This window comes from Sinomonas sp. ASV322, from assembly GCF_030908245.1.
Classification (GTDB): domain Bacteria; phylum Actinomycetota; class Actinomycetes; order Actinomycetales; family Micrococcaceae; genus Sinomonas.
On sequence record NZ_JAVFJJ010000001.1, the window covers coordinates 113,272 to 169,554 of the forward strand.

The 56,283-nt window shown below is 69.2% G+C and carries 49 protein-coding genes (1 of these 49 only partly in view); 33 read left to right on the forward strand and 16 right to left on the reverse strand.

Annotation, left to right across the window (positions count from 1 at the left end):
* Positions 1 to 13, reverse strand: the 5' end (the start) of a protein-coding gene (locus tag RBS12_RS00530; protein ID WP_307964099.1) for a hypothetical protein. 518 nt of this gene lie to the left of the window's left edge; 13 of the gene's 531 nt are visible here — the first part of the coding sequence; it begins with the start codon at positions 11 to 13; its stop codon lies off the left edge, out of view.
* A gap of 129 nt (positions 14 to 142) precedes the next feature.
* Between RBS12_RS00530 and dinB the strand changes: the two genes are divergently transcribed.
* From dinB to RBS12_RS00640, 22 genes are all read left to right on the forward strand, one after another.
* The gene (dinB, locus tag RBS12_RS00535; protein WP_307964100.1) at positions 143 to 1,411 is read left to right on the forward strand and encodes a DNA polymerase IV; all 1,269 of its coding nucleotides are present in this window, start codon (positions 143 to 145) and stop codon (positions 1,409 to 1,411) included.
* A gap of 212 nt (positions 1,412 to 1,623) precedes the next feature.
* A complete protein-coding gene (locus RBS12_RS00540; RefSeq protein WP_307964101.1) occupies positions 1,624 to 1,998 on the forward strand; it encodes a DUF3040 domain-containing protein in 375 nt (124 codons plus the stop codon).
* A 365-nt stretch (positions 1,999 to 2,363) separates the two neighbouring features.
* On the forward strand, positions 2,364 to 2,795 hold the full coding sequence (gene mraZ / locus RBS12_RS00545; RefSeq protein ID WP_307964498.1) for a division/cell wall cluster transcriptional repressor MraZ: 432 nt from the start codon (positions 2,364 to 2,366) through the stop codon (positions 2,793 to 2,795).
* A 204-nt stretch (positions 2,796 to 2,999) separates the two neighbouring features.
* Entirely contained in the window at positions 3,000 to 3,998 is a 999-nt protein-coding gene (rsmH, locus tag RBS12_RS00550) for a 16S rRNA (cytosine(1402)-N(4))-methyltransferase RsmH (RefSeq protein ID WP_307964102.1), read from the forward strand.
* A complete protein-coding gene (locus RBS12_RS00555) occupies positions 3,995 to 4,657 on the forward strand; it encodes a hypothetical protein (RefSeq protein WP_307964103.1) in 663 nt (220 codons plus the stop codon). Before rsmH ends, RBS12_RS00555 begins: the two co-directional genes overlap by 4 nt.
* A gap of 103 nt (positions 4,658 to 4,760) precedes the next feature.
* Positions 4,761 to 6,557, forward strand: coding sequence for a penicillin-binding protein 2 (locus RBS12_RS00560; protein ID WP_307964104.1), 1,797 nt, complete (start codon positions 4,761 to 4,763; stop codon positions 6,555 to 6,557).
* Positions 6,558 to 6,699: 142 nt separating this feature from the next.
* A complete protein-coding gene (locus tag RBS12_RS00565; RefSeq protein WP_373886445.1) occupies positions 6,700 to 8,373 on the forward strand; it encodes a UDP-N-acetylmuramoyl-L-alanyl-D-glutamate--2,6-diaminopimelate ligase in 1,674 nt (557 codons plus the stop codon).
* Positions 8,366 to 9,871 carry a UDP-N-acetylmuramoyl-tripeptide--D-alanyl-D-alanine ligase gene (gene murF, locus RBS12_RS00570; RefSeq protein WP_307964106.1) on the forward strand — a complete coding sequence of 502 codons (1,506 nt, stop codon included), beginning with the start codon at positions 8,366 to 8,368 and terminating at the stop codon, positions 9,869 to 9,871. Before RBS12_RS00565 ends, murF begins: the two co-directional genes overlap by 8 nt.
* Positions 9,868 to 10,977 carry a phospho-N-acetylmuramoyl-pentapeptide-transferase gene (mraY, locus tag RBS12_RS00575; RefSeq protein ID WP_307964107.1) on the forward strand — a complete coding sequence of 370 codons (1,110 nt, stop codon included), beginning with the start codon at positions 9,868 to 9,870 and terminating at the stop codon, positions 10,975 to 10,977. Before murF ends, mraY begins: the two co-directional genes overlap by 4 nt.
* A gap of 55 nt (positions 10,978 to 11,032) precedes the next feature.
* Complete coding sequence (murD, locus tag RBS12_RS00580) at positions 11,033 to 12,598, forward strand: UDP-N-acetylmuramoyl-L-alanine--D-glutamate ligase (protein WP_373886446.1); 1,566 nt, start codon at positions 11,033 to 11,035, stop codon at positions 12,596 to 12,598.
* 3 nt (positions 12,599 to 12,601) lie between these two features.
* Complete coding sequence (ftsW, locus tag RBS12_RS00585) at positions 12,602 to 13,852, forward strand: putative lipid II flippase FtsW (protein ID WP_307964109.1); 1,251 nt, start codon at positions 12,602 to 12,604, stop codon at positions 13,850 to 13,852.
* A gap of 2 nt (positions 13,853 to 13,854) precedes the next feature.
* The gene (gene murG / locus RBS12_RS00590) at positions 13,855 to 14,991 is read left to right on the forward strand and encodes an undecaprenyldiphospho-muramoylpentapeptide beta-N-acetylglucosaminyltransferase (RefSeq protein ID WP_307964110.1); all 1,137 of its coding nucleotides are present in this window, start codon (positions 13,855 to 13,857) and stop codon (positions 14,989 to 14,991) included.
* A complete protein-coding gene (gene murC, locus RBS12_RS00595; RefSeq protein WP_307964111.1) occupies positions 14,988 to 16,418 on the forward strand; it encodes a UDP-N-acetylmuramate--L-alanine ligase in 1,431 nt (476 codons plus the stop codon). The genes murG and murC overlap by 4 nt, the downstream gene beginning before the upstream one ends.
* A complete protein-coding gene (locus tag RBS12_RS00600) occupies positions 16,408 to 17,454 on the forward strand; it encodes an FtsQ-type POTRA domain-containing protein (RefSeq protein ID WP_307964112.1) in 1,047 nt (348 codons plus the stop codon). Before murC ends, RBS12_RS00600 begins: the two co-directional genes overlap by 11 nt.
* Positions 17,455 to 17,651: 197 nt before the next feature.
* Positions 17,652 to 18,863, forward strand: a complete 1,212-nt coding sequence (gene ftsZ / locus RBS12_RS00605; RefSeq protein WP_307964113.1) for a cell division protein FtsZ — start codon at positions 17,652 to 17,654, stop codon at positions 18,861 to 18,863.
* Positions 18,860 to 19,600 carry a polyphenol oxidase family protein gene (locus RBS12_RS00610; protein WP_307964114.1) on the forward strand — a complete coding sequence of 247 codons (741 nt, stop codon included), beginning with the start codon at positions 18,860 to 18,862 and terminating at the stop codon, positions 19,598 to 19,600. Before ftsZ ends, RBS12_RS00610 begins: the two co-directional genes overlap by 4 nt.
* Positions 19,593 to 20,336: a YggS family pyridoxal phosphate-dependent enzyme gene (locus RBS12_RS00615; protein WP_307964115.1), complete on the forward strand. Its 744-nt coding sequence runs from the start codon at positions 19,593 to 19,595 to the stop codon at positions 20,334 to 20,336. The genes RBS12_RS00610 and RBS12_RS00615 overlap by 8 nt, the downstream gene beginning before the upstream one ends.
* A gap of 74 nt (positions 20,337 to 20,410) precedes the next feature.
* Positions 20,411 to 20,941, forward strand: coding sequence for a cell division protein SepF (locus RBS12_RS00620; protein WP_307964116.1), 531 nt, complete (start codon positions 20,411 to 20,413; stop codon positions 20,939 to 20,941).
* A gap of 8 nt (positions 20,942 to 20,949) precedes the next feature.
* Positions 20,950 to 21,237: a YggT family protein gene (locus tag RBS12_RS00625; protein ID WP_307964117.1), complete on the forward strand. Its 288-nt coding sequence runs from the start codon at positions 20,950 to 20,952 to the stop codon at positions 21,235 to 21,237.
* Positions 21,238 to 21,375: 138 nt separating this feature from the next.
* Positions 21,376 to 22,017 carry a DivIVA domain-containing protein gene (locus tag RBS12_RS00630; protein WP_307964118.1) on the forward strand — a complete coding sequence of 214 codons (642 nt, stop codon included), beginning with the start codon at positions 21,376 to 21,378 and terminating at the stop codon, positions 22,015 to 22,017.
* Between the two features lie 70 nt (positions 22,018 to 22,087).
* Positions 22,088 to 22,717, forward strand: coding sequence for a signal peptidase II (gene lspA, locus RBS12_RS00635; RefSeq protein ID WP_307964119.1), 630 nt, complete (start codon positions 22,088 to 22,090; stop codon positions 22,715 to 22,717).
* Complete coding sequence (locus RBS12_RS00640; protein WP_307964120.1) at positions 22,710 to 23,642, forward strand: RluA family pseudouridine synthase; 933 nt, start codon at positions 22,710 to 22,712, stop codon at positions 23,640 to 23,642. The genes lspA and RBS12_RS00640 overlap by 8 nt, the downstream gene beginning before the upstream one ends.
* 63 nt (positions 23,643 to 23,705) lie before the next feature.
* On the opposite strand, the gene RBS12_RS00645 is transcribed toward RBS12_RS00640, so the two are convergent.
* Entirely contained in the window at positions 23,706 to 24,020 is a 315-nt protein-coding gene (locus tag RBS12_RS00645; protein ID WP_307964121.1) for a hypothetical protein, read from the reverse strand.
* Positions 24,021 to 24,119: 99 nt separating this feature from the next.
* Between RBS12_RS00645 and dnaE the strand changes: the two genes are divergently transcribed.
* From dnaE to nrdR, 4 genes are all read left to right on the forward strand, one after another.
* On the forward strand, positions 24,120 to 27,659 hold the full coding sequence (gene dnaE / locus RBS12_RS00650; protein ID WP_307964122.1) for a DNA polymerase III subunit alpha: 3,540 nt from the start codon (positions 24,120 to 24,122) through the stop codon (positions 27,657 to 27,659).
* Positions 27,652 to 28,140, forward strand: a complete 489-nt coding sequence (locus RBS12_RS00655) for a hypothetical protein (RefSeq protein ID WP_307964123.1) — start codon at positions 27,652 to 27,654, stop codon at positions 28,138 to 28,140. The genes dnaE and RBS12_RS00655 overlap by 8 nt, the downstream gene beginning before the upstream one ends.
* A 125-nt stretch (positions 28,141 to 28,265) precedes the next feature.
* Positions 28,266 to 29,624 carry a histidinol dehydrogenase gene (hisD, locus tag RBS12_RS00660; protein ID WP_373886447.1) on the forward strand — a complete coding sequence of 453 codons (1,359 nt, stop codon included), beginning with the start codon at positions 28,266 to 28,268 and terminating at the stop codon, positions 29,622 to 29,624.
* Between the two features lie 97 nt (positions 29,625 to 29,721).
* Positions 29,722 to 30,186 carry a transcriptional regulator NrdR gene (gene nrdR, locus RBS12_RS00665; protein ID WP_307964125.1) on the forward strand — a complete coding sequence of 155 codons (465 nt, stop codon included), beginning with the start codon at positions 29,722 to 29,724 and terminating at the stop codon, positions 30,184 to 30,186.
* An 81-nt stretch (positions 30,187 to 30,267) separates the two neighbouring features.
* Here the strand turns inward: nrdR and ppgK are convergent, their stop codons facing one another.
* Positions 30,268 to 31,065, reverse strand: coding sequence for a polyphosphate--glucose phosphotransferase (gene ppgK / locus RBS12_RS00670; RefSeq protein ID WP_307964126.1), 798 nt, complete (start codon positions 31,063 to 31,065; stop codon positions 30,268 to 30,270).
* A 74-nt stretch (positions 31,066 to 31,139) separates the two neighbouring features.
* Positions 31,140 to 32,018 (reverse strand): type I methionyl aminopeptidase, encoded by an 879-nt coding sequence (gene map / locus RBS12_RS00675; RefSeq protein WP_307964127.1) that lies wholly within the window; start codon positions 32,016 to 32,018, stop codon positions 31,140 to 31,142.
* 38 nt (positions 32,019 to 32,056) lie between these two features.
* On the opposite strand from map, the gene RBS12_RS00680 reads away from it, so the two are divergent.
* A complete protein-coding gene (locus RBS12_RS00680) occupies positions 32,057 to 32,245 on the forward strand; it encodes an SPOR domain-containing protein (protein WP_307964128.1) in 189 nt (62 codons plus the stop codon).
* A gap of 39 nt (positions 32,246 to 32,284) precedes the next feature.
* On the opposite strand, the gene panB is transcribed toward RBS12_RS00680, so the two are convergent.
* Positions 32,285 to 33,166, reverse strand: coding sequence for a 3-methyl-2-oxobutanoate hydroxymethyltransferase (panB, locus tag RBS12_RS00685; RefSeq protein WP_307964129.1), 882 nt, complete (start codon positions 33,164 to 33,166; stop codon positions 32,285 to 32,287).
* A 74-nt stretch (positions 33,167 to 33,240) separates the two neighbouring features.
* On the opposite strand from panB, the gene RBS12_RS00690 reads away from it, so the two are divergent.
* Both RBS12_RS00690 and RBS12_RS00695 read left to right on the forward strand, forming a co-directional pair.
* Positions 33,241 to 34,581 carry a glutamine synthetase family protein gene (locus RBS12_RS00690; protein ID WP_307964130.1) on the forward strand — a complete coding sequence of 447 codons (1,341 nt, stop codon included), beginning with the start codon at positions 33,241 to 33,243 and terminating at the stop codon, positions 34,579 to 34,581.
* Positions 34,582 to 34,587: 6 nt separating this feature from the next.
* Positions 34,588 to 37,626, forward strand: coding sequence for a bifunctional [glutamine synthetase] adenylyltransferase/[glutamine synthetase]-adenylyl-L-tyrosine phosphorylase (locus RBS12_RS00695; protein ID WP_307964131.1), 3,039 nt, complete (start codon positions 34,588 to 34,590; stop codon positions 37,624 to 37,626).
* 170 nt (positions 37,627 to 37,796) lie between these two features.
* On the opposite strand, the gene RBS12_RS00700 is transcribed toward RBS12_RS00695, so the two are convergent.
* The 3 genes from RBS12_RS00700 to RBS12_RS00710 all read right to left on the reverse strand — a co-directional run bounded on the left by RBS12_RS00700 (position 37,797) and on the right by RBS12_RS00710 (position 40,162).
* Positions 37,797 to 38,315, reverse strand: coding sequence for a phosphoribosyltransferase (locus RBS12_RS00700; protein WP_307964132.1), 519 nt, complete (start codon positions 38,313 to 38,315; stop codon positions 37,797 to 37,799).
* Between the two features lie 41 nt (positions 38,316 to 38,356).
* The gene (locus RBS12_RS00705; protein ID WP_307964133.1) at positions 38,357 to 38,575 is read right to left on the reverse strand and encodes a hypothetical protein; all 219 of its coding nucleotides are present in this window, start codon (positions 38,573 to 38,575) and stop codon (positions 38,357 to 38,359) included.
* A gap of 63 nt (positions 38,576 to 38,638) precedes the next feature.
* On the reverse strand, positions 38,639 to 40,162 hold the full coding sequence (locus RBS12_RS00710; protein ID WP_307964134.1) for a GMC family oxidoreductase N-terminal domain-containing protein: 1,524 nt from the start codon (positions 40,160 to 40,162) through the stop codon (positions 38,639 to 38,641).
* 206 nt (positions 40,163 to 40,368) lie between these two features.
* On the opposite strand from RBS12_RS00710, the gene RBS12_RS00715 reads away from it, so the two are divergent.
* Positions 40,369 to 41,331: a helix-turn-helix domain-containing protein gene (locus tag RBS12_RS00715; protein WP_307964135.1), complete on the forward strand. Its 963-nt coding sequence runs from the start codon at positions 40,369 to 40,371 to the stop codon at positions 41,329 to 41,331.
* A 132-nt stretch (positions 41,332 to 41,463) separates the two neighbouring features.
* Here RBS12_RS00715 and glnA read toward each other — a convergent pair whose 3' ends face one another.
* Positions 41,464 to 42,888 carry a type I glutamate--ammonia ligase gene (gene glnA / locus RBS12_RS00720; RefSeq protein WP_307964136.1) on the reverse strand — a complete coding sequence of 475 codons (1,425 nt, stop codon included), beginning with the start codon at positions 42,886 to 42,888 and terminating at the stop codon, positions 41,464 to 41,466.
* Between the two features lie 259 nt (positions 42,889 to 43,147).
* Here glnA and RBS12_RS00725 point away from each other — a divergent pair, with 259 nt between their 5' ends.
* Positions 43,148 to 43,582, forward strand: a complete 435-nt coding sequence (locus RBS12_RS00725; RefSeq protein ID WP_307964137.1) for an RDD family protein — start codon at positions 43,148 to 43,150, stop codon at positions 43,580 to 43,582.
* Between the two features lie 112 nt (positions 43,583 to 43,694).
* On the opposite strand, the gene RBS12_RS00730 is transcribed toward RBS12_RS00725, so the two are convergent.
* From RBS12_RS00730 to lipB, 3 genes are all read right to left on the reverse strand, one after another.
* The gene (locus RBS12_RS00730) at positions 43,695 to 44,414 is read right to left on the reverse strand and encodes a DUF4191 domain-containing protein (RefSeq protein WP_307964138.1); all 720 of its coding nucleotides are present in this window, start codon (positions 44,412 to 44,414) and stop codon (positions 43,695 to 43,697) included.
* A gap of 97 nt (positions 44,415 to 44,511) precedes the next feature.
* Positions 44,512 to 45,522 carry a lipoyl synthase gene (gene lipA / locus RBS12_RS00735; protein WP_307964139.1) on the reverse strand — a complete coding sequence of 337 codons (1,011 nt, stop codon included), beginning with the start codon at positions 45,520 to 45,522 and terminating at the stop codon, positions 44,512 to 44,514.
* Positions 45,519 to 46,202: a lipoyl(octanoyl) transferase LipB gene (gene lipB / locus RBS12_RS00740; RefSeq protein WP_307964140.1), complete on the reverse strand. Its 684-nt coding sequence runs from the start codon at positions 46,200 to 46,202 to the stop codon at positions 45,519 to 45,521. The genes lipA and lipB overlap by 4 nt, the downstream gene beginning before the upstream one ends.
* Before the next feature lie 118 nt (positions 46,203 to 46,320).
* Between lipB and RBS12_RS00745 the strand changes: the two genes are divergently transcribed.
* A complete protein-coding gene (locus RBS12_RS00745) occupies positions 46,321 to 47,961 on the forward strand; it encodes a serine/threonine-protein kinase (protein ID WP_307964141.1) in 1,641 nt (546 codons plus the stop codon).
* Positions 47,962 to 48,031: 70 nt separating this feature from the next.
* Positions 48,032 to 51,574 carry a S41 family peptidase gene (locus tag RBS12_RS00750; protein WP_307964142.1) on the forward strand — a complete coding sequence of 1,181 codons (3,543 nt, stop codon included), beginning with the start codon at positions 48,032 to 48,034 and terminating at the stop codon, positions 51,572 to 51,574.
* A gap of 70 nt (positions 51,575 to 51,644) precedes the next feature.
* On the opposite strand, the gene RBS12_RS00755 is transcribed toward RBS12_RS00750, so the two are convergent.
* The 4 genes from RBS12_RS00755 to lpdA all read right to left on the reverse strand — a co-directional run bounded on the left by RBS12_RS00755 (position 51,645) and on the right by lpdA (position 55,941).
* Positions 51,645 to 52,073: an OsmC family protein gene (locus RBS12_RS00755; protein WP_307964143.1), complete on the reverse strand. Its 429-nt coding sequence runs from the start codon at positions 52,071 to 52,073 to the stop codon at positions 51,645 to 51,647.
* Positions 52,074 to 52,218: 145 nt separating this feature from the next.
* Positions 52,219 to 52,599 (reverse strand): hypothetical protein, encoded by a 381-nt coding sequence (locus RBS12_RS00760; RefSeq protein WP_307964144.1) that lies wholly within the window; start codon positions 52,597 to 52,599, stop codon positions 52,219 to 52,221.
* A gap of 155 nt (positions 52,600 to 52,754) precedes the next feature.
* Positions 52,755 to 54,500 carry a 2-oxoglutarate dehydrogenase, E2 component, dihydrolipoamide succinyltransferase gene (gene sucB / locus RBS12_RS00765; RefSeq protein WP_307964145.1) on the reverse strand — a complete coding sequence of 582 codons (1,746 nt, stop codon included), beginning with the start codon at positions 54,498 to 54,500 and terminating at the stop codon, positions 52,755 to 52,757.
* Positions 54,501 to 54,558: 58 nt separating this feature from the next.
* Complete coding sequence (lpdA, locus tag RBS12_RS00770; protein ID WP_307964146.1) at positions 54,559 to 55,941, reverse strand: dihydrolipoyl dehydrogenase; 1,383 nt, start codon at positions 55,939 to 55,941, stop codon at positions 54,559 to 54,561.
* Positions 55,942 to 56,283 lie beyond the last annotated feature (342 nt).

The window sequence follows — 56,283 nt, forward strand, 5'->3', positions numbered from 1 at the left end:
GCTTCTGACCCATGCGCATTCTCCGTACGTTCGTTCCGTCGTGTGTCGCGTACCCAGTGGTCTGGGCCGAGCCCCCGGTCAAGTCTAATTGGCCGAGTCCAGCGCGCCCTGCCCTGTCGCCGCGGCCCCCTACGATTGAGGAGTGGACGATCGTGGCGCAGGGGGCGGCTGGCCAGACGCCGAGCCGCTCGATTCGCTCCGGCGGCGCGGAATCCTGCACGTCGACATGGACGCGTTCTTCGTGGGCGTCGAGCAGCGCGAGCGTCCCGAGCTTCGCGGGCAGATGGTCATCGTCGGCTTCCCGTCGGAACGGTCCGTCGTGCTGTCAGCGAGCTATGAGGCCCGCGCGTACGGCGTCCGCAGCGCGATGCCGATGGCGACGGCGCTGCGGGCGTGCCCCCGGGCGATCGTGGTTGAGCCGCGGCACACGCTGTACTACGAGGTGTCGCGCGAGCTCATGGCGCTGTTCGGCGAGTTCACCGATCTCGTCGAGCCCCTGAGCGTCGACGAGGCCTTCCTCGACGTCTCGGGTGCGGTCCGCCGGCTGGGGCCTCCAGAGCGCATCGCGGCAGCCGTCAAGGCCGAGGTCCGCTCGCGGCTCGGGCTCACGGCCTCAGTCGGGGTGGCCGCCACGAAGTTCGTGGCCAAGATCGCCTCGGCCCGGAGCAAGCCGGATGGCCTCCTCGTCATTCGGCCGGAAGAGACCGTTCCCTATCTTCACTCGCTGCCGGTCGGAGCGCTGTGGGGGATCGGGGGCAAGACGGCGGAAGTCCTCGCACGGCTTGGGATCCACACTGTTGAAGACCTCGCCCACACCCCTGATTCGACCCTCCAACGCATGCTCGGAGCCCCCGGCCTCCATGCCAAGGCGCTCAGCTGGGGGATTGATTCGCGCAGGGTCACCCCACATCGCGAGGAAAAGAGCGTGGGAGCGGAGGAGACCTTCGCATCGGATGTCGTGGACGATGAGGTGCTCAAGCGCGAGCTCCTGCGGCTCTCGCACCGCGTCGCGGCAAGGCTCCGCGCGGCGGGTCTTGAGGCGGGCACGGTCGCGCTCAAGCTCCGGTACGCGGATTTCTCGACCCTTTCGCGTTCGCGGGCGGTTACCGTTCCCGCGGATTCCGCGCACGTGCTCTACCGGGAAGGCGTTCGGCTTCTTGCGGGGATCGGGCCGCGGCCCCAGAGCGTTCGGCTCATCGGACTTCGCGGGGAGCGGCTTTCGCGGAGCGGCGGTGCCGTCCAACTGAGCCTCGAGCCCGGCGAGGACAATTGGCGCACCGCGGAGAAGACGATTGACGCCGTGTCGGCTCGTTTTGGACGCTCGTCCCTGCGCCCCGCAAGCCTTCTCGGCGAAGCCGCGGAACGCCGTCGTCCTTCTCCGCCGGGCGAGCCGCCGGAGCCCCCGGTGTGACCCTCGTCCCCTTTTGGTTGCAGGGGCGAGAGCCTATCCTTAAAAGACCTTGAATATAGATGAAGCATCGTATCGGCGGGCGCGGATCGGCGAGAACGAAACGGCAAGCTGCCGGGGAGTCTCACGGACGGGCTCGCGGAACCGGACGTCGGTCCGATGCGTTGTGCTGATGGCGGGTTGCTGCCCGCTGCAGCAAGCATGAAGGAGTCGCGATGCCTCTCTCCGAGCACGAACAGAAGATGCTCGAGCAGCTTGAGAAGCAACTGCACGAGGAAGATCCCAAGTTCGCAGACTCTATGGGTGCCGATGCTCTACGGCGATTCTCCACGCGCCACATCGTGCTCGGTGTGCTCGGCGTCATCGTGGGCCTCCTGGTCCTGCTCCTGGGCGGCGTCCAGTTCTCGAACATCTTCGTCGGCGTCGTTGGCTTCTTGATCATGGGCGCAAGCGTGTACTACGGCACGCTCCGCCGGGCGGGCCGCATGCGCACTCCCCGTTCGGGTCGCAAGCCCGAGGGAGGATTCCTGTCGAAGCTCGAAGCCCGCTGGGAAGAGCGGCGCAAAGAACAGGGCGGCGGCGAAGCCTGACCATCCTCCACTTCCCTCCCCAATAGCCTTGGCCGTGTGATGCGGCCCCGCCCTGAGGGACCCGCATAAGGCGGGTCCCGCGGCGTTTAACGGCGCTTCCGCGCGCGACGGCGGCGCGTCCTCAGGCTCGCCTGTGCCGACGCCCGCACGCCCTCAACCCACCGCCGCCCCATTGCCCCCACTTTTCCTCCACAACGCTCCACCCCGGTCTCCCGCGAGATTCCGGGGTTTTTTCTTTGTACTTCTGTGAGGAACCGTGCCGTGTCGCGTTGACGGTGGGGGATAGTGGAGTAAAGTGGTGGCTGTAAGAGGGAAGTGGCGGATAGGGACGTGCAGCTCCTCGGATCAGACGGGTGGTGGTGCCGATGTTGCTCGGTACGCATTCGCCGCGCCTGGACGAGAAAGGGCGGCTCATCCTCCCGGCCAAATACCGCGACGAACTTGCCGACGGGCTGGTTCTGACCCGGGGCCAGGAACGCTGCCTCTACGTCTTCAGCCAGAAAGAGTTCGAGCGGATCCACGAGCAGATGCGAGAAGCCCCTATCTCCTCGCGTCAGTCACGGGACTACCTCAGGGTCTTTCTGTCTGGAGCCTCTGACGAGGTGCCTGACAAGCAAGGGCGCGTCACGATCCCGCTGAACCTGCGGAAGTACGCAGGTCTCGACCGGGACCTCGCCGTCATCGGCGTAGGAACCCGGGCGGAAATCTGGGACGCCCAAGCGTGGGAGGACTACCTCACCGAGAAGGAAGCCTCCTTCTCGGAAACCGACGAAGACGCCCTTCCAGGGCTCTTCTGACGGAACGGCCGGCTGGCCGAGATCTCCAGCCGCCCGCGGCTCCGTCCTGGCTCACCTTCCCCGGTGCCAGGCTGGAACCCACGGTGCGGAGGGGGATCCCGATCAGTCGGCAGCCAAAAAGCCACACGGGACAGGTGTGGCGACGGGAACGCAGCACGGACAGGTGAGGCGCTCCCGGGACAGAAACGGCGCTCAGGAGGGGACATGCCGCAGCAGGACGACGACCGCCCGACATCGGAGCGACACGTCCCAGTCCTCAGGGATCGCTGCGTCGCCCTGCTTGCGCCCGGCGTCGAGGCGGCCAGGGCGGCGGGCCGCCCCCCGGTCGTCGTCGACACGACCCTCGGCATGGGCGGGCACAGCGAGGCCATCCTCGAGCGCTTCCCCGATGTGACCCTCGTCGGGATCGATCGCGACGAGCAGGCCCTCGCCCTCGCTGGGGCGCGGCTTGCCCCCTTCGGCGAGCGGGCGCGGCTCGTGCACGCCGTGTACGACGAGATCCGTGAGGTGCTCAGCGAGCTCGGGCTCGACGGGGCCGATGGGGTTCTCATGGACCTCGGTGTCTCGTCGCTCCAGCTCGACGAGCGCGAGCGGGGCTTCGCGTACTCCTATGACGCCCCTCTGGACATGCGCATGGATACGAGCCGGGGCCAGACGGCCGCCGACGTCGTCAACACGTACAGCCTCGACGATCTCGTCCGAGTCATCCGCAAGTGGGGCGAAGAGAAGTTCGCGGGGCGCATCGCCCGCCGCATCGTCGAGGAGCGCGCGGCGCGCCCGTTCGAGACGACCGGGCAGCTCGTTGAGGCGATCCGCGCCGTCGTTCCTGCCGGCGCGGCGAAGACCGGAGGCCACCCAGCCAAGCGCACCTTCCAGGCTCTCCGAATCGAGGTCAACGAAGAGCTCGATGTGCTCGAGCGCGCCGTTCCCGCCGCCATCGAGTCCCTGCGGCTGGGGGGCCGAATCGTCGTCATGTCCTACCACTCGCTTGAAGACAAGGTCGTCAAGAGCGCGTTCCAGTCGCGCTCGCGCTCATCGGCCCCTCCAGGCTTCCCGGTCGAACTCGAAGAGCACAAGCCGGAATTGAAGGTCATCACGCGCGGAACGGAAGTCCCGACCGCGCAGGAGATCGAAGAGAACCCGCGGGCCGCGTCGGCCCGTCTGCGAGCAGCCGAACGGATCAAGGTCAGGAGCCCACGATGAGCGCAGCTGCCCAGAGTAAGGCCGTCATCGCCGGCACGTCTGCCGTCGCGGGAAGCCTTGCCCCGGCCGGCGCACCCCGGCGCACCCCGCTCTCGGTCGTCCGTTCCCTTCCGGCGCGGCGCCGTGCCCCGTTCGCGATCTTCTGCCTCGGGGTGCTCGCGGTCGCGCTCCTGACCGTTCTCGTGCTCAACATCGCCGTTTCCACGGGCCAGTACCAGCTCGTCCAGCTCCGGAGCGAGCAGCTCGGCCTCGAGAAGCAGAATCAAGACCTCGCCCAGCGTGTCCAGAACTACGAGGCTCCCCAGAATCTGGCGGCGCGGGCGGCACAATTGGGCATGGTGGCGTCGACGTCGAAGGGACAGATCGACCTGAGGACGCTCCTCGTCACCGGGAAGCCCAAGCCAGCGGACAAGGGTGCGTCGGCGGGGGCGGTCATCGCGGCCCCGGAGGTTCCGGGACTCGTGGCCTCCGCTCCGGCGGCGGCGCCCAGCGGCTCGGACATGCTCAAGCCCGATCAGGCCAAGCAGTCCGCGGGTGCGTCGGCACCGCAGACCCCTGCGGCACAGGCGGCGCCAGCCGCGGCCGCCAAGCCGACCCCGGCTCCGCAGCTCAACGGCGGCTCGGTGCCGGCCCCCCAGCAGAAGACGCCGGGCCAGTAGACCAGTGAGGCGGGACGCCAGGCCCGCGCCGGGATCGAGCAAGGGACGAGAAGTGGCGACATCGACGAAGCGGACTCCTGCCGGACACGGGAACGCTGACCGAGTGGCGAAGGCCCGCTCGGGGCGGGCGACCCTGTACCGGGCTGGCGGCGCAACGGGCCGGCTTCGGCTTGGTGTCGGCGCGATGCTCGCGCTGCTCCTCGTGATCGGCGGCCGCCTCGTCCTCGTGCAGGGGTTCGGCGCCGGTGGATACGCGCAAGCCGCGCTCGACAAGCGGCTTCAGACCACCGTGCTTCCCTCGCAGCGCGGAGAGATCGTCGACGCGTCCGGGAAGCTGCTCGCCCAGAGCGTCATTCGCTACAACATCACGGTCGATCAGCCGAAGGCGACGAATTTCACCGACTACAAGCGGCGCGACAAGGACGGCAATGAGACGCCCGTGACCCGGAATCAGGCGATCTCCGACCTCGCCGGCGTGCTCGGGATGCCCGTGGACCAGGTCACCGCGGCCATCACGGGAGACAAGAAGTTCAACTACGTTGCGCGCAACGTCACCCCCGACGTCGAGGCCCGGGTCTCCGACCTTGCCTTCCCCGGCATCTACACGCAGGGCACGTCCCAGCGCGTCTACCCCCAGGGCGCCGTCGGCGGCAACCTCGTCGGATTCGTCGGGAGCGACGGAACCGGGCTCGCCGGCATCGAGCAGACGCAGAACGCACAGCTTTCGGGCAAGGACGGCAAGCGCGTCTACGAGATCGGCGCCGACGGGCTCCGCATTCCTGTGGCGACGGATCAGCTCACGCCGGCGCAGAACGGCCAGACGATCAAGCTCACGATCAACTCTGACCTCCAGTACTTCACCCAGCAGGCCATCCAGACTCAGACCGACAAGTACAGCGCCCAATGGGGCATCGCGATCGTCCAGGACGTGACGAACGGGAACATCCTCGCGATGGCGGACTCGAACCCGGTGGACCCCAACGACCCGGGCAAGTCCGCCGCCAAAGACCGCGGCGTGCGCGCCGTGACCGCCGCCTACGAGCCCGGATCCGTCGAGAAGACCCTCACGATGTCCGCCCTCATCCAGGAGGGGAAGGCGAATCCGCTGAGCGAGTACACCGTCCCGCCAACCGTCACCGTCGATGGGCAGACGTTCGCCGACGCGTTCACGCACGGCACCGAGAAGCGCACGCTCGCGGGCATCCTCGGCTACTCGATGAATACCGGAACCGTCCTGGCGGGGCAGGCGCTGAACAAGCAGGAGCGCTACGACTGGCTCACCAAGTTCGGGATCGGCCAGGCTCCGGACGTTGGACTGCCGGGAGAGGCTGCCGGCATCCTTGCGACTCCTGACAAGTGGGACGGGCGTCAGCAGAACACCGTGCTCTTCGGGCAGGGCCTCACGCAGTCGACTCTCCAGACCGTGCGCGCTTACCAGGCGATCGCGAACAACGGCCTCTTGCTCCAACCCCGGCTCATCGACGGCTACATCGGGGCGGACGGCACCGAGCACAAGTCCGCGACGCAGCCTTCGAGCCAGGTGATCAGCAAAGAGACCGCCCAGCAGGTCAAGGACATGCTCGAGAGCGCAGTGACCAAGGGTGAGCTTCATCCGGCAGCCATCGACGGCTATCGGGTGGGCGCCAAGACCGGAACGTCGGAGGCTCCCCGCGAGGACGGGGTGCCGGGCTACGACGGCGTGACGTCCACGCTCATCGGCATGGCGCCGATGGAGAACCCCAGGTTCATCGTCTCTGTCGTGATCCAGCGGCCCAAGAATGACATCTTCGGCATCGGCAACGCCGACGTGTTCCGCGCGGTGATGTCCCAGACACTGCACATGTACAACATCCAACCGTCATCGGGCACGCCCGCTCAGTTCCCCCAGTACGCCCAATAGGCCGACCGATCACGCCGGCCGGAGATCGCCGCCGTGACGGCGTGCTCGGCCCGCCCAGGGCCTCGTCGCCGATCTCTCGGGCCGGGCCGAGCCCGGCCGAGCGGCTAAAGTTGGAACCTGACGAAGAGCAGCGAAGGTAATTGTGAGCGAGCACGAGAGTCCCCAGGACCGGCCGTCCGTCGCGCAGGCGGATGCGTCGGCCCGGTCCCCATTCCGGCCCCAACACGTCGATCCTGTGCCTCTGACTTCGGTCGCGGCCTTGCTCGGCCTGCCGGCGGAGGCCGTCGGCGCTGTCCACGTCACGGGCGTCTCGCTCGATTCGAGGAGCGTCGAGCCCGGCGACCTCTACGTCGCCGTCCCGGGGACGGGGCGCCACGGCGCATCGTTCGCGGCGCAGGCCGTCGAGAAGGGCGCGGCGGCCATTCTCACCGACGAGGCCGGTGCCCGTATCCTCGCCCTCGACGGGGCGCTCTCGGATGCGGCCGTCCTTGTCGTGGACGATGTGCGCGCCGCCGTCGGGCCGGTTTCCGCGTTCGTCTACCGCAGCCAGTCGGCGCCGTCGGAGGAAGATGCGCGGGCGCCCATGATGCTGCTCGGCGTGACCGGGACGAACGGCAAGACGACGACGACGTACTTCGCGAACGCGCTCCTCGCCGCCCTCGGCCACCGCACGGGACTCATCGGGACGATCGAGATCGTGGCCGGTCGAGAAGCGATCCCGAGCAGGCTCACGACGCCCGAGTCCACGGACGTCCACGCCCTCCTCGCTCTCATGCGCGAGCGCGGCCTCACCGCTGCTTCGATGGAGGTTTCCTCCCACGCGATCGAGTACCGGCGCGTTGACGGAGTCAGGTATGACACGGTCGGTTTCACGAACCTGACGCAGGATCATCTCGACCTCCACCTCACGATGGACGATTACTTCGCCGCGAAGGCGAGGCTCTTCGCCCCCGATCGCGCCGCGCGCGGCGTCGTCGTCGTCGACGACGAGTGGGGACGGCGTCTCGCGCGAGAGGCCGCGATCCCCGTCCTCACGCTCTCGCTCGCCGCAAACCCGGCCGAGGGCGCGGACTGGACGCTCGCCTCGACCGAGCGCAGCGGCCTCGGAACCGCTTTCGAGCTCCGCGGTCCAGACGGCCAGGCGCTGAGGCTTCACACGGGCCTTCCGGGCGCCTTCAACGTGGCGAACGCGGCACTCGCGGCGCTCATGGTCCACTCCGCGGGCGTCCCGCTCGACGAGATCCAGCGCGCCGGTGAGGTCGCGGACCCTTTCAGCGTCGAGGTCCCCGGCCGCATGCAGCTCGTCGGCACCCAGCCAGCCGCCGTCGTCGACTTCGCACACAACCCCGACGCCCTCGATCGCGCGCTCGAGGCCGTGCGGCCGCCCGGCGAGGGCCGCCTCGTCATCGTGTTCGGGGCCACGGGACAGCGCGACCAGGGCAAGCGCCCGATCATGGGGGCCGTCGCGGTGCGGGGGGCCGACGTCGTCGTGATCACCGACGACGACCCCCACGACGAGGACGCCGCGGCGATCCGAGCCGACGTGCTCGCGGGGGCGCGCGCCGAGAACGACGCGCTGGGCCTTGGCCGCGTCATCGAGGAGGTCGCGCCGCGGGCCGCCGCCATCCGGCGTGCCGTTGAGCTTGCCACGGCGCAGGACGTGATCCTCGTCGCCGGCCGCGGCCACGAAGTGTTCCAAGAGGTCAAAGGCATCGACCTCGAGCTCGACGATCGCGTCGAGCTCCGCGCGGCCCTCGAGGCCCGCGGATTCCGCACCGTGGGGGCCGAGCAGATAGAGTCCACAACCGATGATTGAGTTCAGCGCCGCGGACATCGCCCGCATCACCGGCGGGCGCCTCGTCGGCGATCCCGGCATCGTCCCCGTCCACGTGACCACCGACTCGCGCGAGGCCCGCGCGGGTTCCCTGTACGTGGCCAAGCCCGGCGAACATGCCGACGGCCACAGCTTCATCGGCGCGGCCTTCGCTGCCGGCGCGGTCCTGGCGCTGTGCGAGCGCGAGGTCGCGGACGACGACGGCGCGCCCTTCCCTGCGGTCGTCGTTCCGGACGCCGTGCTCGCCATGGGGACCCTCGCGAAGGAAGCCGTGCGGCGGATCCGCGAGGTCCGGGCGAATCGGGGCGAGGCCTTCACAGTCGTCGGCATCACCGGCTCGGCTGGCAAGACGACAACGAAGGACCTGCTCGCGGGAATCTTCCGCTCGACTCCCGAAGGGTCCGCCGCGTCGGCATCCGTCATCGCGCCGCAGGGGTCCTACAACGGCGAGGTCGGCGTCCCGCTGACCGTCTTCGAGGCCGACGAGTCGACGCGGTTCCTCGTGATCGAGATGGGCGCGACGGGCATCGGGCATGTCGCGTATCTCGCCGACATGGTGGCGCCGGACATCGGCGTCGTCCTCGCGGTCGGCACGGCGCACGCCGGGGAGTTCGGCGGGGTCGAGAACATCGCGCAGGCCAAGGGGGAGCTCCTTGAAGCCCTCTCGCCCGCCGGAACCGCCGTGATCAATCTCGACGATTCACGCGTCCGGGCGATGGAATCGCGCACGGCCGCGCGCAAGGCGTTCTTCACGTCGGATCCCGCCGCGGCGGCCGGGGCGTCGGCCCGCGGTAGTGTCGTCGTCGCGCTCGACGCCCACGTCGGGACCGACGGCTGCCCCGCGTTCGGCCTCCGGATCGACGGCGAGGAGCCGCTCCCGGTCCGCAGCCAGCTCATCGGCGCCCACCACACGGCCAACCTGCTCGCAGCCGCCGCCGTGGCCCACGCCGCCGGCGTCCCGACCTCGGCCATCGCGGCGTCCCTGTCCGAACAGGGTCCGGCGAGCCGGTGGCGCATGGAGCGCACCGACCGCCCCGATGGCGTGACGGTCATCAACGACGCCTACAACGCGAACCCCGAATCGATGCGCGCCGCCCTCCAGACGCTCGCCGACCTCGGCCGGGATCGCCGCACGTGGGCGGTCCTCGGGGCCATGCTCGAGCTCGGGGACGAGTCGATCGCGGCGCACACGGCCGTGGGGACGCTCGTCGTGAGGCTCAACATCGATCGGCTCGTCGTCGTCGGACGCGAAGCACGGGCGCTGTATGTCTCGGCCGTCAACGAAGGCTCGTGGGGAGACGAATGCACCTTCGTGGAAGACACGGATGCGGCCTTTGCGCTACTCGAGCGGGAGCTCGCCCCCGGCGACCTCGTCCTCGTCAAGTCATCGAACGGCGTGGGCCTTCGGCACCTCGGCGATCGGATAGCATGGGCCGCGCAGGCTCAGCCCACTGACCCCGCCGGAACGGAGCTCATGTGATCGCACTGCTGATCGGGGCCGCGCTCGCGCTCGTGCTCGCGTTCGTCGGCACGCCCTTGTTCATCCGGCTGCTCGTCCACCGCGGCTACGGGCAGTTCATCCGGGATGACGGGCCGACGAGCCACCACACGAAGCGCGGGACGCCGACGATGGGTGGCACAGTCTTCGTCCTCGCGACCGTCTTGGCCTATTTCCTCGCCCATTTCATCGTGTGGCTCATGCACCCCGCGACAGGCGGGCCCACGGCCTCGGCGCTCCTGCTGCTCTTTCTCATGGTCGGCATGGGGTTCGTGGGCTTCCTCGACGATTTCATCAAGATCTCGAAGCAGCGCAGCCTCGGCCTGAGTGCGCGTGCCAAGCTCATCGGCCAGGGCGCCGTGGGCATCGCGTTCGCGCTCCTGGTGCTCCAGTTCCCGGACGGCAACGGGCGGACGCCCGCGTCCATGACGGTCTCTTTCCTGCGAGACATCCCGTGGCTCAACCTCGCGTTCGCGGGAACGGTCGTCGGGGCGATCCTGTTCGTCGTGTGGGCGAACTTCCTCGTCACGGCGGCGAGCAACGGGGTCAACCTCACCGACGGCCTCGACGGCCTCGCTGCGGGCGCATCGATCATGGTCTTCGGGGCCTACACGCTCATGGGCATCTGGCAGAGCAATCAGCATTGCGGCTCCGCGCGCGTGCCGGGTTCGGTGTGCTACGAGGTCCGCGATCCGCTCGACCTCGCGCTCCTCGCCGCGATCATGAGCGCGGCGCTCGTCGGATTCCTCTGGTGGAACACGTCACCCGCAAAGATCTTCATGGGGGACACGGGGTCCCTCGCGATCGGAGCGGCGATCGCGGGCTTCGCGATCCTGACGCGCACCGAGCTCCTGCTCGGCATCATGGGCGGCCTCTTCGTCCTCATCACGCTGTCCGTCATCCTCCAGGTGGGCTACTTCAAGGCCACGAAGGGCAAGCGGCTCTTCAAGATGGCGCCGCTCCAGCACCACTTCGAGCTCAAGGGCTGGGCCGAGGTAACCGTCGTCGTGCGATTCTGGGTTCTCGCCGGGCTCTTCGTGGCCGTGGCGCTGGCTGTGTTCTACGCGGAATGGGTGGCAGGGCTGTGACAGCGGGGCACAACGCCGCGCGGCTGGCGGCGCAGGCCGCTCAATTCAACACGGAGTGGGTGGCAGGGCAGTGACGGGTAGCTGGGACAAAGGTCATGGCGGCGCGGTCGAGCGGCGCCTCGAGTCGCTCACGTCGTGGGATGCCGACTGGTCCGGACTCCGCGTCGTCGTGACAGGCATCGGGGTTTCCGGCTTCGCGGCCGCGGACACCCTCATCGAGCTGGGGGCCAGCGTCGTCGTCGTCGACGCGTCGGTGACGGAGCGCACGGAGGCGCAGGCTGAGACGCTTCGGATCGTCGGCGCGGTCGACGTCCTCCTCGGCCCCGACGCCGTCCAGTCCCTTCCCCTCGTCGAGGGCGCGTTGCCGGACCTCGTCGTCACCTCGCCCGGGTGGCGGCCCGACCAGGCCGTCCTCGCCGCGGCTGCCCGCAAGCACATCCCCGTGTGGGGAGACGTCGAGCTCGCGTGGCGCGTTCGCTCCCGGCGCGGCAAGAAGACCGCCGAGTGGCTGGCCGTCACCGGCACGAACGGCAAGACGACGACGGTCGGCATGGCCGAGTCGATGCTTCGCGCCGCGGGGATCAAGGCGATCGCCGTCGGGAACGTCGGCACTCCGATCCTCGACGCGATCCGCGAGCCGGTCGAATACGACGTGTTCGTCGTCGAGCTCTCGAGCTTCCAGCTCCACTGGGCCGAATCCCTCTCGCCGCTCGCGTCGGTCGTGCTCAACGTCGCGGAGGACCACGTGGACTGGCACGGCTCGTACGAGAGCTATCTCGCCGACAAGGCGAAGGTGTACCACAACACGCGGAAGGCGGCGGTCTACAACGTCGAGCAGATCGAGACCGAGCGCATGGTCGAGGACGCCGACGTCGTCGAAGGATGCCGCGCGATCGGCTTTACGACGGGAACGCCCGGGCTCAGCATGCTCGGCGTCGTCGAGGGCCTCCTCGTCGACAGGGCCTACATCGCGGAGCGCCGCGATCAGGCCGCCGAACTCGCATCGATCAAGGACCTCGGAAAGATCGCCCCGCGGCATACGGTCGCGAATGCGCTCGCGGCCGCGGCGCTCGTCCGGGCGTGCGGCGTCGAGCCGGTCGCGGTCCGGGAGGGCCTCCGGCGCTACCTTCCGGGCGATCACCGGATCCAGCCGATTGCGTCCGTGGACGGCGTCGAATGGGTCAACGATTCGAAGGCGACCAATCCGCACGCGGCCGCCGCGTCCCTCGCGGCGTTCGAGTCCGTCGTGTGGATCGCGGGTGGCCTCTCGAAGGGTGTGACCTACGACGAGCTCGTCTCGCGCAATGCTTCGCGTCTCAAGACGGTCGTCCTCATCGGAGTCGACAGCAGGGAGCTCGCGGCCGCGCTCGCGCGACACGCGCCGAATGTCCCGGTGATCTCCGTGGAGCCGGGCGAGACTGGAGGAGACCAGCCGGACGGGGCATCGATCATGGACGAGGCCGTCGCGCGCGCTGCCGAGGTCGCCGTGGCCGGCGATACTGTGCTCATGGCGCCGGCAGCGGCCTCGATGGACCAGTTCGCGTCCTACGCCCAGCGGGGCGCGGCGTTCGTCGACGCCGTCCAACGGCTCGTCGAGAGGCAGGCCCACAGCAAGGAGTAGAGGATGGCCACAGCGCAGCAGGAGCGGCCGGCCAAGACCGCGCAATCGCTGTGGCGGCGCCTCGAGGGCCCCGGCCCGCTCGGGGCGGGGGCGGGCTACTACCTCATCCTCGGCTCGACGCTCGCACTCATGGCCATCGGCATCATGATGGTGCTCTCGGCGTCGAGCGTCGAGAGCATCTCGCTGGGCGAGAGCCCCTACACGGCGGCCCTCAAGCAGACCGCATTCGGCGCCGTCGGCGTCGTCGGGATGCTCATCATCTCCCGGATCAACGTGCGCTGGCTCAAACGCCTCGCCTGGCCCGGCATCGGCGTGACGCTCGTCCTGCTTCTGCTCGTCCAGCTCATCGGCAAGCGAGTGCTCGGCAACCGGAACTGGATCGACGTCGCCGGGTTCAGCCTCCAGCCGTCCGAGTTCGCAAAGCTTCTCCTCGCGCTCTGGATGGCGACGGTGCTCAGCAAGAAGGCCAACTTGACCCATAGCTGGCTCCACGCGCTCGTGCCCGTCGTCCCCATGGGGCTCGCCGTCGCGGCGCTCGTCATCTGGGGCCACGACCTCGGCACAACCCTCGTCATCCTGCTCGTGGTTGCGGCGGGACTCTTCTTCGGCGGCATCCCGACCCGGATCTTCCTCGTATGCGGCGCCCTCATGACAGTCGGCGCGATCGGCTTCGCTGTCACAAGCCCCAACCGCATGTGCCGCATCTACGAGTGGCTCGGCCAGAACCCCCCGGTCTGCCAGCAGGACGGCGCGGATTTCGGCTATCAGGTACAGAACGGACTCCAGGGCCTCGCGTCAGGCGGCTGGCTCGGAGTCGGCCTCGGCCAGAGCCGGCAGAAGTACAACTGGATCCCCGAGGCGCACAACGACTTCATCTTCTCGGTCCTCGGCGAAGAACTCGGCCTGTTCGGCACGCTCCTCGTCCTCGCCCTCTTCGCCGTCATGGCTGTCGCGATCTTCCGCGTCGTCGTGCGGCAGCAGGAGCTCTTCCCTCGCGTCCTCGCGGGCACCATCATGGCCTGGCTCCTCGGCCAGGCGGCACTCAATATGGCGATGGTCACGGGACTCCTTCCCGTCATCGGCGTCCCGCTGCCGTTCATCTCCTCGGGAGGCTCGGCGCTCGTGAGCTGCCTGTGTGGCATCGGCGTAGTCTTGTCTCTGGCCCGCGAGGAGATGCGGCCCGCCCGCGCCGCGCGCACGAAGCGGACGGCGACGAAGGCGCAGAAGGCGACGAAGCGGAAGGCCACCACCTAGCAATGCCCGATCAGGACCTCTCCCGGGCGGCCGGACAGCCGGTCGCGTCCGGCCCGTCCGTCGTCCTTGCCGGCGGGGGGACCGCCGGCCACATCAGCCCGCTGCTTGCGATTGCGCGCGCCGTCGAACGACGCGACCCGTCGGCGAGGATTCTCGCCGTCGGAACCGCGTCCGGCATGGAGACGCGCCTCGTTCCCGAAGCCGGCTTCGATCTCGCAACGATCGACAGGGTTCCGCTGCCCCGCAAACCGAGCCTCGACCTCGTCAAGCTCCCGCGCCGGCTCGCGGGTGCCGTCAAGCAGGCGGAACGCATCCTCGTCGACGCGGAGGCCGATGTCCTCGTCGGGGTCGGCGGCTACGTGTGCACGCCGCTCTACCTCGCGGCGCGCCGTCGCGGCACCCCGATCGTCATCCACGAGGCGAACACCCGGGCCGGTCTCGCCAACCGGGTCGGCGCCCTCTTCACGCAGCGTGTAGGCAAGGCATTCGACGAGACGCGGCTCAGGCATGCCCGCCTCGTCGGGATGCCCATGCGCCGCGAGGTCTCGGGCCTCGACCGCGACGCCGACCGCGACGCGGCGCGCCGCTCCCTCGGCCTCGACGTCGACCGCCCCACGCTCGTGGTCACGGGCGGGTCCTCGGGGGCGCTGAGCATCAACCGGACGATCGCGGCGTCCCTCGCCGCCCTCGCGGCCGCCGGCATCCAGACGCTCCACATCACGGGACGCGGCAAGTCCCTCGCAGCGGACGACGGCGCGCCGCTCGCCGCCGAGGGCTACCGCCAGGTCGAATACGTGGATGGCATGGAGCTGGCCTACGCGGCCGCCGATCTCCTGGTGTGCCGCTCGGGCGCCGGAACGGTCTGCGAGGTCGCCGCCGCGGGCGTCCCTGCCGTGTTCGTCCCGCTCCCCATCGGGAACGGCGAGCAGGCCCTCAACGCGCGGGGCCTCGTCGAGGCAGGTGCCGCGAAGCTTGTGCGCGATGCGGACTTCTCCCCGGAGTGGCTCGAGCGCGAGGTCATCCCGCTCGTGACCGAACCTGCGGCGCTCGCCGAGATGTCCGGGCGCGCTCGGACGCTCGGGATCCGGGACGCGGATGACGCGATGGCGACGATGGTCATGGAGGCAGCGAGCTCGTGAACGGACAGACCACTCCTCAGCCCGGCACGGCGCTGGCCGAGCTCGGCCGCGTGCATTTCGTGGGGGTGGGCGGCGTCGGGATGTCCGCCGTCGCGCGCGTCATGGTGGCGCGCGGCGTGCCCGTGAGCGGCTCCGACGCGAAGGACCTCCCGGTCATGCGGGAGCTGGCGGCACTTGGCGCGCGCATCGCCGTCGGCTACGACGCGGCGAACGTCGGCGACGCCGAGACGGTCGTCACGGGCTCGGCGATCCGGCCGGACAACCCGGAGCTCGCCGAGGCGCGCGCCCGCGGCCTCCCTGTGCTCCACCGCTCTGAGGGCCTCGCGGCCGCGATGGCGGGCAGCCGCGTGCTCGCCGTCGCCGGCACGCACGGGAAGACCACGACGACGTCGATGGCCACGTGGATGCTGCGCGGCGCGGGGCTCGACCCGAGCTTCGCGATCGGCGCGAACGTTCCGGCGCTCGGCGTCAACGCAGCCCACGGCTCGACGGACATCTTCGTGGCCGAGGCTGATGAGTCCGACGCGTCGTTCCTCAACTACCGCCCGTTCGTCGAGATCATCACGAATGTCGAAGCCGATCACCTCGACCACTACGGGACGGCCGAGGCCGTCCACGCCTCCTTCGACGCGTTCGCCGCCCTTCTGCCCCCGGACGGCCTGCTCGTCGCGTGCGCAGACGACGTCGGCGCGCGCGGCGTGGCCGAGCGTGTGCGGGCGGGAGCGGCGGACGACGGCGGCCCGCGCGTGCTGCTCTATGGCACCTCGCCGGATGCCGACCTGCGGCTCGGGTTCGGTCCCCACGGCGCGACGCTCGCGTGGGACGGCGGCGAGGCTGCCCTCCCGCTCGTGGTCCCGGGTGTCCACAACGCCCTCAACGCGGCGGCGGCGTTCGGTGCCGTCGTCGTCGGCCTCGGCGCCGATCCCGACGCCTGCGCGGCGTCGCTCGCGACGTTCAGCGGCGCGGCGCGGCGCTTCGAGTTCAAGGGCGAAGCCGACGGCGTCCGTGTCTACGACGACTACGCCCACCATCCGACCGAAGTGCGGGCCGCCCTCGCCGCCGCGCGCGGCGTGGCCGGAAGCGGGGGAGTGCACGTTCTCTTCCAGCCGCACCTGTTCTCGCGCACGCGCGAGTTCGCGGCGGAGTTCGCCGCCGCGCTCGCGCTGGCGGACACGGTTCGCGTCCTCGACATCTATCCCGCACGCGAGGATCCGATCCCGGGGGTGACGAGCGAGCTCGTCACGGCATCGCTTCCGGGCGGTTCCTACGCGCCGTCGGCCGCTGCGGCCATCGCGGAGCTGGTCGCCGCGGCCGCTCCCGGGGACATCGTCCTGACCGTCGGGGCGGGAGACGTCACGTCCTACGGGCCCGCGCTCGTCGAGGCTATCGCTGCGAGGGCTCACGGAGGCCATCCGCATGGCACCTAGCCCGCGCAAGCCCAGAGTGCCCCGCTCGGGCCCGGCGGGCGGCCCCGAGGCACCGGCCGAGGGCCGTGAGCCCGGCGGGGGAGAGGGGCACCGCGTGTCCCTCGGCGCGTCGGCCAAGGTCACCGTCCTCCGCCCGATCCACGACGACGACGGCGAGCCACAGGGCGTCGACGACGCGGACGGGGGGTCGACGGCGACGCAGGCCGCGCGTGCCGACGCCGAGCCGGCCGCGAAGCGCGCACGGCGCGGGCTGGGCCGCGGGCGGAAGGCCGCGTCGTCGTCGCCCGCATCCCCGCGGCCGTCGGGCGACGTCCTCGCGTTTCCCGTGCCCCGCGCGAAGCGGATCCGGAGAAGGGCGATCATCATCGCCGCGACCACGGTCGCTCTCGTCGCGGCGCTCATGGCCGTCGTCGTCTTCACGCCCGTGCTCGCGGTGCGCACCATCGCCGTCCAGGGGACCAGGATGCTCGCGCCGGCCCAGGTCACAGCGGCCCTCAAGCCCCTCGAAGGCCGATCTCTCACACTTGTCGGGCCGGATGACGTGTCGCGGCTCCTCAAGCCCATTGTGCAGGTCAAGTCGGCCCAGAGCCGCGCCGTGCCCCCGAACACGCTTCTCGTCACGATCGTCGAGCGGATTCCCGTTGCGCTCGTCAAGCAGGACAAGGGCTTCTCGGTGGTCGACGGTGACGGCGTCGAAGTCGCCCAGACGGCCGATCGCGGGGCATTCGCCGTGCCCGTGATCGATTCGGGCGGAAGCGCCCTCCCGCACGCGACGTTCCTCGCGATCACGGGCGTCCTCGCGGCCCTTCCCGCCGACGTCCTCTCGCAGCTTGCCACGGCCAAGGCCGATTCGGTCGACTCGGTGCAGCTCAAGCTCGCGAACGGCAAGACCGTGATCTGGGGAAACTCGGACGACCGTGATCTCAAGGCGAAGGTGCTCGAGGCGCTCATGAAGGCCACGGAGAATCCCGTCAAGGGTCAGCCGCCGGTCAATGTCTACGACGTGAGTGTTCCGCGCCATCCCGTGACCCGCTGAGTGCTCGGGGCGGGCCGCCAGGCCTCTCGCGACAATGCGCGCGACACGCCTTGGCGGTCGTTGCACGCGGGAAGTGCGGGAAATACCGTCTTCACCAAGAGCTAGTTGACATAACTATAACCTTCGACTTGAAGGTTAAGGTTGTGCGATTCGAACCTCTTGCAGAACAGCAGGCTTTCGAACAAGGGACACTCAACGTGGCAGCACCGCAGAACTACTTGGCCGTCATCAAGGTCGTCGGCATCGGCGGCGGTGGCGTGAACGCAGTAAACCGCATGATCGAAGTCGGTCTGCGAGGGGTGGAATTCATCGCCATCAACACGGACGCGCAGGCGCTGCTCATGAGCGACGCCGACGTCAAGCTCGATGTCGGGCGCGAGCTCACCCGCGGCCTCGGCGCGGGCGCGAACCCCGAGGTCGGACGCCAGGCGGCCGAGGACCACTCGGACGAGATCGAGGAAGTGCTTCGCGGCGCCGACATGGTCTTCGTCACGGCGGGCGAAGGCGGCGGAACCGGCACGGGCGGCGCTCCCGTCGTGGCGCGCATCGCCCGCTCCCTCGGTGCCCTCACGATCGGCGTCGTGACGCGGCCGTTCACGTTCGAGGGCCGCCGCCGCGCGACCTCGGCCGAGAATGGCATCGAAGCACTCCGCGACGAGGTCGACACTCTCATCGTCATCCCCAACGACCGCCTGCTCTCGATCAGCGACCGCAACGTCTCAGTGCTCGACGCCTTCCGGTCGGCGGACCAGGTGCTGCTTTCGGGCGTCCAGGGCATCACCGACCTCATCACGACTCCCGGCCTGATCAACCTCGACTTCGCGGACGTCAAGTCCGTGATGCAGGGCGCCGGCTCGGCGCTCATGGGCATCGGCTCGGCGCGCGGCGAGGACCGCGCCGTCAAGGCAGCCGAGCTCGCCATCGCGTCGCCGCTCCTCGAGGCATCGATCGACGGTGCCCACGGCGTCCTGCTGTCGATCCAGGGCGGCAGCGACCTCGGCCTCTTCGAGATCAACGAGGCCGCGCGCCTCGTCCAGGAGGTCGCGCACCCCGAGGCCAACATCATCTTCGGCGCGGTCATCGACGACGCGCTCGGCGACGAGGCCCGCGTGACCGTCATCGCGGCCGGCTTCGACGACGTCAAGGCCACGTCGCCGTCGCTCGAGGACACGAAGGCCAAGGCCGCTGCCCAGGCTGCGGCAGCTGCTGCCCAGCAGCCGATGGCCGTGCCCGCCGCGCCGCGGCCCGTGGCCCAGCCCACGCCCGTGCACGCGGGCCTGAGCCAGTGGAGCCAGTCCTCGGCGGGATCGTCGGCCGACTCGGGCTTCGACGTCGAGCTCCCGGCCGTCGTCGAGCATGACCTCACCGGCTCGCGCGACGACCTCGACGTGCCCGACTTCCTCAAGTGACCCTCGGCATCGCGGCGCCGGGCACCGACGGCGCCGACGCTGAGCGCATCTTCTGGTGGCGCCGGGACATCCGTCCCGGCGTCACCGCCGCGTTCACCCAGGTCTCGGGCGGGAACCTCGCGTTCCACGTCGGAGAGGACGACGACGGCGTCCGCAGCCACCGCGCGGCGCTCGCGGGCGCGGTGGGGGTCGACAGGGTCCGCTACATGGATCAGGAGCACGGCGACCGCGCCGCGTGGGCCGAAGGCTCCGGCGACGCGCCGGTTGCCGACGCGCTCCTGTCGCGAGGGCTGCCGGTCGCCGTCATGGTGGCCGACTGCGTGCCGATCCTCGTCGTCGGCGAATTCCCGGATGGACGGCCCGCGCTGGCAGCCGTCCACGCGGGCCGAGCCGGGCTCGCGGCCGGGGTCGTGAACTCCGCCGTGGACGCGCTGCGCGAGGCTGGCGCGCGAGGCCTTGAGGCCTGGATTGGGCCCAGCATCTGCGGCCGCTGCTACGAGGTGCCGGCGGCGCTCCGCGACGAGATCGAGGCGAAGGTCCCCGGGACGGCATCGACGACGTCGTGGGGAACGCCGGGGCTCGACCTTCCGGCGGGCGTCGAGTCCCAGCTGGACGCGCTGGGCGTCCCGGTCCACCTGGAGGCCATCGCGTGCACGTTCCAGGAGACCCGCCTGTTCTCGCACCGCCGTGCGCCCGGCGAGGGGCGCTTCGCGGGAGTGGTGTGGGCACATGGCTGAGCGCGCCGCCCAGTCGAATGACCGAAACGCTCGGCGCGAGCAGCTCGCGTCGAACCTCGATCGGGTCCGCACCCGGATTCATGACGCCGCCCGCGCAGCCGGGCGCGCCGATCAGCCGGAGCTCATCGTCGTGACGAAGTTCCACCCAGCCGACGACGTGCGGTTCCTCGCAGAGCTCGGCGTGACGGACATCGGCGAGAGCCGCGATCAGGAGGCCTCCGCCAAGGCGGCCGAACTCGGCGAACTCGGACTTTCGTGGCATTTCATCGGCCAGCTCCAGACCAACAAGGCCAAGAGCGTCGTCCGCTACGCCGACGCGATCCACTCGGTGGATCGGCCCTCGCTCGTCGCCGCGCTGGCCAAGGCCGCGGCCAGCGAGCCGTCTCGGGCTGGACGGCTGCCGCTCGCGTGCCTCGTCCAGGTCAATCTCGATCCGCTCGCCGAGCCGGGCCGGGGAGGTGCGCTGCCGAGGGAGATCCTTGGCCTCGCGGATCTCATCGCGTCATCTGAGGGCCTCCGGCTCGCTGGCGTCATGGCTGTCGCGCCGCTCGGAGAGGATCCGTCCCGCGCATTCGCTCGGCTGGCCGACTGCGCCGCGTTGCTGCGCGGCGATCACCCGGATGCGATGATGATCTCGGCGGGCATGAGCCAAGACCTCGAACAGGCCATCGCGGCGGGCGCGACACACGTTCGGATCGGGACGGATGTACTCGGTCCGCGGCCACGCGTGCTGTAGCTTCGAAGAGTCGGGACCTTCAGGGCCGGGACCCGGTGCATGAGGACCGCGCGGCCCGAGTACAGGAGTCGAGCATGGCCGGAGTTATGCGGAAGACGATGGTTTACCTCGGCCTCGCAGACAGCGATGAGCAGTTCGAGGCCGAGCCCCAGCATGTCCGCACGGATCTTACACGTACGGAAGAGGACAATCTGGTGCACACCGAGCGCGAAGAACGCCGTCCGGCGTTTTCCACCCGCGAACCCGCATCATCCGAGGTTGAGGAGTATCGGGCCCCCGTGACCCCCATCAAGCGTGCTGCGGCCGTGCGCGAAGACGCCGGGCTGCGCCAGATCACGACCATCCACCCCCGCTCCTACAACGACGCCAAGGTCATCGGCGAGAGCTTCCGCGACGGCATTCCCGTCATCATGAACGTCACGGACATGGGCGAGGCGGACGCCAAGCGGCTCGTCGACTTCTCGGCTGGACTTGTCTTCGGCCTGCACGGGAGCATTGAACGCGTGACGAACAAGGTCTTCCTTCTGACGCCGTCGACGATCGAGGTCCTGGGCGAGGACAAGAACGCCAGCGAGGGCCAGGCGACCTTCTTCAACCAGAGCTGAGTTCCGGCATGGGCATTCTGTGGGCCGTCGTCTTCCTCGTCCTCGAGCTCTTCTTGGTGGCGCTCGTCGCGAGGCTCGTGTTCGACTGGGTCCAGTCGTTTGCCCGTACATGGCGGCCTCGGGGTGCGTCGCTCGTCGCGGCGAGTGCGGTCTACGCGGTGACGGACCCGCCGATGCGGCTTTCGAGAAGGATCTTCAAGCCGATCCATCTCGGTTCGATCAGCCTCGATATCGCCTTCCTGATCCTCGTCATTGCGGTGTACATCGCTATGGCTATCGTCCGGAATCTCGCGTAGGTTCTTAGCAAAATTGTTCCGGGATCCTCGAGGCGGCGCGCACATGCGGGCGGCCCAAGTGGAGCTACCGGGCGAACGTCAGTTACCGTAGTCACGGTGGCGCAAGCCCCTGACTGACTAGACCAAAGAGGTGAGCAGATGGCTCTGACGCCAGAAGATGTCGTCAACAAGCGTTTCCAGCCGACTAAGTTCCGCGAGGGATACGACCAGGACGAGGTTGATGACTTCCTTGACGAGATCGTCATCGAGCTTCGCCGCCTGAACCAGGAGAACGACGAGCTTCGCAAGAAGGTCGCCGAGCTCACCTCGAAGGGCGGCGCACCCGTGGCGGCCGTGCCCGAGAAGCCTGCTGCGGAAGAGGTCAAGCCGGCTGAGGTCGCCAAGCCCGAGGCTGCGCCCGTCGTTCCCGCCGCCCAGGCGCCCGCGGCGGCGCCGGCCGTCCACGCTCAGACCGCCGAGTCGGCGGCTGGCCTCCTCGCGATGGCCCAGCAGATGCACGACAAGCACGTCCAGGACGGCGTCGACCAGCGCGACAAGATCATCGCCGAGGCTCAGATCGAGGCGAGCAGCCTTGTGAGCGAAGCCCAGGAGAAGTCGCGCAAGACCCTCGGTGCGCTCGAACAGCAGCGGTCCGTCCTCGAGCGCAAGGTTGAGCAGCTCCGTGGCTTCGAGCGCGACTACCGTGCGCGTCTCAAGGCCTACATCGAGGGCCAGCTCCGCGATCTCGACGCACGCGGCTCCGTCGTGTCGAGCGAGATCCCAGACAACGCCGAGGTCTGAGACCCCGAGCTCTCTGGCCGACGGCCGCGCATATGCGGCCGTCGGCTTCGGCATGTCAACGGAAAGCAGTATGGAAAACTCATCGGTGACCCCGTCGCAGGGGCCTGAGCCGTCGTCGAACGGCCGCCGCCGCGTGTCGGGACGGGCCATCGCCGTCCTCGCGGCCCTCGCCGTCGTCGTCTACACGTTCGACCAGCTCACGAAGCTCTGGGTGACGAGCACCATGGTGGAGGGGGAGCGGACCGCCGTCCTGCCCCCGCTGCTGCACTGGTACTACATCCGCAACTCAGGCGCTGCGTTCTCAATCGGCGAGAACGTCACGTGGGTGTTCAGCATCATCATGACGGCCGTCTCCGTGGCGATCATCCTGTACGCACGCAGGGTCCGGTCGCTTGGCTGGGCCGTCGCCCTCGGGCTCGTGCTCGGCGGCGCGCTCGGCAACCTGACCGACCGCCTGTTCCGTGAACCGTCCTTCGGCATGGGTCACGTCGTCGACTTCATCCAGCTCCCCAATTTCGCGATCTTCAACGTCGCCGACTCGTGCGTCGTCACCGGAGTCGCGCTCATCTGCCTCCTGACCCTCCTGGGCGTCGGGGCCGATGGAAGTCGTCACGGGAAGGCGCGGTCCGCCGCGGGCCGTGCGGATCAGGGTGAGCCTGACGGTTCCGGGCGCCCGGGCGAGGAACCGCCCCGTGCCTGAGCCGCACATTGTTCCGGAGGAACTGGGCGGGCAACGGGCGGACGCAGGCCTCGCGGTCTTGCTCGGGGTCTCCCGGTCGGCCGCCGCGCAGCTTCTTGCGGGCGGGCATGCGTACTGCGCGGGCAGGGCCTTGGCCAAGTCGGATCGGCTCGCCGCCGGCGACGAGATTGTCATCGACGCGCCCGAGCGGCGCGATCCTCTGGAAGTGGTGGTTGAGCACGTGGACGGCCTGGACATCCTCCTCGACGACGAAGACTTCGTGGTCGTGGACAAGCCCGTGGGCGTCGCCGCGCATCCGTCGCCGGGGTGGGTCGGGCCGACCGTGGTGGGCGGTCTCGCCGCGGACGGCTTCCGGATCTCGACGTCCGGCGCCCCCGAACGGGCCGGCATCGTGCATCGGCTGGACGTCGGAACCTCGGGCGCGATGGTCGTGGCGAAGACCGAGCACGCGTACACCGTCCTCAAGCGCGCTTTCAAGGAGCGCACCGTGGACAAGGTCTACCACGCCGTCGTCCAAGGCCTCCCTGATCCTCTCGAGGGGACGATCGACGCCCCGATCGGCCGGCACCCCGGCTACGACTGGCGTTTCGCCGTCGTCGAGGACGGCCGCGCGTCCGTGACGCACTATGAGGTGCTTGAAGCCTTCGGACGCGCGAGCCTCGTCGAGGTCCACCTCGAGACTGGGCGAACGCATCAGATCCGCGTGCATTTCTCCGCGCTCCACCATCCGTGCGCGGGCGATCTCACGTACGGGGCGGATCCCCGCCTCGCGGCCGAGCTCGGCTTGACGCGCCAGTGGCTGCACGCCCACCGCCTCGGCTTCGCCCATCCGCGGACGGGCGAATGGGTGCAGGCGACGAGCCCGTATCCGACGGATCTCCAGTACGCGATCGACGCTCTTCGAGGGGGCGTGCCCGGGCATTGACGGTGCCCGCACGGCGCCCTACCCTGACGGCGACAACGGGAGGACCGGATGAGGCGAGTCATGTCACCCGATGCGAACGGGCTCCGGCGGGCGAGTGTCACCGCGATCGGGGCTGCGGCCCTCTGGCTGATCGGCATCGCTCCGGTTCCTGGGGTCTACCTTGAGCGTGATCCCGTCCGACGCCTCGAACTCCTCCGCGCGGGGGAGCGCGGTTGGATCATCGGTCACCACCTCGCCGCGGCGGGTACGACGGCGGTGCCTGCCGCGTTCGCCCGCGTAGCCCTTGCCCTGCCGAAGGGTCGGTCGAGGCGCTACGCCGCCGCGGCTGCCGGTGCGCTGGCCCGGGGCGGGCGGCGCACTTGCCTTGACCGGCGACATCCCGCCTTTCCTCTTCTATCTGGCCGAGCAGCTCGCCGCCGCGAGCCTCCTGCGGCGCGGCACCGCCGAGCCCCGAGCCGCCACGCCTAGACTGGTTCGGTGAGCTCCACCGGTTCGTTCGTCCACCTCCACAACCACACCGAGTACTCGATGCTCGACGGCGCGGCCCGGCTGGGCGACTTGTTCGGCCACGCTGCGGAGCTGGGCATGAACGCCCTTGCCACGACGGACCACGGATTCGTCTTCGGGGCCTTCGACTTCTGGAAGAAGGCGAACGACGCCGGGGTCAAGCCGATCGTGGGCGTCGAGGCGTATCTCACGCCGGGGACCGCGCGGCGAGACAAGACCCGCGTGCGCTGGGGTGACGGCGGGCGCGACGACGTCTCCGGCGCAGGCGCCTACACCCACATGACGATGTGGGCCGAGAACACCCAGGGCATGCACAACCTGTTCCGCATGTCCTCGCTGGCCTCCCTCGAGGGCTACCTCTACAAGCCGCGCATGGACCGCGAGCTCCTGCAGACCTACGGCAAGGGCCTCATCGCCACGACCGGATGCCCGTCCGGGGAGGTCCAGACCAAGCTGCGCCTCGGCCTCTACAAGGAGGCGCGCGAGGCTGCGGCCGAGTTCCGGGACATCTTCGGCCACGACAATTTCTACTGCGAGCTCATGGACCACGGGCTCGAGATCGAGCGAGGCATCCAAGCCGATCTCATCAAGCTCGCGAAGGATCTCGGCCTCCCGCTCGTCGCGACGAACGACCTCCACTACACGCACGCCGAGGACGCGTCGAGCCACGCCGCGCTCCTCTGCGTCCAGTCCGGTTCGACGCTCGCCGACCCCAAGCGGTTCAAGTTCGACGCCGACGAGTTCTACCTCAAGTCCCCGGCGGAGATGCGCGCAATCTTCAGCGAGCACCCCGACGCGTGCGACAACACGCTCCTCATCGCCGAACGGTGCAACGTCGAGTTCAACACCAAGGCCAGCTACATGCCCCGCTTCCCCTGCCCGGACGGGGAGAACGAGGAGTCGTGGTTCGTCAAGGAGGTCGAGCGCGGCCTCCACTACCGCTTCCCCGGCGGCATCCCGGACGAGGTGCGCAAGCAGGCCGAGTACGAGATCGGGATCATCACCCAGATGGGTTTCCCCGGCTACTTCCTCGTCGTCGCCGACTTCATCAACTGGGCCAAGGACCACGGGATCCGCGTCGGTCCGGGACGCGGCTCGGGCGCGGGCTCGATGGCCGCGTACGCGATGCGCATCACGGATCTCAACCCGCTCGCGCACGGCCTCATCTTCGAGCGCTTCCTCAACCCGGACCGCGTCTCGATGCCCGACTTCGACGTCGACTTCGACGATCGTCGCCGTCCCGAGGTCATCAAGTACGTGACCGAGAAGTACGGCGACGACCGCGTCGCGATGATCGTCACGTACGGGACCATCAAGGCCAAGCAGGCGCTCAAGGACTCGTCGCGCGTCCTCGGCTACCCGTTCTCCGTGGGGGAGCGGCTCACGAAGGCCATGCCGCCGGACGTCATGGGCAAGGGCATGCCACTCGTGGACATCCACAACCCCGAGGCGAAGCGCTACGGCGAGGCCGAGGAGATGCGGGAGCTCCTGCGGTCGGACGCGGACGCGCAGCGCGTCTTCGAGACGGCCCTCGGCCTCGAGGGGCTCAAGCGCCAGTGGGGCGTCCACGCCGCGGGCGTCATCATGTCCTCGCATCCGCTCATCGACATCGTCCCGATCATGCGCCGCGAGCAGGACGGCCAGATCATCACGCAGTTCGACTACCCGACCTGCGAAGGCCTCGGCCTCATCAAGATGGACTTCCTCGGACTGAGGAACCTCACGATCATCACGGACGCCCTCGACAACATCAAGCTCAACCGTGGCCACGAGCTCGACCTCGAGCGGCTCGAGCTCGACGACGCGGCGTCCTACGAACTGCTCGCGCGCGGTGACACGCTCGGGGTGTTCCAGCTCGACGGCGGCCCCATGCGCTCGCTGCTCAAGCTCATGCGCCCCGACAACTTCGAGGACATCTCCGCCGTCCTCGCGCTCTACCGCCCGGGTCCCATGGGCGCGAACGCCCACACGAACTATGCCCTGCGCAAGAACGGGCAGCAGGAGATCACGCCGATCCATCCCGAGCTGGCGGAGCCGCTCGAGGACATCCTGGGCGGTACGTTCGGCCTCATCGTGTACCAGGAGCAGGTCATGGCCATCGCGCAGAAGCTTGCTGGCTACTCGCTCGGTCAAGCCGACATCCTCCGCCGCGCGATGGGCAAGAAGAAGAAGTCGGAGCTGGACAAGCAGTTCGAGGGCTTCTCGGCCGGCATGCACGAGCGCGGCTACTCGGACGCCGCCGTCAAGACCCTCTGGGACATCCTCCTGCCGTTCTCCGACTACGCGTTCAACAAGGCGCACTCGGCCGCCTACGGCGTCGTCTCCTACTGGACCGCCTACCTCAAGGCGCACTACCCGGCCGAGTACATGGCCGCGCTCCTGACATCGGTGGGCGACGACAAGGACAAGTGCGCGATGTACCTCAACGAGTGCCGGCGCATGGGCATCACGGTCCTCCCGCCGGACGTCAACGAGTCCGCGCTCAACTTCACCCCGGTGGGGAATGACATCCGCTTCGGCATGGGCGCGATCCGCAATGTCGGCGCGAACGTCGTCCACTCGATGGTCGAAGCGCGCGAGGAGAAGAAGGCCTTCACGGGCTTCAGCGACTTCCTCCAGAAGGTCCCCGCCGTCGTCTGCAACAAGCGCACGATCGAATCGCTCATCAAAGCCGGCGCGTTCGACTCCCTCGGCCATCCGCGGCGCGCCCTGGCGATGATCCACGAGGAAGCCGTCGACGCCGTCATCACCTTGAAGCGCAACGAGGCGGCGAATCAGTTTGACCTCTTCAGCGCGTTCGACGGCGGGGGAGAGGATGGCGGTCTGGCCGCGGGGCTGTCGGTCGAGGTCCCGGATCTGCCCGAATGGGAGAAGAAGGACCGCCTCGCGTTCGAGCGCGACATGCTCGGACTATACGTCTCGGATCACCCGCTCCAAGGCCTCGAAGGAGTGCTCGAGGGCCACTCGGATCACGCGATCTCCCACCTCATCTCGGACGAAGGCCCGCAGGACGGCGCGATCGTCACGATCGCGGGCATGATCACGTCGCTGAGCCGGCGCATCGCGAAGGCGAGCGGCAACGCGTATGCGCGGGCGGAGATCGAGGACCTTGGCGCGTCGATGGAAGTCATGTTCTTCGGTCAGGTCTACGGGCCGATCTCGTCGATCCTCGCCGAAGACCTCATCGTCGTGGTCAAGGGCCGCCTCCAGCGGCGCGACGACGGCGCCGTGACCCTGAGCGCGATGGAACTCACCGTCCCCGACCTGAGCCAGGCGGGCGGCGGCCCCATTGTCATCTCGATGCCGACGCACAAGGCCACCGAGCGCGTCGTGACGCGCCTCGGCGAGGTGCTCAAGACGCATCCGGGCCACAGCGAAGTCCAGCTGCGGCTTCACGGGACTCGGAGCATCGAGATCATGAAGCTCGGAGTGCATCTGCGGGTGAATCCGAACCCCGCCCTGTTCGGAGACCTCAAGGTCCTCCTCGGGCCTGCGTGCCTTGATGCCTGATTCTCCCGAGGCCGCCCCGAGTTTCTGGCCCGGCCTCGGCACGATGCTCCGGTGGCTGTTTGCGCCTGCCGCCGCCGGCCCGGTCCTCGGCGTAGCGTGGTGGCTCGCGTCGCCCGGAGGCCGCCTCTACGGCGACGGTTCCGACTACGGAGTGTGGCTCACCCGAGACTTCATGTTCGCGGGATTCGCAGCCCTCGCGGCCGTGTGCGTCGTCGTCCCCGTCGTGTGGGTGCACGACCGCCACGGCTTCGCGGGTCGCTCCCTCGCCGCGCTCGTCGGCTCGGGCGCAGGAAGCCTGCTCATGTGGCTCACCGGAGTCGGGCTGGGCCGTGCGTTTGGCTCCCCGCGATCTGATCCGAGCATCGACGGATCCGCCTTCGGGCTCCAGACGCTGAGCGAGCTCGCGCTCTGGCCGGCGATTGTCGCCGTCGTCGTCCTTGGGCTCGTGACTGTCCTCTGGTCCCCGCCCACCCGCCCTTGAGCCCACCCACCCGACCCTAGTCCCCGCCTACCCGCCCTTGACCCCGCCCACCCGCCCTTGAGCCCGCCCACCCGCCGCTGGTTCCCGTCCTCACCCTGACAGCCCGCGGGGGACCGTAGACTGGGTTGGTGACATCGCCAGCCCCCGCCCTCGACTTCCGCACGATCGACCTGAGGGGCAGCAGCCTCAGCCTTGCCGAACTGCGCGCCGTCGTGCCCCGGCTCGAGGCCGAGCAGGGCAGCGCCGTCGAGGATGCCGTGCGCGGCATCATCGCGGACGTCCGCTCGGGCGGCTTCGCGGCCCTCTCGCTCCTCGCCGAGAAGTTCGACGGCGTAGCCCAGCGCCACCCGCGCGTGCCGGCCGCGGCGATCGCGAGCGCGCTCGACACGCTCGATCCCGGGGTCCGAGCCGCCCTCGAGGAGTCGATCCGCAGGGCACGCCTCTTCGCCGAGGCGCAGCGCCCCGAGGACGTGACGATTCGGCCGGGCGACGGCGCGATCGTCACCCAGCGCTGGGTCCCGGTGCGGCGCGTCGGCCTGTATGTTCCCGGCGGCCTCGCGGTGTACCCGTCGTCGGTTGTCATGAACGTTGTGCCGGCCCAGGCCGCCGGCGTGGGCTCGATCGCGCTCGCCTCTCCGCCGCAGAAGGACAATGGGGGCCTCCCGCACCCCACGATCCTCGCCGCCGCCGCCCTGCTCGGCATCGACGAGGTCTACGCGATCGGCGGCGCGCAGGCGGTCATCAGCTTCGCCTACGGGATTCCTTCGGGAGAGGACGCCCAGGGACACCTGCCCGCGATCGAGCCTGCCGACGTCGTGACCGGCCCGGGCAACATCTTTGTCGCGACGGCGAAACGCCTCGTCAAGGGCGTCGTCGGCATCGACGCGGAGGCGGGCCCGACAGAGATCGCGATCCTCGCCGACGCGACCGCCCGGCCTGACCTCGTTGCGGCGGATCTCATCAGCCAGGCCGAGCACGACACGCGGGCCGGTTCCGTCCTGGTGACAGACTCACCCGAACTCGTCGAAGCCGTGCGCGAACAACTCGCCAGCCAGGCGGAGGGCACAAAGCACCGCGAGCGCGTGCTCGCCGCGCTGTCGGGGCGCCAGTCGGGTGCCGTCCTCGTGGACGACGTCGACGCCGGGATCGCGGTGTGCGACGCCTACGCGGCCGAGCACCTCGAGATCATGACGGCCGACCCGCGGGCGGCGGCTGCGCGGATCCAGAACGCTGGCGCCATCTTCGTGGGCGATTACAGCCCGGTGAGCCTCGGCGACTATTCCGCAGGCTCGAATCACGTGCTTCCCACGAGCGGCACGGCCGTCTTCTCGTCCGGGCTCAACGTCACGACTTTCCTCAAAGCCGTCCAAGTTATCGACTACAGCGAGCAGGCCCTTGGTGAGGTCGCGGGCCACATTCGGAGTCTCGCGGATGCCGAGGACCTCCCGGCCCACGGCGACGCTGTGGACCGGCGCTTCGGCTGAGTCGCCGCCGTCGACAACCACCGCACCTAGTGGGACCCACTACTACATCTGGTGATCGACCGTTGGTGACCTAGGGCGCACCCCCTAGAATCAGAGGATGTACTGCCCTTTTTGCCGCAATCCGGACTCGCGCGTGGTCGACAGCCGGATCCAGGACGACGGCGCCGCAATCCGCCGCCGGAGGCAGTGCCCGAAGTGCGGCCGCCGGTTCACGACCATTGAGACGACGAGCCTCACGGTCATCAAACGGTCAGGAGTCGGCGAGCCGTTCAGCCGGTCGAAGGTCATCAACGGCGTGCGCAAGGCCTGCCAGGGACGTCCCGTGACGGAAGACGATCTCGCGCTCCTCGCCCAGGAGGTCGAGGAGGCGGTGCGCGCGAGCGGCGCCGCCGAGATCAAGGCGCACGAGGTTGGGCTCGCGATCCTGGGGCCGCTTCGGAAGCTCGACCACGTCGCCTACCTGCGGTTCGCCAGCGTGTATCAATCCTTCGAGTCTCTCGAGGACTTCGAGGCGGCGATCGCCCTGCTTCGCTCGGAGCAGGCGGAGATCGCAGCCGAGTAGCCGGATCCGCGTAGCCGGACGCGACGGCCGCGGCAGCCTGGGCAGGCTCCCACGGCCGTTCTCACACAGCGGCGCAGAGTCCTACTTGTGGAGCTTGTGGTGGATCGCGACCTGCAGCGCCGCTCCCACGATGCCGGCTTCGTTCTTGAGCTCAGCCGGGACGATGGGCGTCCGCAGCTTGAGGCGCGGAAGATACTCGTCAGCTCGCTTCGAAATCCCGCCGCCGACAACGAAGAGCTCAGGCGAGAAGAGGAACTCGACGTGCGAGAAGTAGCGCTGGAGGCGGACGCTGTAGTCCTCCCAGCCGATGCCGTCGCGTTCGCGCGCGACGGCGGAAGCCTTGGTCTCGGCGTCGAAGCCATCGATCTCGAGGTGGCCGAGTTCGGCGTTGGGGACGAGCTGGCCGTCGAACACGAACGCCGACCCGATGCCGGTGCCGAGAGTGATGACGAGCACCGTGCCGTCGATGCCCGCGCCGGCACCGTAGCGAACCTCGGCGAGGCCCGCGGAGTCCGCATCGTTGATGACTTCGACCGGTCGGCCGAGGCGTTCGCTGAAATGCTTGTTGACCTCGAAGTCGATCCACGACTTGTCCACGTTGGCCGCTGAGCGCGCGACGCCGTGCTGGATGATCGCGGGGAAAGCGACTCCCACCGGCGTGTCGGTGTCGGGCGCCTCGTCGCGCTGGCTCAGCTCGTCCACGATGTGCGCGACGACGTCGGCGACGGGCTCGGGAGCGGCAGGCTGCGGCGTCTCGATGCGCACGCGCTCACCCACGAGCTTGCCCTTCTTGAGATCGACGATGCCGCCCTTGATCCCCGTGCCGCCGATGTCGATGCCGATGAGGTGGTTGGACTTCTTCTTGTCGCTCTTTGACATGCGTTCCGCCTCTCGCGGGTCAGGGTCTGGAGGGGTGGTACTGGGCGCCGAATGGGAGGGCTGTGCGCCGGGGATCAGGGGGCCGTGAGGATCTCGGCCCCCGAGTCGGTGACGACGAGCGTGTGCTCGAACTGCGCCGTCCGCTTCCGATCGCGCGTGACGACGGTCCAGCCGTCGTCCCACATGTCCCACTGGATCGTGCCGAGCGTGAGCATCGGCTCGATCGTGAAGACCATTCCCGGCTCGAGCACCCGGCTGTAGGCCGGTGCGGCGTCGTAGTGCGGGATGATCAGCCCGGAGTGGAAGGCCTCGCCGACCCCGTGGCCGGTGAAGTCCCGCACGACGCCGTAGCCGAAGCGTCTCGCGTACGACTCGATCGTGCGTCCGATGACGTTGATCTCACGTCCCGGCGCTACGGCCTTGATGGCGCGGCGAAGGGACTCCTGCGTCCGCTCGACGAGGAGCCTCGACTCTTCGTCGACGTCGCCCACCAAGAAGGTGTAGTTCGTGTCCCCGTGGACGCCGTCCTTGAACGCCGTGATGTCGATGTTGATGATGTCCCCATCCGCCAGGACGGTCGTGTCCGGGATGCCGTGGCAGATGACCTCGTTGACCGACGTGCACAGCGACTTCGGGAAGCCCCGATAGCCGAGAGTCGACGGGTAGGCGTCGTGGCCCACGAGGAACTCGTGCCCGATCCGGTCCAGTTCGTCTGTCGTGACGCCCGGACGGATGTGCCTGCCGACTTCGACGATCGCGTCGGCGGCGATCTTCCCCGCCGTGCGGATCCGCTCGATTTCCTCGGGCGTGTAGACGTCGTTCCCCTCGTACCGCTCGGGCGAATCCTTCCCCACATAGGCCGGGCGTGGGATGGAGCCCGGGACCTTGCGCAGAGGGGAAACGGCCCCGGGCACGAGCGTGCCCACGGGTGCCGTGGGTGACGGAGAAGGCATAGGCTGAGTGTACTCGCGAGGGAAGGGTGACGAACGGCATGACGCAGTATTGGTACAACGTCCGAACGCATCAGGTCGAAGAGGACGCCATGAGCGATTGGACCCAGCTCATCGGGCCGTACCAGACGCGCGAGGAAGCGGAACACGCACTCGAGAAGGTCAAGGAACGCAACCGAGCGTGGGACCCTTCGGACGCTGACGGAGACGGCTGGTCCGACAAGGACTAGAGAAGGCCCAGCCGGATGACCGGCGGGGCCTTCTCCATATCAGAAGCTGTGCTCGGGCCCCGGGAACACGCCCGACCGCACGTCGTCCCCATAGTGGCGAGCCGCGTCGAGGAGCGTCTCGCGCAGATTCGCGTACCTCTTGACGAACTTCGCGATGCGGGTGCCTTCGCCGCCGCGCAGGCCCGCCATGTCCTGCCACACGAGCACCTGCCCGGTCGTCGAGGCGCCGGCGCCGATCCCGATCGTCGGAACCGATACGGCAGCGTCGACCGCCGCCGCCGTGTCCGCGGGAACCATCTCCATGAGGACGCAGAAGGCGCCCGCCGCCTCGAGGGCCTTCGCATCCTCGATGAGGCGAGCTGCGTCGTCGCCCCTTCCTTGGACGCGATAGCCGCCGAGCGCGTGCTCGCTCTGCGGCGTGAAGCCGATGTGAGCCATGACGGGGATGCCGGCCTGGACCATTGCACGCACCGTGTCGGCGTAGTAGGCCCCGCCCTCCATCTTGACGGCGTGGACGAGGCCCTCCTTGAGGAAGCGCACCCCAGTCTCGACGCCTTGGGCCGGCGAGGTCTCGTAGCTGCCGAACGGGAGGTCGGCGACGACGAGCGCGCGATGGGCGGACCGGGCGACGGCGCGGCACAGGGGGATGAGTTCGTCGACCGTGACAGGGAGGCTCGTCTCATGGCCGAACACGTTGTTCGCGGCGGAGTCCCCGATGAGGAGCACCTCGATGCCCGCCTCGTCGAAGATCTGCGCGGCGTATTGGTCGTACGCCGTGAGCATCGCGAACCGCTCGCCACGTTCTTTGGCGGCCGCGAGGTGGTGGATCCGGATTCGTCCGCTCGGGCGCGACGGCGTTCCGGACGCCCGCGGGCCGCTTCCGTAAGGAGCGGGAGACTCGGGAGAAGTGGTGGGGACCATACCGACGAGACTAGTCGAAGCTGAGTAGAGTGGGGGATGCGCGCAAGGGCCTGAACTCGTAAGGGAGACACCCCATGAACCGTCAGCAGGAATTCGTGCTCCGCACCATTGAGGAGCGCGACGTCCGCTTCGTCCGTCTGTGGTTCACGGACGTCGTGGGCTCGCTCAAGTCGGTCGCTCTCGCTCCGGCGGAGGTCGAGGGGGCGTTCGACGAGGGGCTCGGCTTCGACGGCTCCTCGATCGAGGGACTTGCGCGGGTCTCCGAATCGGACATGCTCCTGCAGCCGGACCCGTCGACGTTCCAGATCCTGCCGTGGCGCGGAGAGACCGAGCCGACCTCCCGCATGTTCTGCGACATCCTGACGCCGGACGGCGAGCCCTCCCTGGCGGATCCCCGCAACGTCCTCAAGCGAACGCTCGCGAAGGCCGCCGAGATGGGCTTCACGTGCTACACGCACCCAGAGATCGAGTTCTATCTCCTCGAATCGGACCAGCTGGGCCCGGACGGCGCGCCCGTCCCGATCGATCAGGGCGGCTACTTCGACCACGTGCCCGGCGGCGTTGCCCAGGACTTCCGCCGGACGGTCGTCAACATGCTCGAGTCCGTCGGGATCTCGGTCGAGTTCAGCCACCATGAGGGCGGTCCGGGACAGAACGAGATCGACCTTCGCTACGCCGACGCGCTCCAGACCGCGGACAACATCATGACGTTCCGCACGGTCGTGAAGGAGGTCGCCATCCAGCAGGGCGCGTACGCGACGTTCATGCCCAAGCCCTTCACCGTGCACCCCGGCTCGGGGATGCACACCCATTTCTCACTCTTCGAGGGGGACACGAACGCGTTCCACGAGCCGGGTGCGCAGTTCCAGCTCTCGAAGACGGCCCGGCACTTCATCGCGGGTCTTCTGCGCCACGCCAACGAGTTCACCGCGGTCACGAACCAGTTCGTCAACTCATACAAGCGTCTGTGGGGCGGCGGAGAGGCGCCCAGCTACCTGAGCTGGGGCCACAACAACCGCTCGGCCCTCGTCCGCGTTCCCCTGTACAAGCCCGGCAAGGGCCAGTCGGCGCGCGTCGAGTACCGCGGCATCGATTCCGCCACGAACCCGTACCTCTCGTACGCGGTCCTCCTCGGCGCAGGGCTCAAGGGCATCGAGGAGGAGTACGAGCTTCCGGAGGCCGCCGAGGACGATATCGCGTCGCTTTCGTCAGCCGAGCGCCGCGTGCTCGGGCACTCGCCGCTCCCGTCAAGCCTCCACGATGCGATCAGCAGCATGGAGGACTCCGAGCTGATGGCGCAGATCCTCGGGGAGCAGGTCTTCGAGTACTTCCTGCGCAACAAGCGGCAGGAGTGGAACGAATACCGCCTCGAGGTCACTCCGTACGAGCTGCACCGCAATCTGGGCATCCTCTAGGCTGCCATGGCGCCCAGCCTGACGCGGCGGCTCATTGCCCTCGGATCGTCGGATCCCGAGCGCGCGGAGAGGTTCCTCGCGGCACGTGAACTGGCGGGGATCGACGAGGAGGTGCTCCTTGCAGGGCTCGGGGTCGCGCCCGACCCGGACACGGCCCTTGTCATGCTCGTCCGGCTGCTCGAGCGGGATCCGCGCCTGCGGGCGACGGTCGAAGCGGGTCTGACGCGCAGCGAGCCCCTGTTTCGGCTCCTCGGCGCCTCCGAGGCCCTCGGCGAGTTCCTCGTGCGCCGGCCGGAGCACCTCGACATCTTCGATGCGGCTTCGTCGGCGGAACCGCGCGGCGCAGACCCCGCCGCGCTCCGCGCGTCGCTCTTGCGCTCCGTCGGCGCTGACCCGGGAGCGAGACGGCCGGTCGCCTCGCGGACCGGCGCGGACGCCTACGAGGCGCTCCGGGTCCGGTACCGCCGTCATCTGTGCGAGCTTGCCGTTCGCGACCTCGGCGCCGCCTCGCCGACCGATTTCCTGCCCACGGCCGCGGCCGAGCTCGCCGACCTCGCGTCTGCGGCCCTCGATGCGGGGCTCGCCGTCGCCCGCGCGGAGGCCGCGGCGACGTTCGGGGAGGAAGCCGTCGCCGCCGTCGCCCTCGCAGTCATCGGCATGGGCAAATGCGGCGCGCGCGAGCTCAATTACATCTCCGACGTCGACGTCATCTACGTCGTCGACGTCGACCAGGGCCCGGGGCCCGACCGCCTGGACGACGCGCTCGTGCTGAGGATCGGGACCGCCCTCGCCACGGGGCTGTCCCGCGCCGTCTTCGGCACGGCCCGCGAGCCCGCCCTCTGGCAGGTCGACGCGAACCTGCGGCCGGAAGGCAAGGACGGGCCCCTCGTGAGGACGCTCGATTCACACCTCGCGTACTACGCGCGCTGGGCCCAGAGCTGGGAGTTCCAAGCGCTGCTCAAAGCGCGATGGATCGCGGGCGACGGCGACCTGGGGCACCGCTACGAGGTGGCCGTCGCGCCCCTCGTCTGGGCATCCGCGGGGCGCGACGGCTTCGTCGAATCGGTCCAGGCGATGCGCCGCCGGGTCACGGAGCACATTCCGGCGGCGGAAGCAGACCGGCAGATCAAGCTCGGTGCGGGAGGGCTCAGGGACGTCGAGTTCACGGTGCAGCTCCTCCAGCTCGTGCACGGACGCGCCGACGAGTCGCTGCGCGTGCGCGACACGACGTCGGCGATCGCCGCCCTCGCCGCTGGCGGCTACATCGGCCGAGCCGCCGCCGCGGAGTTCGACGCGTCGTATCGACGCCTCCGCCTGCTCGAGCACCGCATTCAGCTTGCGCACCTCCGCCGGACGCATCTCATGCCCATCAAGGACGACGCCCTGCGCGCCCTCGCACGGGCCGTCCAAGGCGTCATGGACACGTCGAAGGCGTCTCCGGAGTCCCTCCTCGACTCGTGGCACCGCACGAAGCGCAGTGTGCGCGAGCTGCACGAGCGCATCTTCTATCGGCCCCTCCTCAATTCGGTGGCGAACCTGAGCCCCGAGGAGGCCAAGCTCTCGCCCGAGGCGGCGCAGGGCCGGCTCGCGGCGCTCGGCTATCGTGACCCGCGGGGCGCCATGCGGCACATCGAGGCGCTCACGGCGGGAGTGAGCCGCCGGGCAGCGCTTCAGCGCCAGCTCCTGCCCGTGCTGCTCGATTGGCTCGCCCAGGGTGTCGACCCCGATGCGGGGCTCCTCGCGTTCCGCCGCGTGAGCGAGACGCTCGGGACGACGCATTGGTATCTCGGAATGCTTCGCGATTCGGCGGCCGCGGCCGAGCGGCTGTGCTACGTGCTCGCGAATTCGCGGCTCATTGCGGACCTTCTCGAGGTCTCGCCCGAATCCGTCGCCTGGCTGGGGCACGATCGGGATCTTGCCCCCGTTCCCCTCGACGTCCAGTGGCAGGAGATCCAGTCCAAGATCTCCCGCCATGAGGACGCCACGTCCCGTATGCGGCTCATCCGCCTCATCCGCCGTCGCGAGATCCTCCGGATCGCGATTGCGGACAGCGCGGGACTGCTCGATCAGGACGAGGTCGGGCGAGCGCTTGCGGACGTGGACCAGGCGGCCGTCTTGGGCGCGCTGCGCGTCGCCGAGGATCAGGCCGCGGCCAACGGGCCGCTCCTCACGAACGTGCTCGTCGTCGCCATGGGCCGCCAGGGCGGCCGCGAGATCGGCTACGGTTCCGACGCCGACGTCATGTATGTCCACCGGCCGCTTGCCGGCGCCGATCCCGACGCCGCCCAGCGCCAGGCCATGGGGATTGTCACGTCCCTCGCGGGGCTCCTGACGCAGCCGCTCAAGCCGGCGGTCCAGGCCGAGCGCGTGCTCCAGCTCGACGCCGATCTTCGGCCCGAGGGCAAGTCTGGCCCCCTCGTGAGGACGCTCGAGTCGTACGCCGAGTACTACCGCCGGTGGGCGCTCGTGTGGGAGGCCCAGGCCCTCCTGCGGGCGCGGCCCATGGCGGGCGACGACGGCCTGGCCGCCGACTTCACGGAGCTCATCGACGGCGTTCGGTACCCCAAGGAGCTCTCGGCCGCGGCCATCACCGAGATCCGGCGAATCAAGGCCCGCGTCGAAGCGGAGCGGCTGCCACGCGGTGCGGACCCGGCGCGGCACGTCAAGCTCGGCCGGGGCGGGCTGAGCGACGTCGAATGGCTCGTCCAGGTCATCCAGCTCGAGCATGGCGCCGCGAATCCCGAGCTGAGGACGACGTCGACGCTCGCGGCCCTTGCCGTGGCAGAGCGCCTCGGCTACGTGGGGGCGGCGGACGCGGCGCTCCTGGCCGAAACCTGGCGGCTCGCGAGCCGCGTGCGCAGCGCTAATGTCGTGTGGACCGGGAGGGCGTCGGACATGCTTCCGTCGTCCCGCCGGGATCTCGAGGCGGTGGCTCGTTGGTGCGGGTATGCGCCGGGCCAGGCGACCGCGTTCGAGCAACGCTATCTGCAGCTCACGCGGCGCACGCGTCACGTCTTCGAAGAGAGGTTCTACGCTGCGGGCTAGGGCTTAGCAGCGCGCCCGGTGCTCTGCCCAGGGCCCGGGCGCGCCGACGCCCGAACCGCCCTCAGGCGCCGTGCGTTGAATTACAGTATCTCCAACTGATGGACACGTAAAAGAGTTGGCTGGCCCGAGCCGGACTGTGACGTGCTGTCGCAGTGTAGGAGGCGTCGAGCTCAGCTCTGCGAAGTGACCGGAGGCAGGGCCGACCACGGGAAGGTGATCCACCGGTCCGTGCGCCGCCAGACGAAGTCCGGTTCGAGGATGGTGCGCGGCTTGCTGTAGAGGCACACCGTGCGGACATCTGCGCCCCACGCGGTGATGAGGTCGACGACCTTGGCGAGCGTCCGACCGGAGTCGGAGACGTCGTCGACGAGAAGGACCCGTTTCGCGTGGACGGACGCCTCGTCGAGGAGCGGCGGAAGCACAACGGGCTCGGGAAGGCGCTCGTCGATTCCGGTGTAGAACTCAACGTTGAGCGCGCCGCATGATTTCGTGCCGAGCGCGTAGGCGACGGCCCCTGCGAGCAGGAGGCCGCCGCGCGCGATGGCCACGACCACGTCGGGCTCGAATCCGCTCGCGACCACGTCGGCGGCGAGATCGCGCGCCGCAGTTCCGAAGTCGGGCCAGCTGAGGACTTCGCGCTCGGATTCCCCGAGGACCGCCGTTCCTGAATCGTCGAGCTCAGATGTCATTCCCTTAAAGTACCCGAGCATCGGCCGCCAAGGTGACGTCGTCAGAGCCGCGACCAGCCCGAGGGATTCCAGGCCGCGACCGCGCGATGATGCTTCGGCTCGAGGATTTCGAGACGCACGAGCGGGACGGGGAGCCCCGAGAGCTCCGAGACGGTCTCGCCGCTTGTGGCGATGGCGTCCTCAAGGCTCTCCGCCGTGACGGGGTGAACGATGGGTCCCGTCTTCCCATCGCGGTAGTAGGCGACGCGAATGAACTCCATACCGGTGACGGTACGCTCGTTGGGCTTCGTCGGGAACGGATAGCGCGGGAGGTCACTCGCGGTTCACCGGCCCGAGGCGATGGCGACCGCAGCCTTCTCGCCAATCAGGACGGACGGCGCGTTCGTGTTGCCCGTCGGGATGATCGGCATGACGGATGCGTCGGCGACCCGGACACCCTCGAGGCCGCGAACCCTCAGGGATCGCGGATCCACGACGGCGAGCTCGTCGAGTCCCATCCGGCACGTTCCCACCTGGTGGTGATACGTGACGGCGGTCTCGCGGACGTACCGCTCGAGGTCCTCGTCGCTGTCGCCGACTTCGGGGCCCGGGTACACCTCCTCCTGACCCCATGCCGCCAGTGCCTGCGCGCGGCCGAGCGTGCGGCATTGCCGGACGGACGCGACGAGGGAGTCGACGTCGGCCTGGTCGGCAAGAGCCCCGAGGTCGATCTTGAGCTCGTCGTCGAGATTCGGCCCGGAGAGTCTGACGGAGCCGCGGCTCGCCGGCCGCACGATGCCGGCGACGAGGGAGAAGCCGTTCTCCGGTCCCGTCATCGAATCGAGGAAGTACATGGGCAGCGAGAAGTGGATGGGCTGTGTGTCGGGGACTGGGAGGTCGGGACGGCTCTTCCAGAACAGGTGCGTTTCGGCGGCGCCGACCCGCGCGGCGGGAACCGGCTTCTTCGTGGTGGTGAAGATGACGGGCGACAGCAGATGGTCGTGCAGGTTCTTGCCGACGCCGTCCAGCTCATGGACGGGCTCGACGCCGGCCTCCCGCAATTCGTCTGACGGGCCGATGCCCGATCGCAGGAGGATGGCCGGCGTGCCGATCGCCCCAGCGCACAGGATGGTTTCCCGCGCCTCGAGAACGCGGGTCTCACCGTCGGCGACGTATTCGACGCCGGTGACTCGGCCGCCGTCGACCGTCAGCCGGTGCGTCTCGGCGTCCGTGATGATCGTGAGACGGTCGCTGTCGGCGACCGGTTTGAGATAGGCGTGCCACGTGTTGAATCGCTTGCCGTCGCGGACGTTGAGCTGCATCTCGGAGACACCCTCGACGTCGCCGCTGTTGTAGTCGTCGTTGAGCTTGATGCCGAGCTCCTGCGCGGCCTCCATGATGTCCGCCTGGAGCGGGCTGCGCGCGAAGTCCTTCCGGACGTCGAGCAAGCCTGTCGCTCCGCGCAGTTCGGAAGCGCCGCCGTCGTAGTTTTCGATCGCCTTGAAGATGGGCAGGACGTCGTCCCAGCTCCAGCCAGGGCACCCCAAGTAGGCCCACGTGTCGTAGTCCTGGCGCGCGCCGCGCACCCAGATCGTCGCATTGAGCGCGTGCGAGCCTCCCATGACCTTGCCGCGGGGGAGGCGCAGACGCCGGCCGAGGCAGCCCTCCTGCTCTGTCGTGACGAAGGCCCAGTCCTCGGGTCCACCCCACAGCGCGCCGGCCGCGGCGACGTCGGCGATGATCGGGTTCGTGTCGTATCCGCCAGCTTCGAGGACGACGACGCGGTGCCCGGCGTCGAGCAGCCTCCTCGCGACGACGCAGCCCGCCGATCCGGCTCCGACCACGATGTAGTCCGCGTCCTGTGGCATCGCAGCGTCCTCCCTTTCGCTTCCGGGGCACGTTTGGCCCGCGTTCCCTCCAGAATCTCCCTCCGGGACCCGTGCGGGTTTGACCGTGAGCGCAGGGCCTGCGGTGCGTCAGTGCACGTTCGCGCTCGGGCGACCGACCGCCGAGGCGAGCGCGAGGGGGACTGCTAGTGTTCTGAGTCACACCCCGATCGAAGAAGAGACAGTCCATGCCGACGACTCGACGACGAGCCGACCGCGAGACGGTGTCCAGCACCGATGTTGCAGAGTTCAGCCGTCTCGTCTCCGAGCGATTTGCCCCTCTGAGCGTCACCGCCGAGCAGGGGAGGACGTTCCACGGCCGGATCCGGGGGCGAGTGCTCGGCACGGTCCAGGCGTTCGACGTCAGGGCTAACCAGCACTCGGTGACGCGCAGCCTCGCGGAGGCCGCTGCGACTCCTCGCGACACCTACATGGTTCACGTTCAGCTGTCCGGCCGGAGCTATATGGTCCAGTCGGAAAAGTCGGCCGAGCTCGCGCCCGGTGACGTCGCGTTCTACGACAGCGACGTGGCCTACAGCATCGAGGCCGACGACGACTTTCACCACATGATCCTCGTCATGCCCCGCGCGGCGTTGGCGGTCCCGGCGGCCGGGGCCGCCGAGCTCGCGGCGACGCGCCTCGGGGAGAGCGGGATCGGGGCGATCGTGTCGCCGTTCCTCGTGCAGCTGGCCGGCGTGATCCACGAGTTGCCGAGTCATATCGGCATACGGATGGCTCGCAACGCCGCGGACGTTCTCGGCACCGCGATACTCGCCGAGCTGGGCTCGTCGACGCCTCCCGAGTCCCGGTCCGCTCGGCCGCGCTTGTGGTTGGAGGCCCTCGCCTACATCGACGACCATCTTGATGACCCGGACCTCAGCCCGTCCCGCATTGCGAACGAGCTCTTCGTCTCCGTCCGTCTCCTGCACCTGACTTTCGCCGAGAGGGACCAGAGCGTGGGCGGCTGGATTCGGACTCGTCGGCTTGAGAGCTGTGCCCGCGACATCGCGGACCCATTCCGGGCCGGCGTTCCCCTCAGTCGCATCGCCGCAGAGCACGGCTATCACGATTCCGCGCATTTCTCGCGCCTCTTCAAGGCCGTCTACGGAGAGTCTCCCCGTGATTATCGGGGACGGCACCCAGCGCGCTGATGCGCACCAGCTGAGGGTCTGCGCGTCCCGGAGCGGGCCGGACACGAAAAAGTCCGCACGGGCCGCAGCGCAGGAAATGCGTGCGGCCCATGCGGACTCTCGGGGCGGCGATCCGGCTAGCGGAGCCTCGGATCAGACGCCGAAGTAGAGCTCGAACTCGTAGGGGTTCGGGCGGAGCGAGAGGGGAGCGATCTCCTTCTCGCGCTTGTACGCGATCCACGTGTCGATGAGGTCCTGCGTGAAGACGCCACCGGCCTGGAGGAACTCGTTGTCGGCATCGAGCGCGTCGAGGGCCTCCTCGAGCGAGCCCGGAGCCTTGGGGATGTCCTTGGCCTCCTCGGCGGGGAGCTCGTAGAGGTCCTTGTCGATCGGGGCGGGCGGCTCGATGCGGTTGCGGATGCCGTCGATGCCGGCCATGAGCTGGGCCGCGAACGCGAGGTACGGGTTCGACGACGGATCCGGCGCGCGGAACTCGATGCGCTTGGCCTTCGGGTTGGTGCCCGTGATCGGGATGCGGATGCCGGCGGAGCGGTTGCCCTGCGAGTACACCATGTTGACCGGGGCCTCGAAGCCCTTGACGAGGCGCTTGTAGGAGTTCACGGTCGGGTTCGTGAACGCAAGCACGGCGGAGGAGTGCTTGAGGAGGCCGCCGATGTACCAGCGGGCGAGGTCGGAGAGGTTCGCGTAGCCCTTCTCGTCGTAGAAGAGCGGCTCGCTGCCGTTCCAGAGCGACTGGTGGCAGTGCATGCCCGAGCCGTTGTCGCCGAAGATCGGCTTCGGCATGAACGTGACGGCCTTGCCCCACTCCGTGGCGGTGTTCTTGATGACGTACTTGAACTTCTGCAGGTCATCGGCGGCGCGGACGAGCGTCGAGAACCTGTAGTTGATCTCGGCCTGGCCCGCGGCGCCGACCTCGTGGTGCGAGCGCTCGACCTCGAGGCCGACGGCGTCGAGGTTCAGGACCATGGCGTCGCGGAGGTCGGCCTGGTGGTCGACCGGCGAGACGGGGAAGTAGCCGCCCTTGAACGGGGTCTTGTTGCCGAGGTTGCCGCCCTCTTCCTCGCGGCCGTTGTTCCACGGCGCCTCGATCGAGTCGACCTTGTAGAAGGAGCCCTGCGGCGAGGACTCGAACTGGACGTTGTCGAAGACGTAGAACTCGGCCTCGGGCGCGAAGAACGCGGTGTCTGCGATGCCGGTCGACGCGAGGTAGGCCTCGGCGCGCTCTGCGACGCCACGCGGGTCGCGGTGGTACGGCTCGCCCGTGCGCGGGTTGACGATCGAGAAGTTGAGCGCGAGCGTCTTCTCGACGCGGAACGGGTCGACGTACGCCGTCGTCACGTCAGGGATGAGCTGCATGTCCGACTCGGCGATGCCCTGGAAGCCGCGGATGGACGAGCCGTCGAACAGCTGGCCGTTCACGAAGAAGTCCTCGTCAACGGTCTTCGCGGGAACGTTGAAGTGCTGCTGAACGCCGGGGAGGTCGGTGAAGCGGATGTCGACGAACTTGACGTCCTCGTCCTTGATGAACTTGAGGACTTCCTCCGCAGACTTGAACATCTGTTCTCCTTACAGGTCGGAATGGCACGCACCGGGCGCGAACGGAACGCAGGCATAATCACCGCGCGGCGCAGGCGCCGGGCTGCAACGGCACTCAGCCTACGAACACGGGATTTCCCGGCAGTGTCCGCATTGTTTCAGCGAGGTTACATCACCCCGCTGCCGTGGACCCACGCTAGGCGGTTGCGTGTCGGACGGTAAAGAAGAGCCCGTAATGCACGGCAGATCGACGTAAAGCGCACGCAACTAGAATGGTGCGGTGATCGACCGCAAAGACATCGGCTCGTGGCTCAGCGGGCCTCCCACCGAGCCGGGCTATTACCCGGGTCGCGCCCTGGGGCTCCCGCGAACCGGTCCCGGATCAGTCGCCCGCCTGGGCCGTCGCGTTGCTGCCCTCTGCATCGACTGGGCGGCGTGCCTGCTGATCTCGGCGGCCTTCTTCCAGTCGGACTCGATCGCGACGTTGGCCGTCTTCGCGGCCGAGCAGATGGCGCTGGTCGGAACAGTCGGCTTCGGCCTCGGGCACCGCATCCTGGGGATCAAGGTTGTCCGCCTCGGCGGTGGCCCGGCGGGAATCCCGGCGGCCATCATCCGCGCGCTCCTGTTGTGCCTCGTCATCCCCGCCGTGGTGTTCGACGCCGACCAGCGCGGCTTGCATGACAAGGTCGCCAAGACCGTGCTTGTGCGAATGTGAACGAGCCCGGGATTCCCACTGGCATCCCGCATCCATGACGTGAGGCCCGCCGCCTCGCCGCTAACGGCGAGGCCGCGGGCCTCACGAAGTTGGTCTTGACGCGGCGGCAGGCTCAGCGGCCGCGCATCGCGCGCCGGTCGGGGCGCACTCGGGTCGGATCGATGCCCTTCGGGATCGGAAGCCGGGTGCCGAGCGAGGCGAGCCGCTTGTTGACGGCCTGCACCTCGACCTTGGTGAGCTCCGGCTTGAGCTTCTGGAGGGCCTTCGCGACCTTGTCGATCGGCGTCTGCCCTTCGTCGCGACCCGACTCGACGACATGGATCGGCACGTTCGGGAGGACGCGGGCGAGGCGCTTCCGCTCGCCGTCGACGAGCTGGCGCACGCGGCTCGCGGGGCCTTCCGTCACCAGGACGACGCCGGGCCGCCCGACCGCGCGGAACACGAGGTCCTGCGTGCGCGGATTCATCGCCACGGGTTGCTCTTCGACGATCCAGCCGCGGCGGAGCGTGCTGAGGGCAGCGCCCGCAGCCCCGGGCTGGCCTTCGATCTGTGCGAACGCGGCGCGCTCGGCCCTGCGGCTCAGGATGAGCACGGCGCCGAGGAGACCCAGCATGATGCCGATGATGAGGCCTGTGACCCAGTTCTCGAGCAGGAAGCCGACGAGGAGGCTGGCGCCCACCAGGACGAGGAACGCCAACGCCATGAGCCAGACGACGTTCGGGTCTGACCGACGGGTCATCTGGAAGACCTGGATCATCTGCTGGAAGCTGTTCGGCTTCTTCGCCTTCTTCGGAGCGTTCTCCGAGGGCGTGGTGGAGGGGTTCTTCGCCATAGTCCCTCAATTCTATGTGAAGTGCCCCCACGTGGAACGCCGCCCGCCGGACGAAGTCCAGCGGGCGGCGTTCCCTAGCGAGAGTGGGCGCAGTGCCTCAGCTTCCCTGGGCAGCGAGAAGCGTCGCCGCTTCCTGCCGCGTCGTTCCAGACGACTCGATGTGTGCAAGCTGCGGCGGGATTTCCCAGCCCTTCTTGCGCATCGCCGTCGCCCACAGCCTGCCGGCGCGGTAGGAGGAGCGCACGAGCGGACCGCTCATGACGCCGAGGAACCCGATCTCTTCGGCCTCCTGCGAGAGCTCGACGAACTCCTGCGGCTTGACCCAGCGATCGACGGGGTGGTGCCGCTCGGACGGGCGCAGGTACTGGGTGATCGTGATGAGGTCGCAGCCGGCCTCGTGGAGGTCGCGCAGGGCTTGGGAGACCTCATCGCGGGTCTCGCCCATGCCGAGGATCAGGTTGGACTTCGTGACCATGCCCTGGTCGCGCCCCTGGGTGATGACGTCGAGGGAGCGCTCGTAGCGGAAGGCCGGGCGGATGCTCTTGAAGATGCGCGGCACGGTCTCGACGTTGTGGGCGAACACCTCGGGCTTGGCCTCGCAGATCGCCGTGATGTGCTCGGGCTTGCCGGAGAAGTCGGGGATGAGGATCTCGACGCCGGTGCCCGGGTTGAGCTCGTGGATCTTGCGGATCGTCTCGGCGTACAGCCAGGCTCCCTCGTCCTCGAGGTCGTCGCGTGCAACGCCGGTCACGGTCGCGTAGCGCAGGGCCATCGACTGGACGGAGCGCGCAACCTTCGTCGGCTCGAAACGGTCAAGCGGTGATGGCTTGCCCGTGTCGATCTGGCAGAAGTCGCAACGGCGCGTGCATTCGGAGCCGCCGATGAGGAAGGTGGCTTCCTTGTCTTCCCAGCATTCGAAGATGTTGGGACAGCCGGCTTCCTCGCAGACCGTGTGAAGGCCTTCCTTCTTCACCTGGTTCTTGAGCTGGATGAACTCCGGGCCCATGTGGACCTTCGCCTTGATCCAGTCGGGCTTGCGCTCCACGGGCGTTGCGGCGTTGCGCTGCTCGATGCGCAGCATCCGGCGCCCTTCGGGTGCGAGCGTCACAGAAGTGCTCCTTCGCTTTCGGAAATGGGCTGATCGGCGACGAACTCGTGCGCGCGGCGCGCGAACTCTTCGGCGAAGCGGTCCACGACGTCGAGCGGGGTGACCTCGCGCCCGATCTCGGCGGAGATCGTCGTCGTGCCGGCATCGGCAATGCCGCACGCGATGATCTGCTGGTATGGCTCGAGGCTGTTGCTGCAGTTGAGGGCGATCCCGTGACCCGTGATGCCGTGGTGCACGCTGATGCCGATGGCCCCGATCTTCCGGTCGTCGCCGCGCTCGTCGGCGCGGATCCAGATGCCGGCGCGACCCTCGACGTGTTCGGCCTTGATGCCGTAGTCGGAGACGACGGCGATCATGACGTCTTCGAGGAACTCGACGTACGCGCGCACCGCGCGACGCTCTTTGAGCCGGATGATCGGGTACGCGACGAGCTGGCCTGGACCGTGCCACGTGAGCTTGCCGCCACGGTCAACGGGAACGACGGGAGTGCCGTCGAGCGGCCGCTCGTGGTCCTCGGTCCGCTTGCCGGCCGTGTAGACCGCCGCGTGCTCGAGCAGGAGGACTGTGCTGGGGGCGATGCCGGCTTCCACCTCATCGTGGAGCTGCCGCTGCGCCGCGAGTCCGGCGGCGTAATCGACGTAGTCAGGCGCGAACCCCAGCCGGGTGAACGCAAGAGTCATGCGGACCAGCTTAGTCCTCCGGCCGCTTAGCGTTGGCATGAGATGACTCACATCACGTTGGGCTGGGGCCTGTGGATAACTTTCAGCGCGTGTCGGAGGCTTCGGGTAGACATGGGACATGGAGCGCCTTGAGCCGGCCGGGGGAACGCCCGGCGCACCTGCATCGACGTCGTCGCCCACATCGACCGAGCGCGCTGCGAGCTCGACGGCGCGTGAGGCGCCGGTACCGGACCTGCCGGGCTACGACGTCGCCCGGCTGCTCGGGAGTGGAGGCTCGGGCGACGTCTGGCTCGTGCGAGACAAGGCGACCGGGGAACGGCTCGCCGCCAAGGTGATCCGCCCGGCCGCCCGGGGAGACCGCGGCGATCCTGCTCTGGCCGCGCGCCGCGAGCTGCGAATCCTCCGATCGCATGCGCACCCTCACCTTCTTGCGTTCCGGGACGTCGTCGCGTGCGAGGGGCCCCGGGATGGAATCGTGGCGGTGCTGTCCGAATACGCCGCGGGCGGATCGCTCGCGCGACTTGTCGGCGTGCGCCGCAGGCTCACCGTCGGCGAGACCGTGACGACGATCGGCCCCATCGCGCAGGCGCTCGCGGCCCTTCATGCCGAGGGAACCAGCCATGGAGACGTCTCGCCGGGCAACATCCTCTTCTCGGCACACGGAAAGCCGCTCCTGGCCGACTTCGGGGCCGCTCAAATGGTCGCGGATCCTGCCGGAGAGCGCGCGGGCACGCGCGGCTTCGCCGACATCCGCGACGACACGGCGGACGACGCGACGCGGAGGAACGCCGACGTCTTCGGCCTCGGCGCGGTCGCGTGGTTCTGCCTCACCGGCGAGGCCCCGCCGCCGACGGCCGAGCGCCCGCCGCTCACGCTGCTCGTCGAGGAGGCCCCGAGCGAGCTCGCGTTGGCGATCGAGGCGGCACTCGCCGAGGTGCCCCGCGAGCGGCCGACGGCGTCGGAGCTCGCACGGGCGGTCTTCCGGAGCGCCCGGGCCCAGCCCGTCGACCTTGCTCCGGCCGTCGACGACGACGTGCTCGCCGAGCTCGTGACGAGGGTCCAGCCCGAAACCAGCCGCCGCCGATTCGGCTGGCGACTTCGGCGAGGCCTCCGGCACCCGCGGTTCGCGAAGCACGGGCACGACGGCGCGCGCCGTCGGGATCCTGGGTTCCTCCGCTCGCGCGGCCTGCGCGTGCCGGCCAGCCGGGGCGCCCGCGTCGCGCTCGCCGTTTCGGCCTTCGTGGCGGCGATCGGGCTGTGGTGGACGGCCGCCGTGATCCTGCCGGCGGAAGATCCCGGTGGCGACGCGGCCAGCCGCGCGGGCCACTCGTGGTCGCGACTGCCTGACTCGCTCCGTGGCCGTGCCGAATCGACCGATCCCGTACAGGCCGTCCAGGCGCTCGCGGAGATCCGCGGCCTGGCCGTCTCCGGGTCGGATCGCGAACTCTTGCGCCGTGTCAACGTACCCGGCTCCGAGGCCGCCCGGGCGGACGCTGCCTTGCTCGACGAACTCGCGGCGCAGGGCCGACGGCTCGCGGGTTTCACCGCCCGCGTCGTCGAGGCCCAGCGCGAGGACTCGGATTCCCCGCCGGGGCACATTGCGGTCGTTCGGGTGCGGGTCGTGTCGTCGGGTTACGCCGTCCTGGGCGACGACGGCCGCGAGCTCACGGCCCCAGGTGCCGGAAAGGACCAAGTCCTGCGCGTCGTCGTCGAACGCGACGGCGGGCCGTGGCGCGTCGCGAGGATCCTTGCAACGTGAGCCACGTCATGGTCCGACGCGACCGCGCGGCCCCCGCGGGCGACCGGTCCGCGCTGCCTAGAATCGGAGAATGACAGCCTCCAGCTACTTCCGGTACCCCCATGTCCACGGCGACCTCGTCGCGTTCGTGGCCGAGGACGACGTGTGGCTCGCCCCCGTGGACGGCGGCAGGGCGTGGCGGATCTCGGCGCTCCGGCTCCCTGCCCGCAATCCCCGCTTCACTCCCGACGGCGCCAAGGTTGTGTGGACCGTCGTGCAGGGCAGCGCGCCCGAGGCCGTCGCTGCGGACGTCGACGGGGGAGGCTTCCACCAGCTGACCTATTTCGGCCATCAGACCACGCGGGTCAAGGGCTTCGACCTGCTCGGCCGCGTGATCGTCACGAGCGCCCACAATCAGCCCGACGCGCGCCACACGCACGCCTACGCGATCCCCGTGGAGGGCGGGTGGCTCGAGGAGCTCCCGTATGGGCCCGTCGACTCGGTGGCCTTCGGCCCGGCGATCGGCGACGAGCGGCCCGTCGTCGTCGGAAGTGTGCTCACGCGCGATCCGGCGTCGTGGAAGCGCTACCGAGGAGGCGCGGCGGGGAGGCTGTGGATCGACGCCGACGGCGGGGGCGAGTTCCGGCTCCTGACCCCAGAACTCGGCGGCAACGTCTCTGATCCGATGTGGATCGGGAACAGGATCGCGTTCCTTTCGGACCATGAGGGCTACGGCAACGTCTACTCGGTCGGTCGCGACGGGGCGGATCTCCGGCGCCACACGGACTTCGACCGCTTCTACGCCCGCCATGCAAGCACGGACGGCTCGCGGATCGCCGTGGAGTCCGCAGGGGAGCTGTGGCTCCTCGACGGCCTCGACGCCGAGGCGCGGCGCCTTGACCTCTCCCTCGGTTCCGCGTCGACCTCGCGCCGTCCCGTGCCCCTCGCCGTGGGCCGTCACCTCGGGGAGGCGGTGCCGACGCACGACGGCGTCGCGAGCGTTGTCGAGGCGCACGGCACCGTGCATTGGCTCACCCACCGGGACGGTCCGTCGCGCGTCGTCGAGGCAACCCCCGGCGTTCGGGCGCGCCTCGCGAGGCCGCTCGGCCAGCACCGGGTGGCGTTCATCGCGGACCACGCGGGCGAAGAGGCACTCTTCGTCAGGGACCTCGCGGATCGCGGGTCGTGGGACGACGACCTCGATGGTCTCCCCGCGCCCATGCCGGCGCGCGGCATCGAGTCACGTTCGGATGAGGGTGGGCTGCCGGCGCCAGTGCCCGCGGGGTCGGGCCAGGTTCCCGTCGTCGTTCCGATCCGCCCCGAGCAACGCTCCTATGTGGTGCCCGTACGATCGGCCCTGAGGCTCGCAGACGAGGAGTCCGGCCGTGGACTCGCGAGCTTCGCGCTTCCGACGCCCAGCCGCGCCGCCGAGCTCGCGCCGAGCCCAGATGCGCGGCACATTGCGATCGGCACGGCGTTCGGCGAAGTTCATCTCGTCGACGCAGAGACCGGTTCAGCGCGCGTCCTCTCGAGCGTCGGCGAGGGCAGCGTCGACCAGCTCGCGTGGAGCCCGGATTCGCGCTGGCTCGCATGGAGCGAGCCCGTGACGGCCTTCGGCTCGCGCTCGAAGCTCCGCATCGCGGACGTCGCGACGGGCGAGATCGCGGATGTCACCGACGGGCGTTTCTGGGACGCGTCGCCCGTCTTCACTCCGGACGGGAAGTATCTCGCGTTCCTCTCCGGCCGCAGCTTCGACCCCGTCTACGACGGCCACTCGTTCGATCTCTCGTTCCCGAGCCCCATCAAGCCTTACATCGTGCCCCTTGCCGCGACGACGGCGTCGCCCTTCGGCCCGCGCGTCGCCGGCTTCGTGGCGAGCCCCGCTCACTCCGGGGCGGCGGATGGCTCGTCCCAGCCCGGCGACGGCCCCGGGACGGGCGACGACCCTGCGGAAGGCGGCGCCGCGCCGTCGTCCGCTGCAGTCTCGGTGGATCTCGAAGGGCTCGCGCATCGCGTCGTCGCCCTCCCCGTCCGCCAAGGCAATTACTCGCGCCTCTCGGCTCCTGCTGGCGCGCTCCTGTGGCTTTCCCACGACCTTTCAGGGGCAACCGGGGAAGGCAAGGCGAAGCCGGGGGACAAGGACCCGCAGCCGTCCCTCGAACGCCTCGACCTCGCCGACGGCCGGACGTCGACTCTCGTCGGTGCCCTTGACGACTACCGCCTGTCCGGGGACGGGACGCGGGTCGTCTACGTGAGCGAGCGCACCGTGCGGTCCGTGCCGAGCGGCGCGCGCGCCGACGACGGAAGCCCGGACCACATCAAGGTCGATCTTGAGCGGATCCGCGTGCGCCTCGATCCCGTGGCCGTGTGGCGCCAGGCCTTCTCCGAGGCGTGGCGTCTCCAGCGTGACTTCTTCTGGACCGCGGACATGGCCGGGCAGGACTGGCGCGAGATGCGCGAGCGGTACGAGCCCATCGTCGAGCGCCTCGGTTCGCACGACGACCTCGTCGATGTGCTGTGGGAGCTCCACGGCGAGCTCGGGACGTCCCACGCCTACGTCACACCGGCCCTAGCGACTGAGCCGGGCGCTGGCGGCCAGGGACGACTCGGCGGCGAGTTCGACTACGACCGCGGCTGGGTCGTCCGCCGTGTGCTCGCAAGCGAGTCCTCGGATCCCCTCGCGACCTCGCCCCTCGCCGCTCCGGGCGCGGGGGTCCGGGCCGGCGACCGGCTCCTCGCGGTCGACGGCGTTCCCCTCACCCCCGAATTCGGCCCTGCCATGGCGCTCGTGGGCGCCGCGGGCAAGACGGTCGAGCTCACGATGCTCAACGGGCCCGCGCACGGCGAGCAGCAGGGGGACCAGCGCCGCATCGCCGTCGTTCCGATCCGCGACGAGGAGCGCCTCCGCTACCAGGACTGGGTCCAGGCCAACCGCCGGCTCGTGCGCGAGGCCTCGGAGGGGCGCTTCGGCTACCTGCATGTGCCGGACATGGCGGCACGAGGCTGGGCTCAGCTGCACCGCGACCTCGACACGGAGACGGCCCTTGACGCTCTCGTGGTGGACGTCCGTCGCAATAGGGGCGGCCACACGTCGCAGCTTGTCGCCGAGCTCATCGGACGGCGCGTGACGGGCTGGAGCATGCCGCGCGGCGAGCAGCCCCGCACGTATCCCCGCCACGCGCCGCGCGGCCCCGTCGTCATCCTCGCCGACGAGTTCGCCGGGTCGGACGGAGACATCATCACCCAGGTGGGGAAGCTGCGCGGCATCGGTCCCGTAGTGGGCACGCGCACGTGGGGCGGAGTCGTCGGGATCGACAACCGTTTCCGCCTCGCGGACGGAACGGCCGTGACGCAGCCGCGCTACGCGACCTGGTTCGGCGGGGGCGTCGGCTGGGGAGTCGAGAACCGCGGCGTTGAACCCGACATCGAGGTCGCGTACCCGCCGCACGCCTACGCCGCGGGGATCGACCCGCAGCTCGAGCATGGAATCGGCGTTCTCAAGGAGATGCTCATGGAGATCCCCACCGAGCGGCCGCCGGCCCGCGAGGGATACCCGGGCGTTCGCCCGGCGCCGCTTCCGTCGCGTCCCCAGAACCGCGCGGACGCTGAGACCGCGCCTGCCTACGAAGGCTGACCCCCGGGGCAGCAGAAGGGCCCCGCCCGTGCCGTGGCACGCGCGGGGCCCTTTTCGTGCGTCCGCTGGATCAGCCCACGAGGGTCGCGTCGAGCGTGATGTCGAGGCCCTTGAGGGCCCCGCTCACGGGGCAGCCGGTCTTGGCGTCGTCCGCGATCTTCTGGAACTCCTCCTCGGAGATGCCCGGAACCTTGGCGGACATCGTGAGCTTGCTCGTCGTGATGCCCGTGCCGGGGATGAAGTCGACCTCTGCCTGCGTGCGGATCTCGTCTGCCGTGTAGCCGGCCTGCGCGAGACCGCTGCTGAAGGCCATCGAGAAGCAGGCCGAGTGGGCTGCGGCGATGAGTTCCTCAGGGCTCGTCTTGCCGTTGGCTTCTTCGCTGCGGGCCTTCCACGTGACGTCGTAGGTGCCGAGTCCGGACGAGTCGAGGGTCGTCTGGCCAGATCCCTCGATGAGGGTGCCGTTCCAAACGGTGTGGGCAGTGCGTGTGGTGGCCATACTTTGCTCCTAGATCGGTGCTGGGTTGACTGAAAGTGTGGACTGGCCCGGCCATCGTAGGCACAAGAAGGCCCCGTCTGCGCGCGGGTTAAGCGTTGAGCGCAGGCGGGGCCGGGGGCCCGTCAGGGCACGGAAAAGCGGCGGATCAGGGCCAGATTGTCGCGATCGCGATGTTGAGCAGCCCGAGGCCGCCGACGGCGTGGGCGAGCCCTGGAGCGACCGTCTCACCGGCCTTCCGGCGGCGATTGCCGACGAACGCGAGGGCGCCGACAACGATCGCGATGATGAATTTGAACGTGAGCTTGACGTACGTGTTCGCCGTGAGCGGCTCGATGCCGCTGTCGGCCTGCTTCGACAGGACCGTGATGAGGCCGACGAGGATGATGCCGGTGACGAGCTGGGTCATCGCCCCGTCGAACTGACGCGCCCCAACGGTCGGATTCTTCATGTTGGCAATCCACGGTCCGACGATCATGGCCGCGCCCACGATGTGGAGAAACACGACGATGCTGAGAACGACAGTCATGAACCCGATTCTAGTGTCGCTGGCGGGTAGCCCTTGCCGTTCCGGCGCCCCGAGGGGTACCAAGTGGGTAACAAAAAGGACGACGGCGCCGCCCCCGCAGAGGGGAAGCGGCGCCGTCGTCCTTGCGTGCCCTGAGGCAGACGGGGAAGCGGCCGTCAGAGGCCGAGATCGGCCTCGAAAGCGCCACCCTCGAGGCGTGCGCGGAGCGTCTGCAGGAAGCGTCCCGCGTCGGCGCCGTCGACGAGACGGTGGTCGTACGTGAGCGAGAGGTACATCATCGAGCGGATCGAGATGACGTCGTCGCCCTCGGCGTTCTGCGTGACCCACGGACGCTTGACGATCGCACCCGTGCCCAGGATCGCAACCTGCGGCTGGTTGATGATCGGCGTATCGAACAGCGCGCCGACCGAGCCGATGTTCGTGATGCTGAACGTGCCGCCCGAGAGCTCATCGGGGCCGATCTTGCCGCTGCGCGTGCGGGACGCGACGTCGGCGATGCGGCCTGCGAGGCCCGCGAGGTTGAGGTCGCCCGCGTTGTTGATGACGGGGACGAGGAGACCCTTCTCGGTGTCCACCGCGATCGCGAGGTGCTCCGCGTTGTGGTAGGTGATCTCCTGCTTTTCCTCGTTGTACTCCGCGTTGAGCTTCGGGTGCTGCTTGAGCGCCTCGGCAACGGCCTTCGCAATGAACGGGAGGAACGTGAGCTTCACGCCGTTCTGGGCCAGGAACGCGCCCTTGGCGCGGTCGCGGAGCTTCGCGATCTTGGTCATATCGATCTCGTGGACCTGCGTGAGCTGGGTCGACGTGTCGAGCGACTCGCGCATACGGCGGGCGATGACCTGGCGGATGCGCGGAGCCTTCTCCGTCGTACCGCGCAGGGAGGACGCGACGACGGCCGGCGCCGAAGCGGCCGGCGTGGCCGCGGGGGCGGCGGCTGCCGTGGCCGCCTGCCGCGCTGCGGCCTCCTTGGCCTCGGCGGCGGCGACGACATCCTGCTTGCGGATGCGGCCGCCGACGCCGGTGCCCGTGACCGTCGCGAGGTCGATGCCCTGCTGGTTCGCGAGCTTGCGCACGAGCGGCGTGACATAGCCCGCCTCCGCGCCCGTGGCGGGCGCAGCCGGCGCCGGGGCGGCCACAGGGGCGGGAGCAGCAACCGGAGCCGGCGCCGCAGGAGCCGGGGCGGGAGCCGCGGGAGCGGGGGCAGCAACCGGAGCGGGAGCCGGTGCAGCAGGCGCGGGCGCTGCGGGTGCGGCGGCGGGGGCCGACGCAGCCACGGCGGTCGCGCCCGAGCCGATGATGGCGAGGACGGCGCCGACCGCGGCGGTCTCGTCCTCGCTGACCCGGATCTCCTGGAGCGTGCCGGCCACGGGAGAGGGGATCTCCGTGTCGACCTTGTCGGTCGAGACCTCGAGGAGCGGCTCGTCAACCTCGACGGAGTCGCCCACGGCCTTGAGCCAGCGGGTCACGGTGCCCTCGGTCACGCTCTCGCCGAGTGCCGGGAGGGTGACCTCGTGGCCCTCCGACGCGCCGTTGCTCGCGGCGGCCTCGGCCGGAGCGGGTGCCGGGGCGGGCTCGGGCTGCGCCGGGGCGGCCTCGGCGGGCGCGGGGGCGGCCGCGGCCGGTGCCTCCTGAGCGGGGGCGGCCGGGGCCGATCCTGCGCCCGAACCGTCGCCGATCCGCGCGAGCGGAGCGCCGACCTCTGCGGTCTCGTCCTCGTTGACGAGGATCTCCTCAAGGATCCCGGCGAAGGGCGAGGGGATCTCGGTGTCGACCTTGTCCGTAGAGACCTCGACCAAGGGCTCGTCGACCTCGACGCGGTCGCCCACCTGCTTGAGCCAGCGAGTGACGGTGCCTTCGGTGACGCTCTCCCCGAGAGCCGGCAAGTTGACGGATTCAGACATTGTCTCCGTGCTCCTTATGTGGTTCGTGTCGTGCGATGTAGTCGGATGCCGGGTCGGATCAGCCGTGGAGGGGCTTGCCGGCCAGGGCGAGGTTGGCTTCGCCGAGCGACTCGTTCTGGGTCGGGTGGGCGTGGACGAACTGGGCGACGTCCTCGGGGTAGGCCTCCCAGTTGACGATGAGCTGCGCCTCGCCGATCTGCTCGCCCATGCGGGAGCCGATCATGTGCACGCCGACGACGGGACCGTCCTTCTGGCGCACGACCTTCACGACGCCGGAGGTGCCGAGGATCGAGCTCTTGCCGTTGCCCGCGAGGTTGTACTCGATCGACTGGACCTGGTCGTCGCCGAACTTCGCCTTGGCGGCCTTCTCGGTGTAGCCCACCGTCGCGATCTCGGGCTCGCAGAACGTGACCTTCGGGATGTTGACGTCCTCGACGACGACGGGGTTGAGGCCCGCGATCTCCTCGGCGACGAAGATGCCCTGCTGGTAGCCGCGGTGCGCGAGCTGGACACCCGGGACGATGTCCCCGACCGCGTAGATGTTGCCGACGCCCGTGTGGAGACGCTCGTTCGTGATGACGAATCCGCGGTCGATCGTGACGCCCTGCTCCTCGTAGCCGAGGTTGGCGGTCACCGGGCCGCGGCCAACGGCCACGAGGAGGAGCTCTGCCTCGAACGTCTTGCCGTCCACGAGCGTGACCTTGACGCCGTTGTCGTCCTGCTCGACGCCCTGGAAGAACGTGCCGGTGTTGAACTTGATGCCGCGCTTCTTGAACGCGCGCTCGAGCTGCTTGACGATCGCCTCGTCCTCGTTCGGGACGAGCGAGGGCAGGCCTTCGACGATCGTGACGTCGACGCCGAAGGACTTCCACACCGAGGCGAACTCGACGCCGATGACGCCGCCGCCGAGGACGATCGCAGACTTGGGGATGTAGTCGAGCTCGAGGGCCTCGTCCGAGGTGATGACGCGCCCGCCGAGCTCGAGGCCCGGGAGGCTGCGCGAGTACGAGCCCGTGGCGAGGACGATGTTCTTGCCCTTGTAGGCGGTGCCGTCCACCGTGATGGTGTCCGGGCCCGTGAGCCGGCCTTCGCCTTCGATGACCGTGATGCCCTTGGACTTGATGAGGCCGGTGAGGCCCTTGAACTTGCCGGCGACGATGCCGTTCTTGTACGCGTTGACCGTCTCGATGTCGATGCTTTCGAGGCTCACGTTGACGCCGTACTTCGCGGAGTCACGCGCGTGGTCGGCGAGCTCGGCGGCGTGGAGCAGCGCCTTCGTGGGGATGCAGCCGTTGTGAAGGCACGTGCCTCCAAGCTTGGCCTTTTCGACAAGGCCCACGCGGAGGCCGAACTGAACGGCGCGCAGGGCAGCGGCGTACCCGCCGCTGCCGCCTCCGAGGACCAAGATGTCGAATTCCTGCGCAGTAGGCTGGTCGGCCACGTGACGCTCCCTCGTAGTGAAGGACGGCAAATGCCGTCGTGGTGACGATATGCCTGCCAGCGCGAGCTGTCAGGCCGGGTATCAGGGCAACCCTATCTCCCTGACGGACTATGCTCCACCTTCTCACCGCCGTTTGTCCCCGCGTTGTGTCAAGGCTCACGGCGACGAGAAGCTTTCGCTTTGTGGAGTTATCTTCTCACAAAGCGAAATTCATTGGCGGAGTTGCCTAGAGATGTGTCGAGGATCACATCGACTGTGAAGTGCAGAGAGGGGCGCCCCGCGCGCCGGGCGCCCCCCCCCGGTCTTGGGGGAGCCCCGAAACGGCCCGGGGAGGGAGGCCCC

Coding starts and splice junctions, on each gene's coding strand:
- RBS12_RS00540 (WP_307964101.1), top strand. CDS start 1,624: ATGCCTCTCTCCGAGCACGAACAGAAGATGCTCGAGCAGCTTGAGAAG.
- mraZ (WP_307964498.1), top strand. CDS start 2,364: ATGTTGCTCGGTACGCATTCGCCGCGCCTGGACGAGAAAGGGCGGCTC.
- rsmH (WP_307964102.1), top strand. CDS start 3,000: ATGCCGCAGCAGGACGACGACCGCCCGACATCGGAGCGACACGTCCCA.
- RBS12_RS00555 (WP_307964103.1), top strand. CDS start 3,995: ATGAGCGCAGCTGCCCAGAGTAAGGCCGTCATCGCCGGCACGTCTGCC.
- murF (WP_307964106.1), top strand. CDS start 8,366: ATGATTGAGTTCAGCGCCGCGGACATCGCCCGCATCACCGGCGGGCGC.
- ftsW (WP_307964109.1), top strand. CDS start 12,602: ATGGCCACAGCGCAGCAGGAGCGGCCGGCCAAGACCGCGCAATCGCTG.
- murG (WP_307964110.1), top strand. CDS start 13,855: ATGCCCGATCAGGACCTCTCCCGGGCGGCCGGACAGCCGGTCGCGTCC.
- RBS12_RS00600 (WP_307964112.1), top strand. CDS start 16,408: ATGGCACCTAGCCCGCGCAAGCCCAGAGTGCCCCGCTCGGGCCCGGCG.
- RBS12_RS00615 (WP_307964115.1), top strand. CDS start 19,593: ATGGCTGAGCGCGCCGCCCAGTCGAATGACCGAAACGCTCGGCGCGAG.
- RBS12_RS00620 (WP_307964116.1), top strand. CDS start 20,411: ATGGCCGGAGTTATGCGGAAGACGATGGTTTACCTCGGCCTCGCAGAC.
- RBS12_RS00625 (WP_307964117.1), top strand. CDS start 20,950: ATGGGCATTCTGTGGGCCGTCGTCTTCCTCGTCCTCGAGCTCTTCTTG.
- RBS12_RS00630 (WP_307964118.1), top strand. CDS start 21,376: ATGGCTCTGACGCCAGAAGATGTCGTCAACAAGCGTTTCCAGCCGACT.
- lspA (WP_307964119.1), top strand. CDS start 22,088: ATGGAAAACTCATCGGTGACCCCGTCGCAGGGGCCTGAGCCGTCGTCG.
- RBS12_RS00645 (WP_307964121.1), bottom strand. CDS start 24,020: ATGTCGCCGGTCAAGGCAAGTGCGCCGCCCGCCCCGGGCCAGCGCACC.
- RBS12_RS00655 (WP_307964123.1), top strand. CDS start 27,652: ATGCCTGATTCTCCCGAGGCCGCCCCGAGTTTCTGGCCCGGCCTCGGC.
- nrdR (WP_307964125.1), top strand. CDS start 29,722: ATGTACTGCCCTTTTTGCCGCAATCCGGACTCGCGCGTGGTCGACAGC.
- ppgK (WP_307964126.1), bottom strand. CDS start 31,065: ATGTCAAAGAGCGACAAGAAGAAGTCCAACCACCTCATCGGCATCGAC.
- map (WP_307964127.1), bottom strand. CDS start 32,018: ATGCCTTCTCCGTCACCCACGGCACCCGTGGGCACGCTCGTGCCCGGG.
- RBS12_RS00680 (WP_307964128.1), top strand. CDS start 32,057: ATGACGCAGTATTGGTACAACGTCCGAACGCATCAGGTCGAAGAGGAC.
- panB (WP_307964129.1), bottom strand. CDS start 33,166: ATGGTCCCCACCACTTCTCCCGAGTCTCCCGCTCCTTACGGAAGCGGC.
- RBS12_RS00690 (WP_307964130.1), top strand. CDS start 33,241: ATGAACCGTCAGCAGGAATTCGTGCTCCGCACCATTGAGGAGCGCGAC.
- RBS12_RS00695 (WP_307964131.1), top strand. CDS start 34,588: ATGGCGCCCAGCCTGACGCGGCGGCTCATTGCCCTCGGATCGTCGGAT.
- RBS12_RS00700 (WP_307964132.1), bottom strand. CDS start 38,315: ATGACATCTGAGCTCGACGATTCAGGAACGGCGGTCCTCGGGGAATCC.
- RBS12_RS00705 (WP_307964133.1), bottom strand. CDS start 38,575: ATGGAGTTCATTCGCGTCGCCTACTACCGCGATGGGAAGACGGGACCC.
- RBS12_RS00710 (WP_307964134.1), bottom strand. CDS start 40,162: ATGCCACAGGACGCGGACTACATCGTGGTCGGAGCCGGATCGGCGGGC.
- RBS12_RS00715 (WP_307964135.1), top strand. CDS start 40,369: ATGCCGACGACTCGACGACGAGCCGACCGCGAGACGGTGTCCAGCACC.
- glnA (WP_307964136.1), bottom strand. CDS start 42,888: ATGTTCAAGTCTGCGGAGGAAGTCCTCAAGTTCATCAAGGACGAGGAC.
- RBS12_RS00730 (WP_307964138.1), bottom strand. CDS start 44,414: ATGGCGAAGAACCCCTCCACCACGCCCTCGGAGAACGCTCCGAAGAAG.
- lipB (WP_307964140.1), bottom strand. CDS start 46,202: ATGACTCTTGCGTTCACCCGGCTGGGGTTCGCGCCTGACTACGTCGAT.
- RBS12_RS00745 (WP_307964141.1), top strand. CDS start 46,321: ATGGAGCGCCTTGAGCCGGCCGGGGGAACGCCCGGCGCACCTGCATCG.
- RBS12_RS00750 (WP_307964142.1), top strand. CDS start 48,032: ATGACAGCCTCCAGCTACTTCCGGTACCCCCATGTCCACGGCGACCTC.
- RBS12_RS00755 (WP_307964143.1), bottom strand. CDS start 52,073: ATGGCCACCACACGCACTGCCCACACCGTTTGGAACGGCACCCTCATC.
- RBS12_RS00760 (WP_307964144.1), bottom strand. CDS start 52,599: ATGACTGTCGTTCTCAGCATCGTCGTGTTTCTCCACATCGTGGGCGCG.
- sucB (WP_307964145.1), bottom strand. CDS start 54,500: ATGTCTGAATCCGTCAACTTGCCGGCTCTCGGGGAGAGCGTCACCGAA.